General features: G+C 64.2%; 45 protein-coding genes and 1 riboswitch (2 of these 46 cut by a window edge). Of the genes, 24 read left to right on the plus strand and 21 right to left on the minus strand.

Annotation, left to right across the window (positions count from 1 at the left end):
* The 3 genes in view from ABXS05_RS27975 to ABXS05_RS27985 are tightly spaced (at most 14 nt apart) and all read left to right on the plus strand, a layout consistent with a single transcriptional unit that may run on beyond the window.
* A protein-coding gene (locus ABXS05_RS27975) for a DUF3772 domain-containing protein (RefSeq protein ID WP_367626135.1) crosses the window boundary here: on the plus strand, positions 1-263 show its end. 2,611 nt of this gene lie to the left of the window's left edge; the window shows 263 of its 2,874 coding nt (coding positions 2,612-2,874); its start codon lies off the left edge, out of view; the stop codon is at positions 261-263.
* A 14-nt stretch (positions 264-277) separates the two neighbouring features.
* Positions 278-883, plus strand: a complete 606-nt coding sequence (locus ABXS05_RS27980) for a CAP domain-containing protein (RefSeq protein WP_311937682.1) — start codon at positions 278-280, stop codon at positions 881-883.
* A 7-nt stretch (positions 884-890) separates the two neighbouring features.
* Complete coding sequence (locus ABXS05_RS27985) at positions 891-2,510, plus strand: AMP-binding protein (protein WP_311937680.1); 1,620 nt, start codon at positions 891-893, stop codon at positions 2,508-2,510.
* A gap of 69 nt (positions 2,511-2,579) precedes the next feature.
* On the opposite strand, the gene ABXS05_RS27990 is transcribed toward ABXS05_RS27985, so the two are convergent.
* On the minus strand, positions 2,580-3,356 hold the full coding sequence (locus ABXS05_RS27990) for a Bax inhibitor-1/YccA family protein (protein WP_311937678.1): 777 nt from the start codon (positions 3,354-3,356) through the stop codon (positions 2,580-2,582).
* A gap of 176 nt (positions 3,357-3,532) precedes the next feature.
* The gene (locus tag ABXS05_RS27995) at positions 3,533-6,070 is read right to left on the minus strand and encodes an ABC transporter permease (protein WP_367626136.1); all 2,538 of its coding nucleotides are present in this window, start codon (positions 6,068-6,070) and stop codon (positions 3,533-3,535) included.
* Positions 6,071-6,191: 121 nt separating this feature from the next.
* Between ABXS05_RS27995 and ABXS05_RS28000 the strand changes: the two genes are divergently transcribed.
* Together ABXS05_RS28000 and ABXS05_RS28005 are read left to right on the plus strand one after the other, a co-directional pair.
* A complete protein-coding gene (locus ABXS05_RS28000) occupies positions 6,192-6,485 on the plus strand; it encodes an ArsR/SmtB family transcription factor (protein WP_367626137.1) in 294 nt (97 codons plus the stop codon).
* 364 nt (positions 6,486-6,849) lie between these two features.
* Positions 6,850-7,599, plus strand: a complete 750-nt coding sequence (locus ABXS05_RS28005) for an SDR family NAD(P)-dependent oxidoreductase (protein WP_311937672.1) — start codon at positions 6,850-6,852, stop codon at positions 7,597-7,599.
* 81 nt (positions 7,600-7,680) lie between these two features.
* On the opposite strand, the gene ABXS05_RS28010 is transcribed toward ABXS05_RS28005, so the two are convergent.
* The 7 genes from ABXS05_RS28010 to ABXS05_RS28040 all read right to left on the minus strand — a co-directional run bounded on the left by ABXS05_RS28010 (position 7,681) and on the right by ABXS05_RS28040 (position 15,363).
* On the minus strand, positions 7,681-8,718 hold the full coding sequence (locus tag ABXS05_RS28010; protein WP_367626138.1) for an alpha/beta hydrolase family protein: 1,038 nt from the start codon (positions 8,716-8,718) through the stop codon (positions 7,681-7,683).
* A 183-nt stretch (positions 8,719-8,901) separates the two neighbouring features.
* Positions 8,902-10,041 (minus strand): rhomboid family intramembrane serine protease, encoded by a 1,140-nt coding sequence (locus ABXS05_RS28015; RefSeq protein WP_367626139.1) that lies wholly within the window; start codon positions 10,039-10,041, stop codon positions 8,902-8,904.
* Positions 10,038-11,927 (minus strand): cobaltochelatase subunit CobT, encoded by a 1,890-nt coding sequence (cobT, locus tag ABXS05_RS28020; protein ID WP_311937668.1) that lies wholly within the window; start codon positions 11,925-11,927, stop codon positions 10,038-10,040. The genes ABXS05_RS28015 and cobT overlap by 4 nt, the downstream gene beginning before the upstream one ends.
* 98 nt (positions 11,928-12,025) lie before the next feature.
* Entirely contained in the window at positions 12,026-13,012 is a 987-nt protein-coding gene (gene cobS, locus ABXS05_RS28025; RefSeq protein WP_068284099.1) for a cobaltochelatase subunit CobS, read from the minus strand.
* Positions 13,013-13,294: 282 nt separating this feature from the next.
* Complete coding sequence (locus tag ABXS05_RS28030) at positions 13,295-13,891, minus strand: J domain-containing protein (protein WP_311937665.1); 597 nt, start codon at positions 13,889-13,891, stop codon at positions 13,295-13,297.
* A gap of 470 nt (positions 13,892-14,361) precedes the next feature.
* Positions 14,362-15,132 (minus strand): CbtA family protein, encoded by a 771-nt coding sequence (locus ABXS05_RS28035; RefSeq protein WP_367626140.1) that lies wholly within the window; start codon positions 15,130-15,132, stop codon positions 14,362-14,364.
* 18 nt (positions 15,133-15,150) lie between these two features.
* Entirely contained in the window at positions 15,151-15,363 is a 213-nt protein-coding gene (locus ABXS05_RS28040; RefSeq protein ID WP_068284091.1) for a CbtB domain-containing protein, read from the minus strand.
* Between the two features lie 30 nt (positions 15,364-15,393).
* Positions 15,394-15,540, minus strand: a riboswitch (cobalamin riboswitch).
* Positions 15,541-15,577: 37 nt separating this feature from the next.
* Between ABXS05_RS28040 and ABXS05_RS28045 the strand changes: the two genes are divergently transcribed.
* The 9 genes from ABXS05_RS28045 to ABXS05_RS28085 all read left to right on the plus strand — a co-directional run bounded on the left by ABXS05_RS28045 (position 15,578) and on the right by ABXS05_RS28085 (position 29,776).
* Positions 15,578-16,132 (plus strand): histidine phosphatase family protein, encoded by a 555-nt coding sequence (locus ABXS05_RS28045; protein WP_367626141.1) that lies wholly within the window; start codon positions 15,578-15,580, stop codon positions 16,130-16,132.
* Positions 16,133-16,249: 117 nt separating this feature from the next.
* Positions 16,250-17,566: a UDP-glucose dehydrogenase family protein gene (locus ABXS05_RS28050; protein WP_367626142.1), complete on the plus strand. Its 1,317-nt coding sequence runs from the start codon at positions 16,250-16,252 to the stop codon at positions 17,564-17,566.
* Positions 17,567-18,009: 443 nt separating this feature from the next.
* Positions 18,010-19,176 carry an efflux RND transporter periplasmic adaptor subunit gene (locus tag ABXS05_RS28055; protein ID WP_367626143.1) on the plus strand — a complete coding sequence of 389 codons (1,167 nt, stop codon included), beginning with the start codon at positions 18,010-18,012 and terminating at the stop codon, positions 19,174-19,176.
* A gap of 15 nt (positions 19,177-19,191) precedes the next feature.
* Positions 19,192-22,416 carry an efflux RND transporter permease subunit gene (locus tag ABXS05_RS28060; RefSeq protein WP_367626144.1) on the plus strand — a complete coding sequence of 1,075 codons (3,225 nt, stop codon included), beginning with the start codon at positions 19,192-19,194 and terminating at the stop codon, positions 22,414-22,416.
* Between the two features lie 402 nt (positions 22,417-22,818).
* Positions 22,819-24,786 (plus strand): AfsR/SARP family transcriptional regulator, encoded by a 1,968-nt coding sequence (locus ABXS05_RS28065; protein ID WP_367626145.1) that lies wholly within the window; start codon positions 22,819-22,821, stop codon positions 24,784-24,786.
* A gap of 636 nt (positions 24,787-25,422) precedes the next feature.
* Positions 25,423-27,261, plus strand: coding sequence for an AfsR/SARP family transcriptional regulator (locus tag ABXS05_RS28070; RefSeq protein WP_311937648.1), 1,839 nt, complete (start codon positions 25,423-25,425; stop codon positions 27,259-27,261).
* A gap of 75 nt (positions 27,262-27,336) precedes the next feature.
* On the plus strand, positions 27,337-27,789 hold the full coding sequence (locus ABXS05_RS28075; RefSeq protein WP_367626146.1) for a hypothetical protein: 453 nt from the start codon (positions 27,337-27,339) through the stop codon (positions 27,787-27,789).
* Between the two features lie 152 nt (positions 27,790-27,941).
* On the plus strand, positions 27,942-28,568 hold the full coding sequence (locus tag ABXS05_RS28080; RefSeq protein WP_367626147.1) for an FMN-binding negative transcriptional regulator: 627 nt from the start codon (positions 27,942-27,944) through the stop codon (positions 28,566-28,568).
* A gap of 29 nt (positions 28,569-28,597) precedes the next feature.
* Entirely contained in the window at positions 28,598-29,776 is a 1,179-nt protein-coding gene (locus tag ABXS05_RS28085; RefSeq protein ID WP_367626148.1) for a YcaO-like family protein, read from the plus strand.
* Between the two features lie 269 nt (positions 29,777-30,045).
* Here ABXS05_RS28085 and ABXS05_RS28090 read toward each other — a convergent pair whose 3' ends face one another.
* Positions 30,046-30,369 carry a hypothetical protein gene (locus ABXS05_RS28090; RefSeq protein ID WP_367626149.1) on the minus strand — a complete coding sequence of 108 codons (324 nt, stop codon included), beginning with the start codon at positions 30,367-30,369 and terminating at the stop codon, positions 30,046-30,048.
* Between ABXS05_RS28090 and ABXS05_RS28095 the strand changes: the two genes are divergently transcribed.
* The 4 genes from ABXS05_RS28095 to ABXS05_RS28110 all read left to right on the plus strand — a co-directional run bounded on the left by ABXS05_RS28095 (position 30,358) and on the right by ABXS05_RS28110 (position 35,110).
* Positions 30,358-32,307, plus strand: a complete 1,950-nt coding sequence (locus ABXS05_RS28095; protein ID WP_367626150.1) for a BTAD domain-containing putative transcriptional regulator — start codon at positions 30,358-30,360, stop codon at positions 32,305-32,307. The genes ABXS05_RS28090 and ABXS05_RS28095 overlap by 12 nt on opposite strands.
* A 171-nt stretch (positions 32,308-32,478) precedes the next feature.
* Complete coding sequence (locus ABXS05_RS28100) at positions 32,479-33,096, plus strand: hypothetical protein (RefSeq protein WP_367626151.1); 618 nt, start codon at positions 32,479-32,481, stop codon at positions 33,094-33,096.
* Positions 33,097-33,134: 38 nt separating this feature from the next.
* Positions 33,135-34,367, plus strand: a complete 1,233-nt coding sequence (locus tag ABXS05_RS28105; protein WP_367626152.1) for a YcaO-like family protein — start codon at positions 33,135-33,137, stop codon at positions 34,365-34,367.
* Positions 34,364-35,110, plus strand: a complete 747-nt coding sequence (locus tag ABXS05_RS28110; RefSeq protein ID WP_367626153.1) for a TfuA-like protein — start codon at positions 34,364-34,366, stop codon at positions 35,108-35,110. The genes ABXS05_RS28105 and ABXS05_RS28110 overlap by 4 nt, the downstream gene beginning before the upstream one ends.
* Positions 35,111-35,167: 57 nt before the next feature.
* Here ABXS05_RS28110 and ABXS05_RS28115 read toward each other — a convergent pair whose 3' ends face one another.
* Positions 35,168-35,737: a hypothetical protein gene (locus ABXS05_RS28115; RefSeq protein WP_367626154.1), complete on the minus strand. Its 570-nt coding sequence runs from the start codon at positions 35,735-35,737 to the stop codon at positions 35,168-35,170.
* Positions 35,734-38,553: a preprotein translocase subunit SecA gene (secA, locus tag ABXS05_RS28120; RefSeq protein WP_367626155.1), complete on the minus strand. Its 2,820-nt coding sequence runs from the start codon at positions 38,551-38,553 to the stop codon at positions 35,734-35,736. The genes ABXS05_RS28115 and secA overlap by 4 nt, the downstream gene beginning before the upstream one ends.
* Before the next feature lie 648 nt (positions 38,554-39,201).
* Between secA and ABXS05_RS28125 the strand changes: the two genes are divergently transcribed.
* The 3 genes from ABXS05_RS28125 (at position 39,202) to mutT (ending at position 41,955) form a co-directional block, all read left to right on the plus strand.
* Positions 39,202-40,194, plus strand: coding sequence for a peptidylprolyl isomerase (locus tag ABXS05_RS28125; RefSeq protein WP_311937629.1), 993 nt, complete (start codon positions 39,202-39,204; stop codon positions 40,192-40,194).
* 112 nt (positions 40,195-40,306) lie between these two features.
* Entirely contained in the window at positions 40,307-41,545 is a 1,239-nt protein-coding gene (gene argJ, locus ABXS05_RS28130) for a bifunctional glutamate N-acetyltransferase/amino-acid acetyltransferase ArgJ (RefSeq protein ID WP_367626156.1), read from the plus strand.
* The gene (gene mutT, locus ABXS05_RS28135; protein WP_367626157.1) at positions 41,542-41,955 is read left to right on the plus strand and encodes an 8-oxo-dGTP diphosphatase MutT; all 414 of its coding nucleotides are present in this window, start codon (positions 41,542-41,544) and stop codon (positions 41,953-41,955) included. Before argJ ends, mutT begins: the two co-directional genes overlap by 4 nt.
* 15 nt (positions 41,956-41,970) lie before the next feature.
* Here mutT and ABXS05_RS28140 read toward each other — a convergent pair whose 3' ends face one another.
* From ABXS05_RS28140 to ABXS05_RS28150, 3 genes are all read right to left on the minus strand, one after another.
* Positions 41,971-42,540: a hypothetical protein gene (locus tag ABXS05_RS28140; RefSeq protein ID WP_367626158.1), complete on the minus strand. Its 570-nt coding sequence runs from the start codon at positions 42,538-42,540 to the stop codon at positions 41,971-41,973.
* An 82-nt stretch (positions 42,541-42,622) separates the two neighbouring features.
* The gene (locus ABXS05_RS28145; protein ID WP_367626159.1) at positions 42,623-43,480 is read right to left on the minus strand and encodes a methyltransferase domain-containing protein; all 858 of its coding nucleotides are present in this window, start codon (positions 43,478-43,480) and stop codon (positions 42,623-42,625) included.
* Positions 43,481-43,506: 26 nt separating this feature from the next.
* Positions 43,507-44,862: a hypothetical protein gene (locus tag ABXS05_RS28150; protein WP_367626160.1), complete on the minus strand. Its 1,356-nt coding sequence runs from the start codon at positions 44,860-44,862 to the stop codon at positions 43,507-43,509.
* Between the two features lie 422 nt (positions 44,863-45,284).
* On the opposite strand from ABXS05_RS28150, the gene ABXS05_RS28155 reads away from it, so the two are divergent.
* Positions 45,285-46,091, plus strand: a complete 807-nt coding sequence (locus ABXS05_RS28155) for a TrmH family RNA methyltransferase (RefSeq protein ID WP_367626161.1) — start codon at positions 45,285-45,287, stop codon at positions 46,089-46,091.
* A 14-nt stretch (positions 46,092-46,105) separates the two neighbouring features.
* Here ABXS05_RS28155 and ABXS05_RS28160 read toward each other — a convergent pair whose 3' ends face one another.
* Complete coding sequence (locus ABXS05_RS28160) at positions 46,106-47,380, minus strand: arsenic transporter (RefSeq protein WP_311937615.1); 1,275 nt, start codon at positions 47,378-47,380, stop codon at positions 46,106-46,108.
* A 153-nt stretch (positions 47,381-47,533) separates the two neighbouring features.
* Between ABXS05_RS28160 and ABXS05_RS28165 the strand changes: the two genes are divergently transcribed.
* Positions 47,534-48,781, plus strand: a complete 1,248-nt coding sequence (locus tag ABXS05_RS28165; RefSeq protein WP_367626177.1) for an MFS transporter — start codon at positions 47,534-47,536, stop codon at positions 48,779-48,781.
* Here the strand turns inward: ABXS05_RS28165 and ABXS05_RS28170 are convergent.
* Both ABXS05_RS28170 and ABXS05_RS28175 read right to left on the minus strand, forming a co-directional pair.
* Positions 48,778-48,996 (minus strand): hypothetical protein, encoded by a 219-nt coding sequence (locus ABXS05_RS28170; protein ID WP_367626162.1) that lies wholly within the window; start codon positions 48,994-48,996, stop codon positions 48,778-48,780. The two genes, ABXS05_RS28165 and ABXS05_RS28170, sit on opposite strands and share 4 nt — an antisense overlap.
* An 11-nt stretch (positions 48,997-49,007) precedes the next feature.
* Positions 49,008-53,828: an NAD-glutamate dehydrogenase gene (locus tag ABXS05_RS28175; RefSeq protein ID WP_437178705.1), complete on the minus strand. Its 4,821-nt coding sequence runs from the start codon at positions 53,826-53,828 to the stop codon at positions 49,008-49,010.
* A gap of 480 nt (positions 53,829-54,308) precedes the next feature.
* Here ABXS05_RS28175 and ubiG point away from each other — a divergent pair, with 480 nt between their 5' ends.
* A complete protein-coding gene (gene ubiG, locus ABXS05_RS28180) occupies positions 54,309-55,058 on the plus strand; it encodes a bifunctional 2-polyprenyl-6-hydroxyphenol methylase/3-demethylubiquinol 3-O-methyltransferase UbiG (RefSeq protein WP_367626164.1) in 750 nt (249 codons plus the stop codon).
* A gap of 6 nt (positions 55,059-55,064) precedes the next feature.
* On the opposite strand, the gene ABXS05_RS28185 is transcribed toward ubiG, so the two are convergent.
* From ABXS05_RS28185 to ABXS05_RS28195, 3 genes are all read right to left on the minus strand, one after another.
* The gene (locus ABXS05_RS28185) at positions 55,065-56,093 is read right to left on the minus strand and encodes a LacI family DNA-binding transcriptional regulator (protein ID WP_311937607.1); all 1,029 of its coding nucleotides are present in this window, start codon (positions 56,091-56,093) and stop codon (positions 55,065-55,067) included.
* A gap of 274 nt (positions 56,094-56,367) precedes the next feature.
* On the minus strand, positions 56,368-57,036 hold the full coding sequence (locus ABXS05_RS28190) for a TerC family protein (RefSeq protein ID WP_376717683.1): 669 nt from the start codon (positions 57,034-57,036) through the stop codon (positions 56,368-56,370).
* Between the two features lie 240 nt (positions 57,037-57,276).
* On the minus strand, positions 57,277-57,671 hold the 3' end of the coding sequence (locus ABXS05_RS28195; protein ID WP_311937605.1) for a tripartite tricarboxylate transporter permease. Its footprint extends 1,120 nt past the window's final position; the window shows 395 of its 1,515 coding nt (coding positions 1,121-1,515); the start codon falls outside the window, past its right edge — the gene reads right to left on this strand; it ends in the stop codon at positions 57,277-57,279.

The following is a 57,671-nucleotide window of genomic DNA, read 5'->3' on the forward strand; positions in this document are numbered from 1 at the left end:
TCGTGATGGTCGCCAGCATGGAGACGCAGGTTGCCGTGAAGAGCGACCTGCTGGCCCGTATCTTCAAGAATTTCAAGGCCAAGGGCATCCGCCTGCAAGGCCAGGGCGCTGCGGCGCCGCCGCAGCGGGTCATCCTGTTCGAGCCCGAACTGCAGGCGGCGATGACCGCCAAACTCAAGGGCGACAAGCCCGAGGCGGAGGCTCCTGCCGCGGAGCCGGCCGCCGCCAAGCCTTCAACCCCGCCGGCCCCGGCGGGATCCTGACCGTGGAGAACTCGATGTCGCGCATGAGGGTGGCTGCGGCCGCTTTTCTTGTCTTGGGTGTTACCTTGGGATTGGGCGGCTGCGCCCTCACGCAAAAGCCCGAAACCGTTTCCTATCAACGCCGCCCCGTATCCTTCAATCCCGCCGAGGCCCGGGATTGGCTGACCCGATATCGCCAGAGCAAGGGCCTCACCGCGGTGGCGCTCGATTCGCGCCTGACGGCCTTCGCTCAGAACCAGGCCAATGCCATGGCCTCGGCCAATCAGCTCTCCCATTCGATCGGCGGCAGCTTCTTCACCCGCGTCAAATCGGCTGGCCTCGACGATTCCAAGATCGGCGAGAACGTCTCCTACGGCACCTATACCGATCTCGACGCCATGAAGCAGTGGAAGAACTCGCCCGAGCATGACGAGAATCTGCTGATGCCGGGTGCCACCCGCTTCGGCATTGCCATTGCCAGGGCCGGCGAGCGGGTCTATTGGGCCATGGCGGTCGCCGGTGAACCCAGTCGGCCGGAGGAGGCGCAGGCCTTCGGGGCCGGCCCGGTGGTGCGCGTGGTACGCCGGCCTACGCGCGTGAAAAGCTCCGGAGGCCTCTTCGGCGGCCTGTTCGGGGGATGAGTGCGGCATGAACGAGCTGGACAAGCAAGACTACGACATCGCCGCGCGCGATTTTCGCTGGGAGCTGCCGGCTCGCTACAATATCGGCGTCGATGTCTGCGACGTCTGGGCCCGGCGCGAACCGGACCGGCTCGCCATCCTGCGCCGGCTTCCTGGCGGCGGCAGCGAGCGTGTGAGCTACGGCGCCCTGCGCGAGGCCTCCGACCGCTTCGCCTTGGCGCTGAAACGCCTGGGTATCCGCAAGGGCGACCGCGTCGCGATCCTGCTGCCGCAATCGCCGGCGGTGGTGATCGCCCATCTCGCCGTGGCCAAGCTCGGTGCCATCTCCCTGCCGCTCGCCGTGTTGTTCGGCCCGGATGCGCTGAGCTTCCGCCTGCGCGATTCCGGGGCCAAGGCGGTGCTGCTCGACGAAAGCGGGCTCGCCAAGCTCGGCGAGATCGAGGCGAGGCTGCCCGACCTGGAGACGGTGATCAGCGTCGATGGCGCCAGCGGCGGGGCGCTCGACTTCCATCGTCTGATCGCCGGAGCGAAGGGGGAGCTGGCGCCGGTCGCCTCGACGCCCGACGATCCGGCCATGATGATCTACACCTCCGGCACCACCGGCCAGCCCAAGGGTGCCGTGCACGGCCATCGCGTGGTGCTCGGCCATATTCCCGGCCTGCGCTTTGCCCATCCGGGCCTGGGCCGGCCCGACGACGTGATGTGGACGCCGGCCGACTGGGCCTGGGCGGGCGGCCTGCTCAACGTGCTGCTGCCCAGCCTGGCCCTGGGCGTGCCGGTGGTGGCCGGCCTTCATGCCAAGTTCTCGGTGGACGAGGTGCTGGGATTGCTCTGGGACTTCAAGGTCCGCAATGCCTTCCTGCCGCCCACGGCGCTGCGCATGCTGCAGGCGGCGCATCAGCCCGGTCAGGTCTATCGCACCCATCTGCGCTCGATCATGTCGGCCGGCGAGACGCTGGGGCCGGGCACCTATGCCTGGGCCGAAGCCGCCTTCGGCTTTCCGGTCAACGAGCTCTACGGCCAGACCGAATGCAATCTCGTGCTCGGCTCCTGCCATGAGCTCGGCGTCTCCAGGCCCGGCGCCATCGGCAAGGCCGTGCCCGGCCATCGCGTGGCGGTGGTCGACGAAGAGGGGCAGGAAAGCCCGACGGACGAGATCGGCGAGATTGCCGTGCGCGCGCCCGATCCGGTGATGTTCCTGGGCTATTGGGGCAATGCCACCGCCACGGCGGCGAAATATCGCGATGGCTGGCTGATGACCGGCGACAAGGCACGCCGCGACATCGACGGTTATGTGCATTTCGTCGGCCGCGGCGACGACATCATCACCTCGGCCGGCTACCGCATCGGACCCGGCGAGATCGAGGACTGCCTGATGCGCCATGCCGCCGTCGCCATGGCGGCCGTGGTCGGCATGCCCGACACCCTGCGGACCGAGATCGTCAAGGCCTTCGTGGTGCTCAAGCCGGGCTTCACCGCGTCGGACGCTATGACCGCCGACCTGCAGCTCTTCGTGCGCGAGCGCCTGTCCGCCCACGAATATCCGCGCGTGATCGCCTATGTGGATGCGCTGCCGCTGACCTCGTCGGGCAAGATCATCCGCCGGGCCCTGCGCGAGCTCGACTGAGGGCGCTCCCAAAAACAAAACCGGCCGGGAAATCCCGGCCGGTGCAATCCGTGCAACACTCTTCTGCGATCAGCGGCGGTCGCCGAGCAGGCGCAGCAGCATGATGAAGAGGTTGATGAAGTCGAGATAGAGCGTCAGCGCGCCATGAACGGCGAGCTTCTCGCCCTCGTCACGGCTGAAGCTGTGCGCATTCTCCACATAGAGCGACTTCAGCATCTGGGTGTCGTAGGCGGTCAGGCCTGCGAAGATACCCACGCCGGCGACGCTGATGATGAAGGTCAGCATGCCCGAGGGGAAGAACAGATTGACCAGGCTGGCGAGCAGCAGGCCGATCAGACCCATCATCAGGAAGGCGCCGAAAGCCGAGAGGTTACGCTTGGTGGTGTAGCCATAGAGGCTCAGGGCACCGAAGCTGGCGGCCGAGATGAAGAAGACGCGAGCGATCGAGCCATGCGTGTAGACGAGGAAGATCGTCGACAGCGACAGGCCCATGAGAGCCGAGAACACGTAGAACAGAACGCGCGTGGTTTGAACCGAGCGACCTTCCGTCCCCATGTTCATCCAGAACACCATGCCAAGGGGGGCGAACGCGACGACCCACTTGAAGGGTGAGTTGAACAGGAACATGCCGAACGAGTTCAGCTCGACGATCTTGCCCGCCTCGTTGACCACGATCCCCGAAGCCATATAGGCGCCGAGCGCCACCAGGCCGGTGATGGCCACGCCCAAGGTCATGTGGTTGTAGACCGCGAGCATGAATGCGCGCAGGCCCTGATCGATCGCCGGTGCTCCGGCGCGGACGTCGGAGACGGTGCCGGCCGAGAAACGAGGATCATTGAAAGCCATGTGTCTCTCCAGATGCGGCACATGCCGCAGAAAGCTTGCTCTTATGTAGTGCTTTCCATTGAAACAGTTAAGTGAATTGCTTGCAATGTTGCCGGCATGCCACCTTGGGGTGGTCGATCTTCATCGCCTGAATTTCGGCTGAAACGCTTGTCATTCCAGGCATCGGCCATCCAGCTCTACAGGCTTCGCAGATGCGAGGCGGGTTTCTGGCGCAGGATGCGCCAGGTGCCCGCAAGGCCGAACAGGATGGTCAGCGCCAGGGCGCCGAAAGCGGCTCCGAAAGCCGGTCCCGGCAGGAATGTGAAGCCGAAATTCATCAGATAGGTGACGATCAGCCAGGCGCAAGCGGTGCCGGCGACCACACCGAACAGGGCAGTGGCAAGGCCCAGCAGCCCGTATTCGAGGATGAAGGCGAGCAGGATGCGCCGGCGCGTGGCGCCCAGCACCTTGAGGATGACGGCGTCGTAGAGCCGGCTGCTCTGCCCGGCAGCGAGAGCGCCGGCCAGCACCAGGATCGAGGCGACGAGGGCGATGGCGGCGGCGGCCCGTATCGCCATGGCGAGCTGGCCGGCGAGATCGGCGAAGCTCTGCAGGGCATCCTTGATGCGCACGGCGGTCACCATCGGGAAGGCGTCGGCGACCTGCTTGAGCAGGCCGAGTTCGACGGCATCGTCGGCCCCATGCGGGAAGGTGAGGGTGGCAATATCCGTTACTGGCGCGCCCTTGAAGGTGTTCGGCGAGAAGACCAGCACGAAATTGATGCCGAAATTCTGCCATTCCAGCTTGCGCAGCGCCCCGACCTTGGCGGTGATGTTGCGGCCGAGCACGTTGACTGTGATGTCGTCGCCGACCTTGAGGCCGAGGCTATGCGCGACCTCCTGCTCCAGCGAGACCAGTGGCGGGCCACTATAGTCGGGGGCCCACCATTGGCCCTCGACCACACGCGAGCCGGCCGGCACCGCATCGGTGAAGGTGACGCCGCGATCGCCGCTCAGCACCCAGGCGATGTTCGGAGGAGGCTTGATCTTCTCGGCCGGCACGTCCTTCACGCTGACGATGCGGCCGCGCAGCATGGGCACGCGTTCGCTGGTCGCCTGCGGCGCGGCCTGCTTGAGGAAGGCGTCGAAGCGGGGGGCATCCGCCCGCCGGATGTCGACGAAGAAGAAGCTCGGCGCCTTGTCGGGGATGGCGGCGGAAAGCTGGTGGCGGATATTGCCGTCGACCAGCGTCAGCGCCACCAGCAGGCAGAGCCCCAGGCCGAGCGACAGCACCACGGAGGGGGTGGCGGCGCCTGGCCGGTGGATGTTGGTAACCGCCAGGCGCAGCGGCGTGTTGTGTGGACGGGGCAGCCGGCGGGCCAGCGCCATCAACAGGCTCGCCACCACGCGCAGGAGGATGAAGGCGCCGAGCGCGGAGCCGACATAGACCAGGGCCACCTTGCGGTCGGCGGCGAAGAACACCGCCAGGGCGATCAGGGCAGCGACGGCCAGGCCTGCAAAGGCGAGCACGATGGGCGCAGGCCAGCGCCGTGTCGGGGCGATGGCGTCGCGGAAAAGGGCCGATACCCCAATGTCACGGGCCCGGCCGAGCGGCAGCAGCGAGAAGGCCAGGGCGGTGAGCAGGCCGTAGAGGGCGGCGAGCGCCAGCCCTGCCGGATTGAGCACTGGTGTGATCGGCAGCGGCAGGTAGTCGGCGAAGCCATAGGCCAGGATGAAGGGCAGGGCGGCGCCGACGACAAGGCCGATGGCGATGCCGAGGGCAGCCAGCAGCAGGGTCTGGGTGAGATAGATGCCGGTGACGAGGTTCGCGCCGGCTCCCAGCGTCTTCAGCGTGGCGATGTTGTCGCGCTGGCGCTCGACGAAGGCGCGGACCGCATTGGCGACTCCGACGCCGCCCACCAGCAAGGCCGTCAGCCCGACCAGGGTGATGAACATGGTGAAGCGCTCGATGCCGCGGCGGAGTTCCGGCGAGGCGTCGTCGCGGGTGCGCACCTCCCAGCCCGCCTGGGGAAAGGTCTCGTTCGCCTTTTGCCTGATGGCATCCGGCGGGACATTCGGCGGCAACGCCAGGCGATAGCGCCAGCGGATCAGCGATCCCGGCTGGATCAGCCCGCTCTCGCGCAGCGCATCCAGGGTGATCATCAGGCGCGGACCGAAGGAAATGCCGCCGGCGATTTTGTCTGGCTCGCCGATGAGGCGATCGGCCAGGGTAACCGTCAGGTTGCCTATGGTGACGCTGGCGCCGGGTTGCAGGCCGAGGCGGGCGAACAGAGCTGCGTCGGCCGCCGCATCGGCCCGGTTGCCCTGGCCGCCAATGGTCGATGACAGCGGCTTGCCCTGCCCGAACTCCACCGTGCCGAGCAGGGGATAGGCCTGGTCGACCGCCTTGATCTCGACCAGGGCGGTCTGCCCGTCCGGCGTGCGCGCCATCGCCCTCGTGCTCGCGGCGACCGAGAGCCGGCCCTGCTGCCCGATAAAGGCGAACTCCTCGGGATTGGCTTCGCGCCCCACCAGTGTGAACTCGATGTCGCCGCCATTGATCACCCGGCCCTGGCTGCGCAGCCCATCCGACAGGGCGCTGGAGATGGCGTCGACCCCGGAGATCGCCATGACGCCGAGGGCGAGGCAGGCCAGGAAAATACCGAAACCGCGGATGCCGGCGCGCAATTCGCGCAGGGCAAAGCGCAAGGGAAGAGGAAGCGAAGCGAGGGACATCAGTGATGTTGAGCGGATGGACAAGGCCGAATCAAGGCAAAGTGGGGGTGCGCTCCGCTTAGCGCAAGCCGCGCACCGCGATATTGCGCCGGCCCATCGCAGACATGATATAGGCTTCATCATGACGATGACCGCGCCAGTCGCGCTGACGGAGCGCCAATGCACCCTGATCGCCAGGGCGCTGGCCGAGCCGCGGCGCTTTCAGATCCTCAAGGAAATCGCCGCTCAAGGCGGCTCGATGGCCTGCGCCTGCATGCAGCAGAAGCATCGGATCACACCGGCGACCTTGTCCCATCACATGAAGGAGCTCGAGAATGCCGGGCTCATCGAGATCGTCCGCGAGGGCAAGTTCGCTACGCTCGTGCTCAAGCGCGAGACGCTGGATGCCTATCTGCGCGAATTGGCCAGCCTTTAGCTCGACAGTTGCATCGAGCGGGATCGGGAGTGTCAGCCTCACAGCTCCATCAAGTGATGGAGCGGGGCCGACATCTTGAAAGCCAGGCATCTACCCCCGCTAGGATGTCAGTCTCCGGCTGACACTCCTGCTGCGGTCCACACGGATCCCTAAGCGTTTTGCGATTTTACGGAGTCACCAAGAATCGCAAAGACGCGTCCAAACAAAGAGTTAGAGCAAATAGGGTTCACATTCGAACGCGTTTTGCTCTAGCGTCAACGAATTGACGGCTGGCGCACACCAGAATTTTCCATCGCCTGCTCTTGTTTCATTTCGATGGTTATCTAAGTATCGAATCATTGTCACTCGAACCAAGAGATATTCAATGAGCAGATTGGCAGGCAAGGTCGCCGTGGTTACCGGTGCCTCGAAGGGCATCGGCGCGGGTATTGCGAAAAGCCTGGCGGCCGAAGGCGCCGCCGTCGTGGTGAATTATGCCTCGAGCCGGGATGGCGCCGAGAAGGTCGTCGCGGAGATCACCGCCAAGGGCGGCAAGGCGATCGCCGTCAAGGGCGACGTCTCCAAGGCGGAAGAGGTGAAGGCCATCTTCGCTGAGGCCGAGAAGGCCTATGGCCGCCTCGACGTCCTGGTGAACAATGCCGGCGTCTATGCCTTCGCGCCGCTCGAAGAGGTGACGGAAGCCGAGTTCCATCGCCAGTTCAACACCAATGTGCTCGGGCTGCTGCTGGCCAGCCAGGAGGCCGAGAAGCATTTCGGCCCCGAGGGCGGCAGCATCATCAATATCGGCTCGGTTGCGACCGACGTGAATTTCCCGGCCACGTCGGTCTACACCGCCACCAAGGGGGCGGTGACCTCGATCACGCGGGTGCTGGCCAAGGAACTCGGCCCCAGGAAGATCCGGGTGAATTCGATCAACCCCGGCATGGTGGAGACGGAAGGCGTGCATGCCGCCGGCTTCATCGGCGGCGACCTGGAAAGCCAGACCGTGGCCCAGACGCCGCTCGGACGCATCGGCCAGCCCGGCGACATCGCGCCCGTCGCGGTCTTCCTGGCCTCGGGCGAATCCGGTTGGCTGACCGGTGAGGTGCTGGCCGTCTCCGGTGGTGTCCGATAAGCATCAGGATACGGAAGGGCGGAACGCCGGCTAGAGCGCTCCGCCTTCGATGCATCCGATTCGGTGGTAGGGACCGACGCTCTACGGGGTGGTTCGCAATGCCCCGCTGAATGCGGCCACTGCCCTTTCGATCAGGTCGGCATGAACCGCCTGTCGGGACCGGCCCCCGCCGTCCGAGCAGATCGGATCCCCCACTTTCTCCGCCTTGGCGATCTCCGCGGCGCCCGGCTTGCACAGCGCGAACATGCTGTAATGGCTGGCATCCGCGATCGTCGCATAGGTCGAGACCGGGATGGCTTTGGCGGCCCGCGCCGCCTGCGCCGTCAGCGGGATGCTTTCGGCCCGGCCGAGATTGACGAGGGCAACCGGGATGTCGATGCTCGAAAAACTCTCGAAGTCGAAGACATCGATGGGAGCCGGATCGATCGCCATGGCAAAGCGGATGCGCCTGTCCCGACCGCTCCGGTCGGCCGATTGCAGATCCAGGGCGTGAAGGTCGACGCGGCTTTGCTGGACCCAATCGCAGAGGGACGGATTCAGCCGATCGGTGTCGCAATAAGCGGCCAGAAGCTTGGGATCGATACGGGCCCCGGCCAGGGCCAGCGCCGTGTTGCCGCCCATGGAGAGGCCGAGAACGCCGATGTCGCCGGCACTCAAATGATCCTTGAAGAAAGGCTCCCTCTCCATCGCATCCAGGCTGTCGCTGATGTCGGAGGGTCTCAGCCAGAGCTTCATCGTCTCCGCGGCGGACCGGTTTGCCCCGGTGTTGCCGGGATGGGTGGGGGCCGCCACCACGAAACCTTGCTCCGCCAGGGGGGCCGCAATCCAGCTCAGGGCCTGGGCGTTGCCGGCCAGGCCAGCTCCGTGGGAGAGCAGGATGAGCGGAAATTTCCCCGGCCGGATGGGGGCATTGCGCCGTGCGGGCGTTCCCGTGAAGAACACGCCGTCACCGAGCATGACGGGCTCGCCGCCGGGCCGGGCGGGATACCATACCGTCACCTCGAGATCGGTAGCGCGCTCCCTGGAAGGAACGATAATCCGGCGGACACCGGCACCGTCATCGGCGGCCAGCGCCTGCTGCGCCATCATCGCGGCGCCAAGGGCGACAGCCCAAAACATGATCCATGCCTTCATCGAAATTCTGGCCCCGTGGTCGCATGCCTGCAAATGCATCGAGATACGGGTGGGAGCATGTTTCGCCGCGAAGCGAGACCTCGATCGCGTTCGGCTACGCCCGGAATGCGTTTCAGGAAACGCGGGCGAGCCTGGGTAGGGGAGGGATTGCCTCGGCTCGATGTGTCGTCAATTCTCGCCGGTCAGCCGCTTCAGGCCCGCCTGGGTTTCGGGCTCGTTCGGGATGAGGCGCAGCGCTGCCTTGTAGTCCGCGATCGCCTCCTCGCGCCGGCCCAGGGCTTCGTAGATATGGGCGCGGGTGTCGAGGATGGCGCCTTCGTCAGGCGCCGCCTTGACCGCGGCCTCGGCATCGGCCAGGCCTTCTTCGGCGCGGCCGAGCTTGAACAGGGACCAGGCTCGCAGGTTGAGCGCCACGGCATCGTCGCGTCCGCCCTTGATCGCAAGATCCACTTCCCGGAGCGCGCCCTCATAATCGTCGCGCTGGGCCAGGACGAGGGCACGCAGCATGTGGACTTCCGCAGCCGCCGATTCGTTGCCGCTGTTCGTCGCGGCGCTCTGGTCATTCGTGCTGAACTGCCAGACCCGGGAGGTCGTGTTGCCAAGCCCGAAGGCCAGGGCGAGCAGCGCCAGGCTGGCAAGCGTGAAGGCAAGGCGACGGGGGTCCTGGAAAGGACCGATGCGCCGGGTGATGAGCACGGCGGCGGCCAGGCCGCCGAGAAAGCCGCCGAAATGGCCGGCATTGCTGATGCCGGGATTGAGCAGACCATAGAGGAAGTTGAGGCCGGCCCAGAAGGCGGCATTGGTCATCAGCGCCCGGCCGAAGGCGTCGCCGCGCCGGGCACCGTACAACACGATGGCACCGAGCAGGCCGAAGATCGCCCCGGAGGCGCCGAGGGAAAACACCTCGCCCCACAGCACCGAGGCGACGGCACCCGCAATGCCGCCGATGGCGTAGATCACGAAGGCTCGCAGCCGCCCATAGGTCCGCTCCACCATCGGCATGACCTGGAGCAGCGAGAACAGGTTCAGTGCCAGATGGGGCAGGCTGCCATGCAGATAGGGTGCGGTGAACACGGTCCATACCCGCCCCTGGATGAAGGGCACCTGGCCGCCGGTGCCGAGCGCGTAGAGAATCCCCTGCGAAGGCTGCCAGAGTATCCGCCCCAAATTCTCGGGCGAGCCGGCCAGCCAGGCCGTGAACAGCACGGCCAGCAAATAGAGGCCGGCGCAGACCGCGGCCAGGGGATAGGCCAGGGGCATCGGCCCGAACAGGGCCCGATGCCAGAGAGGCGGCTGCCGGGAGCTCACGCCGCGGCTCGGCGCGAGCCGGACGCCCCGGTTTCCTCGAAGAGTTCGGCGAGCTTGTCGGTCATGACGCCGCCGAGCTCCTCGGCATCGACGATGGTGACGGCCCGCTTGTAATAGCGCGTGACGTCATGGCCGATGCCGATGGCGATCAGTTCCACCGGCGAGCGCGTCTCGATGTCCTCGATCACCCAGCGCAGGTGGCGCTCCAGATAATTGCCGGTGTTGACCGACAGGGTCGAATCGTCGACCGGAGCGCCATCCGAGATCACCATCAGGATGCGCCGGCTTTCGAAGCGCCCGAGCAGGCGCTGATGCGCCCAGGCGAGCGCCTCGCCGTCGATGTTCTCCTTGAGCAGGCCCTCGCGCATCATCAGGCCAAGGCTCTTGCGAGCCCGGCGCCAGGGCGCGTCGGCCGATTTGTAGATGATATGCCTGAGATCGTTGAGGCGGCCGGGCGACGTCGGCTTGCCCGCCTGCAGCCAGCTCTCGCGCGACTGCCCGCCCTTCCAGGCCCTCGTGGTGAAGCCCAGGATCTCCACGCGCACGCCGCAGCGTTCCAGCGTGCGGGCGAGAATGTCGGCGCAGGTGGCCGCCACCGTGATCGGGCGCCCGCGCATCGAGCCGGAATTGTCGATCAGCAGCGTCACCACCGTATCGCGGAAATCGGTGTCGCGCTCACGCATGAAGGAGAGCGCGGAGGTCGGGTCGATGATCACCCGCGACAACCGGGCCGGATCGAGCATGCCTTCTTCGAGGTCGAAATCCCAGGAGCGGTTCTGCTGGGCCATCAGGCGGCGCTGCAGCCGGTTGGCCAGGCGTGCCACCACGCCCGACAGGCTGGAAAGCTGCTTGTCGAGATAGGCCCGCAGGCGATCGAGTTCCTCGGGGTCGCACAGATCCGCCGCCTCGACGATCTCGTCGAAGCGGGTGGTGAAAGCTTTGTAGTCGCTGGCGCGACGCTCATTGTCGCGATGCTCTGGCGGCCGCCAGGGTTGGGCCGCTTCCTCGGCATCGCCCGTCTCGGTATCGTCCGGCAGGTCGGAGGAGGGCGATTCGGCGTCCTGCGTCTCGCCGTCCTGGGATTCCTCATCCTCGCTCTCGGTTTCCTCGAGCTTCATGGATTCGGAATCGTCCTGGACCTCGCCCTGGTTTTCCTGGTTCTCGCCTTCCTGCTCGCTCTCGGCGTCGTTGTCGCGGTCGTCGGAATCGTCGCTGTCGGCCTGGGCTTCCTCGGACAGGCCCATATGGGTCAGGAGGTCGTTCATGGCCCGGGCGAAGGCGCGCTGATTCTCGATCACGCTGTCGAGGCGGGCGAGGTCCTTGCCGGCCTTCTCTTCGATGAGAGGGCGCCACAGATCCACCAGCTTGCGCGCCGGCTCGGGCGGGGCAAGGCCGGTCAGCTTCTCGCGCACCATCAAGGCGAGGGCATCCTCGACGGGCGCTTCCTCGCGGACACGGATGTCCTCATATTTGCCGCCGCGGAAATAGCGGTCCTCGAGCATGGCGGTGAGGTTGTTGGCCACCCCGGCCATGCGGCGTGAACCGATCGACTCGCAGCGGGCCTGCTCGACGGCATCGAACACGCTGCGCGCCTGCTCGTTCTGCGGGGCGTGGCGACGATGCACTGCCGGGTCATGGCAGGCGAGACGGAGCGCCATCGCATCGGCCTGGCCGCGCACGATCGCCGCGACATGGGCGTCGAGCTTGCGCGGCGGCTCGGCCAGGCGCGCCTTGTCGGCCATCAGCAAGGGCTTTTCCGAAGCGAAGGTCACTTCGAGATCCGGTTTGCGGGCGATGGCGCGCAAGGCCCCGGCGACGGAGCGCTTGAAGGCGTCGTTTGGAACGTCCTTGGGCTTTTCGCCGGGCTTGCGGTTCGTCGTGGTCATGATGCCGTCAATCCTGGGAGCGCGGACGTCCTCGTCCGCTCTTCCTCTCTTGCGAGCGTGGTATTTCCAGGGGCGGACGAGGACGTCCGCGCTCCGGGTTACGTCAGCGCGACGTTGACCGAGCTTTCGGCCAGCTCCGCCCCGAAGGCGCGCTGGTAGAACTCGGCCACGAGGCTGCGTTCGAGCTCGTCGCACTTGTTGAGGAAGGTGACGCGGAAGGCAAAGCCGATATCGTGGAAGATATTGGCGTTCTCGGCCCAGGTCAGCACCGTACGCGGCGACATCACGGTGGAGAGATCCCCATTCATGAAGGCGTTGCGGGTGAGATCGGCCACGCGCACCATCTTGTTGACGATGTCGCGGCCGTTCGGGCTCTTCTGATAGTGCTTGGCCTTGGCCAGCACGATGTCGACTTCCTTGTCATGCGGCAAATAGTTCAGCGTGGTCACGATCGACCAGCGGTCCATCTGGCCCTGGTTGATCTGCTGGGTGCCGTGATAGAGGCCGGAAGTGTCGCCCAGGCCCACCGTGTTGGTGGTGGCGAACAGGCGGAAGGCCGGGTGGGGGCGGATCACGCGCTTCTGGTCGAGCAGGGTCAGCTTGCCTGAGATTTCCAGCACGCGCTGGATCACGAACATCACGTCGGGCCGGCCGGCGTCATATTCGTCGAACACCAAAGCGATGTTGTTCTGCAGGGCCCAGGGCAGCATGCCGTCGCGGAACTCGGTGACCTGCTTGCCGTCCTTGAGGACGATGGCGTCCTTGCCGACAAGGTCGATACGCGAGACGTGGCTGTCGAGATTGATGCGCACGCAGGGCCAGTTGAGGCGGGCAGCGACCTGCTCGATATGCGTCGATTTGCCCGTGCCGTGATAGCCCGTGACCATTACGCGGCGATTGTGGGCGAAGCCCGCCAGGATCGCCAGGGTCGTCGGCTTGTCGAAAAGGTAATCGGGATCGAGGTCCGGGACGTGGTCGGAGGACTGGGAATAGGCCGGTACTTCGAGATCCGTATCGAAACCAAACAGCTTTTTGGCCGAAACCATGATGTCCGGCAGATTGGCCGGTGTCGTTGCGTCAGTCATTATGCCTTCCTTGGCTGGCGCCAGGGCGGCGCAGCCGACAATCAGTTCCAGCGGGCCGGACGATGCCGGCCCTGGAGTAAAAGCGCACTTTTACTCCAACTCCCTGGTTCGACGCGTCTTTGCGATTTGAAGCTGGTCATTCAAATCACAAAACGCCTTGGCCGAATTTCCCTGTCTCGCCAGGCGGGGCATGGGACGCTCGACGTCGTCTCGACGATCTGGCGGAGATTTCCCGGATTGGACACGCTCCAAGCCCGGAAGCCTCGCCGGTGTTGCGGGCGCTCAGCAGAGCCCGGCGCTACGCAGCGTATTATAGGCCTGGATGATCCCGCGCAATTTATCTTCGCTGGATCGGTCCCCGCCATTGGCATCGGGATGGAGACGTTTGACCAGCGTCTTGTAGCGCGCCTTGATTTCCGGGCCGCTGGCCGTTTCCGGCAGATCGAGCGCGTCGAGGGCCTTGCGCTCCAGCAATTTCAGCCGCCGTCTCTCGGGTTCGGGCGTCCCTTGCGGGCGGCGGAAGCCGTGATCCTCGTCGAAGAAACCGAAGCCGTCATGGATCTCGGGGCCGGGTTGCGGCCCTTCGCCGCGCTTCTTGGCCCAGGGATTGACCCCCATCGTCCAGGTCGGGCGATGGCCGGTGGCGGCATCGCGCTGATAGGCGCTCACCGAGTCGTCCGGCAGGCCGGCGAAATAATTGTAGGTCTTGTTGTAGTCGCGCACATGTTCCAGGCAGAAATGCCAGAACTGGCCTTCGCGGTTGCGCCCCTTGGGCGCGCGAAATTCGCCGGCGTTCCTACAACCGGCATGTTCGCATAGCCGTACGCTCGCCGGCTGGACCTCTTCGGCCCTTGGGCGCACCCGGATGCGATCAAACAAGGGCGAGTCCAGATCCATAATGACACACTATGCGAGGGTGAACACAAATGGGCAAGCGCGAGCTTGGACGCAAGAGCGTTTTGTAACTTGAACGAAGCACATCAAATCGCAAAAACGCTTCAGCCAATCCATGGGAATGGCTTGGAGCCAGAAAGCGAAAGCAACCAAGCATTCATAGCTGAGCACGCTTTGCCCTGGGGTTAATCGAGGCGAAATGCCGCTGCAGAATTTGAAATATGGGGTCCGCTGACCCGAAAAAGAAAGAGGCCGCCCAAATGGCGGCCCAAGTCTTAGGGAGGAAACGCCCAAGGAGGGCAGTGGGGGAGCGCAAAGGCGCATCCGCCACGTCCCTAAAGTGATCCTCATCGGTTCATTTCGCAAGTGCGAAATGAAATAAATTTTGAAAACCGGCCTGAAATCGGGCCAGTGTTGTAAAAATGCGACGTTTGACGCGGTTGACCGGCCTCTTTTCAGTGGCGAGCGGGGGCCTGCAGCAGTTTCTGTGCTGCAATGCCGAAGGCGATCCCCAGCGTTGCCCAAAGCACGGCATGGATGCCGAGTGAGGCGATACGGAACTTCCACAACACCGTGGCCGAAAAATCAGCCGGGATGTCGTTGACCGTCGGCAAGATCTCCATGGCCACCACCATCACCACCAGATAGGCTGCCACCCCCACGAGGTTGGCGTTCCAGCGGCCGAGGCTGGCGGCGAGCCGGTTCGCGGTGCCCAGCGCCGCCGCCATCGTCACGAGGGACAGCAGGATCAAGCCGAAATAGAAGGCGGTGCGCAGGCCGATCGTGTCGGGATTGCCGACGGCCGGTGGATTGGCGGGATATTTGATCTGCGGCACCACCATGATGGCGGCGAAGCCGATGACGGCGATCAATCCGGCGGTTGCGCGCGGGCTGAGGCTGCCGATCCGGCCCTGCGCGAAGGCAAAGATCAGGGCGAAGATGCCGCCGAGCGCTGCGCCATAGGCGACCATGCCTGTGACGAGCCCGTAGCTGGCCTGGACCGGCCGGCTGACCGGCTCTTCCTCGTGTTCATGGGCTGCGGTCGTCTGCGCAGCGCCGGGAGCCGGCGCAGCTGTCGGAGCGGGCGCCGGCTCGGATGCGTGGCTTTCCTCGAAAGCGATGGCTGCGTCGACCTGGGGTTCACCGAACACCCAGGCGAAGCCAGACGCAAACAGTCCGGCCAGGATGCCGATCAGCATCCCCCGGATCAAAAGCGATCTAACCATGTCGTGTGTCCAAGCGCCCTAGTGGCAGGGGAAGCCGAGCAGATGGCGAGCGTCATGCACGAATTCGTGGATGTAGACGCCGGGAATCAGCGAGGTTGCGCCCTGTTCGGCGCCGACGAAATAGATGGCGAGCACGGCCAGGAGCACGGTAAAGAGCGCCCAGGGCAGGATCTCGCGGACCGGGATGGCGATCGGCTGCTGGGCGACGGGTGCCAGAGTTGCGGTGGTCATGAAAAGCTCCTTGGGATTACGCGTCCCGTTACGAGTCATGCTGCCTTGGAAGAGGTCTGACTTCCGGATTGACGCCGCAGCGCCGCCGTTCACAGTGGCGCGACCGTGCCGGAATTCCACCGGCTTCCCACCCTTGGCAAAGCTCTTCCATAAGAGCCCAAGTCACGGATATGTCAATATTCCGGAAGCGACTTTATCTTGGGGAAATGCCTTCATGACGCCACGCCTGACCCTGCTGTGCCATGGCGCGACGCCCACACTGCGTGCGGCGGGGTTTCCGCTCGACGAGGCGCTCGACGCAAGGGGGGCACAGGCGGCCCGGGACCTGCAGTGGCGTTTTGCCAAGGCGACCCGCATCCTGAGCAGTCCGGCGCTCAGGGCCCGCCAGACGGCGCAGGCCCTCGGCTTCGAACCCGAGATCAACGAGGCACTGCGCGAATGCGACCATGGCCGCTGGTCGGGGCTTGGCCTGGAGGCGGTGGCCGCCGCCGAGCCCGAAGCGCTTGGGGCGTGGCTGACCGATCCGCAGGCCTGCCCGCATGGCGGAGAGAGCATTGCGGCCCTGATCGCGCGGGTCGGCGCCTGGCTCGATGGCGGGCGGTTCGAGGGCTTCACCCTGGCCGTTACTCATGCCTCGGTGTTGCGCGCGGCGATCATTCATGTCCTCGGCAGCGAGCCTCGTTCCTTCTGGCGCATCGAGGCCGCTCCGCTGGCGCGCGCCGATCTCAGGCCTTCTGCCCGCGGCTGGTCGCTGCGGCTGGAGACATAGAGGCGCTCCGGCTGGGCCTTCCCGCAGTGCTGCTTTTCCTTTTTCGTCATTGGCATGTCGCCGGGCCTTTTGTAGACACGCCTCTGACGGGTTAGTCGCCCAAACAGGATTGATGTCATGCGCGTTGCAATGATCGGTACGGGTTATGTCGGCCTGGTGACGGGGGCGTGCCTCGCCGATTTCGGCCATGTCGTCACCTGCGTCGACAAGGATCCGGCCAAGATCGAGGGCCTGCTGGCCGGCCGCATGCCGATCTACGAGCCGGGCCTGGAGGATCTGGTGGCGCGCAATGTGCGCGAGAAGCGCCTGTCCTTCACCACCGAGCTCGCCCCCGCCGTGCGCGATGCAGCCGTGGTGTTCCTGGCCGTCGGCACGCCCTCGCGCCGCGGCGACGGCCATGCGGACCTGTCCTATGTCTATGGGGCGGTACGCGAGATCGCCGCGGCGGTCGAGGGCTTCACGGTGGTGGTGACCAAGTCGACCGTGCCGGTCGGCACTGGGGACGAGGTCGAGCGGCTGATCCGCGAGGTCCGGCCCGACGCCGATGTCCGCGTGGTCTCAAACCCCGAATTCCTACGCGAAGGGGCGGCGATCGAGGATTTCAAGCGCCCCGACCGCATCGTGGTCGGCACCGAGGACGAACGGGCCAAGGAGGTGATGGCCGAGGTCTATCGCCCGCTCCATCTCAACCAGGGGCCGCTGCTGTTCACGGCCCGGCGCACCTCCGAACTGATCAAATACGCTGCCAACGCCTTCCTGGCGACCAAGGTCACCTTCATCAACGAGATCGCGGATCTGTGCGAGAAGGCCGGCGCCAATGTGCAGGAGGTGGCGCGCGGCATCGGCCTCGATAACCGCATCGGCTCCAAATTCCTGCATGCCGGGCCGGGCTTCGGCGGCTCGTGTTTTCCCAAGGATACGCTGGCACTCCTGCGCACCGGCCAGGAGCATGGCGTGCCCCTGCGCATCGTGGAAGCGGTGGTCGGCGTCAACGATGCCCGCAAGGCGGCGATGGCCCGCCGCGTCATCGCGGCCCTCGACGGCAATATCGCCGGCAAGACGGTGGCCCTGCTCGGCCTTGCCTTCAAGCCGAACACCGACGACATGCGCGACAGCCCCTCGATCCCGATCGTGCTCGCCTTGCAGGACAAGGGAGCCAAGGTTCGTGCCTATGATCCCCAGGCGATGGAGGAGGCCCACAAGGTTCTGAGCGATGTCGACTATCGCTCCAGTGCCTATGACTGTCTCGATGGTGCCGATGTCGCGGTGATCGTCACCGAATGGGACGAGTTCCGGGCGCTCGACCTCGAGCGGGTCAAGAACCTGCTCACGCAGCCGGTGATCGTGGACCTGCGCAACATCTACCGGCTCGAAGACATGAAGCGGCACGGCTTCCGCTATGAGAGCATCGGGCGCGAGGGGACGGCGCCCTGAGCTGACGACATTCCCGCATATTTGCGCAAACCGGCGCAGGCGCGGCGCTGCTGGCTTCAGAAGCCAGCGAGAGGGCCTCGCCTCGTTTCTGAGGTGAAGCCGGCACCGCCGGTTCGCACCGATCGGAATGTAGCCAAGCGGGTGTCAAGCACGGGCGCGAGAAATGACGGTGCTGTTGCGGATTTGCACCAAGTCCCAACTCATGGTTGCAGGGCGCCGATCTTGATTGGATCAAAGCGCTAAGAATTATCATACTATAAGGCTCACACGGCGATTCGACCGCGATTCCGGCCGGTGGAGCGCTGAACAGGATCTCCGACCCTGCCCTGGCGGCGCAGGCTGGGAAATCCTGCAAAATTTCCAGACGCCAGCTCCAGTGCCCGCGACAAGGCCATTAGCCATGCGGGCGGCTTGGCTGAGGCGCGTTGCTTGCGAGGATGTTCATGTCGAGGTTGCGTCGCAGAATGGGTCGGCTGGCCGCCGGCGTGCTGGCATTGGCGGCCTTCGAGGGGACGGGTGCTGCGCTCGCCCAGCAAATGCCGGCCATGCCGGTCACGGTGGCCAACCCGGTCGCCCGCAAGATCACCGAATCGGTCGAATTCACCGGTCGCTTCCAGGCCTGGCCGCAGGTGAACATCACCTCACGCGTCACCGGCTATCTCGACAAGTCGAGCTTCGTGGAAGGTTCCCTCGTCAAGGAGGGCGACGTGCTGTTTGCGATCGATCCGCGCCCGTTCCAGGCCGCAGTCGACCAGGCGGCCGCCCAGGTGAAGATCACACAGACCCGGATCGACCTGACCAAGGCCAATCTGGCGCGTGCTGAAGCCCTGAAGAAGACCGGCAACGTTACCGATGCCACCTACCAGGCCAACCTCCAGGCCTATCAGGAAGCGGCCGCCTCGATCGATTCGGCCAGCGCGGCGCTGGCGACGGCCAAACTCGACCTCAACTACGCCACCATCACCGCCCCAATCTCGGGCAGGATCACCCGCCAGCTCGTCTCGCGCGGCAATCTGGTGGTGGCCAACTCGACCTCGCCGCTGGTTTCGATCGTCGCCGTCGATCCGATCTATTTCTACTTCGACCTCGACGAGGCGAGCTATCTTGCCTATCAGCGGGCCTCCAGGGGCAAGCTGGACACCGGCGGTAAGGATCCCACGCTGAAGGTCGAGATCGGCCTGTCGGACGAGAAGGGGTTCTCCCATAAGGGAACGCTCGATTATCTCGCGCCGCAGGTCGACGCCCAGACCGGGACCGTGACGGCTCGCGCCAAGGTCGCCAATGCCGACGGCTTCCTGGCCCCTGGCCTGTTCGGGCGCATCCGCATCACCATCGGCGAGCCCTATGAGGCGCTGGTCGTGCCGGATGTTGCGGTAAGTCAGTCGGCACAGGGGCGCACCGTCATCGTGGTCGGCGCCGACAAGATCGCCAACCCGCGCGTGGTGGAACTAGGGCCGAAATTCGGCTCGTTCCGCGTGATCAAGTCGGGTCTCAAGCCCGAGGACCAGGTTCTGATCAACGGCCAGATGCGCGCCCGCCCGGGTGGCGAGGTCGTGCCGCAACCCACCAAGCTGGACGTGCCGGAAACGCTCGTTCCCGACCCGAACTGATCGGGAGCGCAGCCCATGAAATTCGGCCATTTCTTCGTCGACCGCCCGATCTTTGCCGCCGTCGTCTCGATCGTCACGGTGGTGATCGGGCTCGTTTCCTATGTCGGCCTGCCGATCGCCCAGTTCCCGCAGATCGCCCCGCCGACGGTGGTGATCAACGCCACCTATCCCGGCGCCAACGCCCAGACCATCGCCGAGACGGTGGCGGCGCCGTTGGAGCAGTCGATCAACGGCGTGGAAGGGATGATCTATCAGACCTCCCAGGCCACCAACGACGGCTCGCTGCAGATCACCGTCACCTTCGCCACCGGCACCGATCTCGACATCGCCCAGGTGCAGGTGCAGAACCGCGTCTCCTCGGCGGAGCCGCGCCTGCCGGCCGAAGTGCGGGCTCTCGGCATCACGGTCAACAAGTCGTCTTCCGACTTCCTCCTGATCGTCACGCTCTATTCGCCGGATAATTCGCTGAACGACTATGGCATCTCCGACTATGCCATTCTCAACGTCAACGACATCCTGGCCCGTGTCGACGGTGTCGGCTCGACCTTCGCCTTCGGCCTGCGCGAGCCCTCGCTGCGCGTCTGGCTCGATCCGAACCGCCTGGCCAGTTTCGATCTGACGGCCGGTGAGGTCGTCCAGGCCCTGCGCGAGCAGAACGTGCAGGTCTCCGGCGGCACGCTCGGCGCCCAGCCCTCGCCCAACAACACCACCAGCGAGATCACGGTCACCACCCAGGGCCGTTTCCAGGATGCCGAGCAATTCCGGAACGTCATCATCAAGTCGACGCCGGATGGCCGCCTGCTCAAGCTGAGGGACGTCGCCCGCGTCGAGGTCGGCGCCAAGCAGTACAGCTCCAACCTCTATCTCGACAGCCAGCCCACCGTTGGCATCGCGGTGCTGCAGAGGCCCGGCTCCAACGCGCTGGCTACCGCCGATCGCGTCAAGGCCAAGATGGACGATCTGGCCAAGGCCTTTCCGCCGGGGCTGAAATATTCCATCGTCTACAATCCCACCGAATTCGTCTCGGCCTCGATCGAGGCCGTCTACGAGACCTTCTTCGAAGCGATCGTGCTGGTGGTGATCGTTGTCTTCGTCTTTCTGCAATCCTGGCGCGCAGCGATCATTCCGATCATCGCCATTCCCGTCTCGATCATCGGCACCTTCGCGGTGATGGCGGGGCTCGGCTTCTCGCTCAACATGCTCACTCTGTTCGGGTTGATCCTGGCGGTGGGCATCGTGGTCGACGACGCCATCGTGGTGGTGGAGAATGTCGAGCGCAACATCCATGACGGCATGACGCCCAACCGGGCCGCCCATGTCACCATGGACGAGGTCGGCCGCGCCGTGATCGCCATCGCCCTGGTGCTGTGCGCGGTGTTCGTGCCGACCGCCTTCATTCCGGGCATATCGGGGCTGTTCTACCAGCAGTTCGCGGTGACAATCGCGGCCGCCACGGTGATCTCGGCCTTCAACTCGCTGACCCTGTCGCCGGCGCTCGCGGCCCTGTTGCTCAAGCCGCATGATCCGGAGCATCGCAGCCGCTTCTTCCTGTTCCGCTGGCTTCGGGCCGCGGGCGACGGTTTCAATCACGGCTTCGACAGGCTGTCGCGCGGCTATGGCGGCACGGTGGGCTTTGCGGCCCGCCACAAGCTCCTGTTCCTCCTGATCTATGCCGGCCTGCTCTTTGCCACCTGGCACGTCTATACCAAGGTGCCAACCGGCTTCGTGCCGGAATCGGACCAGGGCTACGCCATCGTGGTGGTGCAGTTGCCCGACGGCGCCTCGCTAGAACGCACCGACGCCGTGGTGCGCAAGGCGCAGCAGATCGCGGCGGGCAGCCCGGGCGTCGCCCATGTCATCGGCGTTGCCGGCTTCTCCGGCGCGACCTTCACCGCCGCCTCGAATGCAGCCACCATCTTCGTGCCGTTCAAGCCGTTCGACGAGCGCCTGAAGGAAGGATTGTCGGCGCAGGCCATCGTGGGCGAATTGCAAAAGCGCGTCTTCGCCATCGAGGAAGGCTTCGTCTTCGTAATTCCGCCTCCCACCATCCAGGGTCTCGGCACCGGTGCCGGCTTCAAGATGCAGGTGCAGGATCGCGGCGGCGTCGGGGCGGAAGCGTTGATGCAGGCCGCCAATGCCCTGATCGGCAAGGCCAACCAGACACCGGGCCTCACCCAGGTCTACACCACGCTGTCCAACAATGGCCCGCAGCTCTTCGTCAATGTCGATCGCGTCAAGGCGCGCATGCTCAACGTGCCGATCGGCAATATCTTCGAGGCGATGCAGGTCTATGTCGGCTCGGCCTATGTCAACGACTTCACGCGCCTGGGCCGCGCCTTCCAGGTGAATGCCCAGGCCGAAGGGCGCGACCGCCTCAACAAGGAGGACCTCGTCCGCCTCAAGGTCCGCAGCGCCAATGGCGCTCTGGTGCCGCTCGGCTCGCTGATCTCCTTCGAGGAACGCACCGGCCCCGACACGGTGATGCGCCACAATCTCTATCCGGCCGTCTATGTCAGCGGCTCGGGCCTGCCAGGCGTGTCTTCCACCACGGCGCTCGACCTGATGGAGAAGGCGGCGGCCGAGGTACTGCCGCCGGGCGTCGGCTTCGAGTGGACCGAGATCGCCTTCCAGGAACGCTCGGTGGGCAACACGATCTATTTCGTGTTCGGCATCGCCGTGCTGTTCGTCTTCCTGTTCCTGGCCGCCCAGTATGAAAGCTGGTCGCTGCCGCTCGCCATCATCCTGATCGTGCCGCTCTCCATTCTGGCGGCGCTGCTCGGCGGCATGGCGCGCGGCCTGCCGATCTTCGGCGGCTGGTGGTTCAAGGTGATGGACAACAACATCATGACGCAGATCTCCTTCGTCATGCTGATCGGCCTCGCCGCCAAGAACGCCATCCTGATCGTGGAGTTCGCGCGCCAGCGCGAGGACCACGGCGACACGCCCTGGCAGGCTGTGGTCGAGGCTTGCCGGCTGCGCCTGCGCCCCATCCTGATGACCTCCTTCGCCTTCATCCTCGGCGCTGTGCCGCTGATGATCGCCACCGGCCCCGGCTCGGAACTGCGCCAGGCCATCGGCACGGCCGTGGTCTTCGGCATGAGCGGCGTGACCTTCCTCGGTCTCTTCCTCACGCCGGTGTTCTACGTCACCATCCGTCTGATCGTGCGCAAGCTCTTCCGCGAGAAGCCCAAACCTTCGACGGTGACGGCGGCGACGATGGGCGAGCCGGAAGGAAGCTGAAGCCTGCTGCTCCAGGGGGCAGTGATTGGCGGGCCGGCATGCCGGCTCGCCAAGGATGGCACGGCAAAATCGCCCCTTGTGGTAATATGATGGTGACTGAGATGAGCAAAGAGGCTTTGCAGTCCCTTTGATTGACTCATCGCACAATGTTGATCATTCTCAACCGTGCAGCACGGCTCGACGACATCGTCGCGGGTCGTTCTGACGATACTCAGATGTACGTGGGCCCCGGCAGCTTTGTCGCGCGGGGGCAGTTCATCCGGCCTGGGTCTCGATGAGGAGAAGATCGGCACCGACGTCATGCTGGCGTCGGGCCGGGCGTGTTTTGATGCGCGCGATCTTCACCATCGAGACTCTCTAGCGTTGCGCCTCGCAGGAGGTGCCGGGGTCGTGGTGGACAGGATGGATGACAAGCCCTTCATAGCACTTCGCCTGGTCGGTATCCCCCATCTCACGGTGGCGGGAGAGGGGGTGTTTCCTGCCAAGGGCTATGTCCTGGTTGCCATGCTGTTGCTGGCCGGCGGCCGGCGCATGAGCCGCCAGACCATCGCCGCCCTGCTCTGGGACGATGCGCCCGAGGAGAAGGCCCTTACCAATCTGCGCCAGCTTCTCGTCCGCATCCATCGGACATGGCCCTATGCAGATGCGTTGGTAGAGACCAGCGGGCCCCATCTGGCGGCTGGACCCGGTGCGGACCGTAGCGACCTTGCCGCGCTCCTGTGTCTGGCGAAATCGGGTGTGCTGGCCGAGAGGGTCCAGGCCGTCCTGCTCGCCAAGGGGGATCTCCTCGACAGTATCGATTCGGGTGGCCCCGAATTGTCGCAATGGTTCCGCAGCGAACGCGAACGCTTCCGCCGCATCGTGCTGGCGCTGGCCGCCGAAGTCCTGGTCGAGATGACCCGCTACGGTCGCGCGCCCGAGCGAGAGATCGATCTCATCGGCGAGGTCATGCTCACGCTCGAGCCGGAACGGGAGGAGAGCTACCGCGTCCTGATCGAAGCCCATGGACGCAACGGCAACATTCCGGCGGTGAATCGGGTTCATGCCGGCCTGACCGACATGCTCCGGCGTGAATTCGGAACGGAGCCCCGGCCCCAGACCGTCGCCACCTTGCGTCGTATCCTCGCCAGCGCGCCGCAGCCGCGGGTGCAGGTGAGCGGCGGAACGCGCAACATGCCCGATGAACGCCTGCTCGTGGCGAACCCGGCTGCGCCTCGCCTGCCAGGCTTGCCGCGTGTGGCGTTGTTTCCGCCGCGCCCGATACCCGGCCGTGTGCTGGATCCCCTGCATCGGGCCCTGATCGAGGACGTCGCCAACGACCTGTCGCGCCACCGTACTTTCGCGGTGCTCGCACCGCACAGCAGTTTCCATGTCGCCGATGCGGGCGATGCCCGGCGCTTTGCCAGCCTGTGCAGCGCCTATCTGATCACCGGCTTAATGGTGCCGGGCAGCGAGCGTATGGCCCTCCGGCTGACACGGCAGCCGGATGAGGAGATCGTCTGGGCTGCCGAATATCTGGTTTCGCCCGAGCGGTTGGCGCTTTCCTTCCGGCTGATCACCCGGCAGATCGCTGCCACCCTTGCCAATGAGATCGAACGCGACCAGCTCGATCGCGCCCGGGCCGATCCCAAGCCGGCCGCCTATTGCCATTATCTCGAAGGGCAGGCGCGGCTGCACAGCTTCGACCTCGCCCGTCTGCGCCGGGCGCGCGCCGAGTTCAAGCTGGCTACCGAGGAGGACGGGGATTTCGCGCCTTCGCGCGCCCGCATTGCCCAGACCTTGCAGCTCGAATGGCTGATGCTGGGGGGCACGGATCCATCCCTGCTCAACCAGGCCCGGGCGGAAGCGGATCTGGCGATGAAGATCGATCCCGGCCACGGCACGGGCCACTGGATGTCGGCCGTGGTGGCGCTCTATCAGCATGACTTCGACTATACCGCCGAAAAGTTCATGGAAGCGGAGGTCCTCAATCCGCATTCGGCCGATCTGCTGGTCCACCATGCCGATGCGCTGTCGCATCTTGGCGAGCCGGAACTGGGCTGGGAGCGCTTCCAGCGGGCCCTGGAGCTCAATCCCTTCCCGCCGGATTATTACTGGTGGTTCGGCGCTACCATCGCCATCCGTCGCCGGCGCTTCGAGGAGGCAATCGAGATGTGCGCCCGGATGGAGAATGACGAATCGGCCATGCGGGTGCTGGCCATGTGCCATGGCTTCGTGGGCGATACCGCGATGGCCCGTCATTATGGGCGGCGCGTCATGGACACTTATCCAGGTATGTCCGCCCTGGACCTCGCGCGCCTGGCACCGGATCGCCGCCAGGAGGACATCGAGTTCTGCGCCCAGGGCCTGCGCCTCGCCGGCCTTTCCTGAAGAAGAGCCGGCTGCCGCCGAGAAATCCAAGAAGAGTCTAATTGGCCGGGTGGGTGCCCGAAGTTTCGAGCGATTACCTTCCTTAAATGTATTGTCCGTGTGCGGTGCTCGATATTTTCCCGCACCCGACTTTGTTTGGCTGCTTTATTTCAAGAATTGAATTATGTTTTATTTTATAATTGCAAGATTAGTTGCACGATTTGGAGCGTCGATATGGATGCGATTCCTTGTCATCATTTTATAAATGAACTTCTTGATCGGGGGCGATGTGATATTCATGATTCCGTTTCTGTGTGACTCGGGCGTGAAGTCTGGTGGGGAATCAGATTGGACTTGTTGACTTCAATGTGTTTGACGAACAAGTAGTAGATGCGGCGCATATGTCGGGCGTGGCCCGAAGGTTCTCATTCCGAACCACGAGATTTGTGATGGGAACGGCGGGGATCTGGCAAGTGGCGGCGGCATGCATGGGATGCCGGGCCAGACTCCCCAGGCGAGGATAGTCGAATGGACGCTGAGGACGACATTGTTCTTCATTTGGTAGGCGTACCGCATGTTGCCAAACCAATGGAGGGCGTGTTTCCGGGCAAGGGATATGTTCTCATTGCGATGCTGTTGCTTTGCGGCAGTCGGCGGATGAGCCGGCAGACTATTGCCGCGTTGCTGTGGGACGATGCTCCCGAAGAGAAGGCCCTCACCAATCTCCGGCAATTGCTGGCCCGCATTAACAGGTTCTGGCCGCTGGAGGAGCCGCTGGTCGAGGTGGAAGGCTCCAACCTGATGGCCGGGCCTGGAGCCACCCGCAGCGACCTTGCCCAGATCATGGCGCGCCGCAAATCCCAGGTGCTGGCCGAACGTGTGGCCGTCGTCAGGCTGGTGAAGGGGGACCTGCTCGACACGATCGACAGCGGCGGGCCCGAATTGTCACAATGGTTCCGCAGCGAGCGCGAGCGCTTTCGTCGCCAGGTTCTGGGGCTGGCGGGCGAGGTGCTCATGGAGATGACACAGTTCGCCCGAGCCAAGAAAAGCGACATCGACGAGATCGGTGAGCGCATGCTGGCGCTGGAACCGGAGCGGGAGGAGAGTTTCCGCGCACTGATGGAGGCCTATGGCCGGATCGGCGATATCGAGGAAGCCAACCGTGTCTTCGACGATCTGAAAAAGATCTTGCGCGATGAATTCGGCACCGAGCCGAGGCCGGAAACGGTGGCCACGATGCGGCGTATCCTGGCGAATGCTCCGCGCCCTCGGTTGCAGGTCGTCGCCGAAGCCGAGGTATCGGCGGCGATCGAGCAGACTGTCCAGCCTCCGGCCTTGCGCAATCTGGCGGGCCTGCCGCGCGTCTCCCTGTTCCCGCCGCAGCCGCGACCGGGAGAGACCCTGCATCCCCTCTATCGCATGCTGATCGAGGACGTCGCCAACAGTCTGTCGCGTCACGCCACCTTTGCGGTGACCGCGCCTCACAGCAGTTTCGACGTGGCCGATACCGGGGATCGGGAAAGACTGGCCGCCCTGCGCTCGGGCTACCTCGTCACCGGCTTTCTGGTGCCCGGGAGCCAGAAGATGGCGCTACGCCTGACCCGCAATCCCGGCGACGAGATCATCTGGGCAGCCGAATATCGCGTGGAACTGGAGGACCTGGTCGTTGCCTTCCGCATGATCTCGCATCGGATCGCGGTGACGCTGGCGAGCGAAATCGAGCGGGATCAGCTCGATCGCCTGCGGGCCGATCCCAAGCCGCTTGCCTATCGGCACTATCTGGAAGGACATCTTCTGTTCAAGAATTGCGACCTGCCGCGTCTGCGGCGCGCAAGAGTGGAGTTTCAGAAAGCGGCGGCGATCGACATGGACTTCGCCGGCGCGAGGGGAGCCGTCTCGAATGCGCTCCAGCTGGAATGGCTCATGCTGGGAGCGAACGACCCATCACTCCTGATGCAGGCCCGCCACGAAGCCGAGGCGGCAATCGGCATCGATGCAGGCAACAGCGTCGGTCATTGGATGTCGGCGGTGATTGCACTGCATCAGCGCGATTATGACAAGGCGGCGGAGCAATTCCTGGAAGCCGAGACGCTCAATCCCAATTCGGCCGACCTGCTGGAATCGCATGGCGATACCCTGGCTCATCTGGGGGATCCCGATGCTGGCTGGCAGAGGTTTCAGCGCGCCATCGAACTCAATCCCTTCCCGCCCGACCGCTATTGGTGGGGCGGGGCCACGATCGCCTATTTTCGCGAGGACTTCGACGGGGCGATCGACATGTGCGGCAAAATGGAGAACGATCAGTCCGTCCTGAGGATCCTGGCAATATGCCATGGCAATCTCGGTAACAAGGAGGTCGCCAGGAACTATGGGGCACGTTTGAAGGATATGTATCCCGGCATCACTGCGGCAGATGTTGTAAATCTCACGCCGGATAAGAAAGGAAACATGAAAGAGGTTATTGTGCGTGGGCTTAAAGTGGCTGGGATAAGTTAATTCGCAAAATGCTTCTTCTTCTTAACTTCATAATAAGAAAACTTATAATCATAAACTTACTCAAGAGAGGGTAGCATGGCTGGAATAAGACGAGATCGAGATCATATCTACATCATTGGCGACAGGGGCGTCGGAGTCTTCCTGATCAAGATGAGTCCCATCCGCATCGTTCGGATTCCCGACAAGGAGGTCCGTCGTTTTGGCAAAGAACATAATTGCGACGGCTATGCGGCGGTCGCTGCCCTCTGTTGGCGGGTGATTGCCGACCACCGTGCTGCCAATGGCCAAGGCAAGCCGCTCGAGCCCGAGAATATCGTCGGCATCGCTTCGCTCGCCGAGGCTGGTGCGGAGCTGAGCAATCTGGAGTTTTCGTTTGGGACGAACATGTCGGCTGCGGCGATCGAAGCTGTTCGGGGCCGCAACCGTTCCCTGAAAATGGCGCTTTGCTACCTGACGCAGAGAACCGGCAACAATCTCCAGGATGCGGTGCTGCTCGATGATGGCAATGCCGACGATTTTGCCTGCTGAGGCATTTTCCAAGGACGTCGACAGGTTTCTTGATCGAAGCAATGCGTCAAACGAAGAAGCGGAGCAAAGTGCGGTTTGGGGGAATCGTGCTTTGCCCTGAACGGTTCGGTTCCGTTTCGTGATGCCGGCCTCGTGGAAGTATGAGGTGAGCCTTGTATAACCCTCGATATTTCCGGGAAGAGCGCGTGGAGGTGCTCCACGCCCTGATGCGCGATCATCCGCTGGCAACGGTCGTCACCCATGAACGGGGACGCCTGCAGGCCAATCACATTCCCTTGTTCCTGGTGGCAGACAAGGGGCGCAAGGGCGTGTTGCGGGGGCATCTCAACCGCAACAATCATATGGCCGTCGATCACGACCCGGCCCTGGAGGTGCTGGCGATCTTCCAGGGGCCGATGCACTACATCACGCCGCGCTGGTATGTCGACAAGGTGGAAGGCGGCAAGGCCGTGCCGACCTGGAACTATGTCACCGTTCATGTCCATGGCCGTTTGAGGTCGACGGAGAATCCGCGCTGGCTGCGCGAGCACGTCACCGCCCTGACCAATCTGGTCGAGGCCGGGCGTCCGCAACCCTGGCAGGCCGAGAGTGCGCCATCATCCTTCATGAAGGGGCAGATCAAGGGCATTATCGGGCTGGAGATCGCGATTACCAGCATCGAGGGCAAATGGAAGCTCAGTCAGAACCGGCCGGAGCCCTATCGCAGCAGCGTTATCGAAGGCCTGACGGCGGAGGGCGAGGCTGTTATGGCCGACCTCATGGCCCAAGCCGTCAAATAGCCGGCTCATTGATTGATGACCGCCCCGCCATGAAGCCGGTACCTGCCTACGATCATCCGCCCCTTGCACTCTTCGGCATCACGCGCGTGGGTGACCTGACCGATCTCGACGTCGTCGGCATTCCCGTCTGGTTTGCGACCCGGCCCAATGCGCGCTCGATCGCCGTCAGCCAGGGCAAGGGGCTGACACCTGAGCAGGCGCGCATATCCGCCATCATGGAGGCGGTGGAAGGGGCCGTCGCCGAACAGACCAAGGCCCTGATCGCCGAGTTCGGCACGCCGGAGGAGATGCTGTCTCGCGGCCGGCATTTGGTCCCGCTGGAAGAGCTCGTGCGCTTCCGGGCCGAAGCCTATGACGAAGAGGCTCCGCGCGCCTGGGTGCGTGGCGTTGCCCATGGCAGCGGGAGGCCGGTCTTCGCACCCTATGAGCTCATCGGGCTCGACATGCGCGAAGAGTTTCCCTGGGATCGGGATGCCTTCCATATCAGTTCGGCCGGACTTGCCGCCGGGCCGAGCTTCGAGTTCGCCGCCCTGGCTGCCCTGCTCGAACTGGCGGAGCATGATGCCACCACCTTCTCCGACGCGTTCGGTCACCTCGAGGCCACGTCGCGCCAAATGCGCTGGCAAGCCGGCGTGCATGCCGGACTGGACGAGGCTGTCGCCAAGGTACGCGCCGCCGGGCTGGAGCCGCGCTTCTTCGACAAGACCAACCGTCTCGGTCTGCCGGTGGTCAGCGCCGCGATCGTTCGTCCGGTGATCGGCGAGGAGGGCGGTGGCGAGCGCTTTTCCGGAGGCGAGGCTTGCCGGCTCGATGCCGGAGCCGCTGCCCTGGCGGCCTTGCTGGAGGCCGTGCAGTCGCGGCTCACCCATATTGGCGGGGCCCGCGACGATCTGGAGCCGGATTTCTACGAAACGCGGGGTGACGTTCTGCCCGCACCGGTTCTGGGGGCGCCCGGCCTGGCCGAATTCGCCGAGCGTCATCGCCAAGCGCCTCTACTCCGGGCGGAAGAGCTGACGCATGCCGCACAACTCGACATCGTCGCAGGCAAGCTTGCGGCGGCCGGGCACGCCGACATCTTTCTTTTCGATCTTCCCGGACCGGTCGAGGGCGTGCATGTGGTGCGCGCCTTGGTGCCGGGCCTCAAGACTTTCGTGGAGGATGGCGTGTCCGATATCGGCCTTGAGGATCTGTTCGGAGCGATGACGTGATGGTGCCGGCCGAAGCATAGTGCCGGAAGCGGCAGCGCGGAAGCAGGGAAAACGCGTCTTTCCCGCAGCCTTGCTCATGGGAGCGAGGAAGGTCCTAAAATTACGAACTCCTGCAATTTGTCGGGGCATCGGCAGTATATTTTTTGGAGAGCTTCCGACAGAGGTTGGAGCTTCCTTGTAGTCTTTTTGTATTAAATTACATTTTTTGCGTTTTAGTTTTGCAGTATTTACATAATAATGGTAGTTGTATCAATTTTTTAGGGCATTTTTCAAATATAATTATATATCACGTAAAGATTTTTGAAAATAATTCTCATTATTTTCTTTTGCATTTTAGCGGCTGGTGTGACGCCGGTGTGACTTGAGGCGAGGATTTCTGGCCAATTCATTGACTTGAATGGATTTTGTAACACAGTGTCGCCACGGTTCACGAACTTGGCGGTGCTCGCGCGAGTTTCCCACGGGCGCGAGCCGGCGTTGTTCGGATCGATAGTGCCAGGCCTTATGGGGGAGCGGGCGCGGTTTTCGTCCGTCAACCATGCGAAGGGAGCTGGGATCGACGAATGAATGCTGAGCGGGACATGATCGTTCATCTGGTCGGCGTGCCTCACATGGCCCAGCCGACCGAGGGGGTATTTCCGGCCAAAGGCTACATTCTCATCGCCATGCTGCTGCTTGCCGGCAGCGGCCGGATGAGCCGCCAGGCGGTGGCCGCCTTGCTCTGGGATGATGCGCCCGAGGAGAAGGCACTGACCAATCTGCGTCAGTTGCTGGTGCGCATTCACAGGTGCTGGCCTTATGAGGAGCCCCTGATCGAGACCAGCGGCTCCCATCTGATGGCCGGCTCCAGTGCGCAGCGTTCCGATCTGGCGAGCATCCTTGCCCTGCAGAAATCGGCTGTGCTCGCCGAGCGGGTGGAGGCGGTGCTGCTGGCGCGAGGCGATCTGCTCGACACCATCGACACCGGCGGCGGCGAACTGGCGCAGTGGTTCCGCGGCGAGCGCGAACGCTTCCGCCGCCTGGTGCTCGGCTTGGCCGCCGACGTGCTGCTGGAAATGACCCGCTTCGGGCGCGCGCCCGAGCGTGAGATCGATATCATTGGCGAACGCATGCTGGCCTTGGAGCCGGAGCGCGAGGAAAGCTATCGAGCTTTGCTCGAGGCCTATGGGCGAAACGGCAATTTCGATGCGGTGAACCGCACCTATGCCACCCTCGTTGCCGTTCTGAAGCAGGAATTGGACAGCGAGCCGCGTCCCGAGACGATGGCGGCGATGCGGCGCATCCTGGCGAACGCGCCGAGAGCGCGCCTGCATGTGGTATCGGACCGGTCCAGCGAGATGCAGGGCGACGCTGACCGGGAGGTCTCGGCAACGCGTAGCCTGGTCGGCCTGCCAAGGGTTGCCTTGTTTCCTCCCAAGGCGTTGGCGGGAGACCAGCTCCACTACCTGCATCGCGCGCTCATCGAAGATGTGGCCAATGACCTGTCGCGTCATCGAACCTTCGCGGTGATTGCGCCCCATAGCAGTTTCGAGGTCGCGGATTCGCCGGACGCGGAGCGGCTGGCGGCGCTGAGAAGCGGCTATCTCATTTCAGGCTTCATGCTCCCCGATGGCGAGCATATGGCTCTGAGATTGACGCGTCAGCCCGGCGCCGAGATCATCTGGGCGGCGGAATATCCGATCGGCCTGGATAAATTGCCTTCCACCTTCAGGCGTATTACCCGGCAGATCTCGTCGACGCTCGCGAGCGAGATCGAGCGCGATCAGCTCGACCGGATGAGGGCCGATCCGAAGCCGAACGCCTACCGGCATTATCTGGAAGGCCAGACCCGCCTGAAGAATTGCGACCTGCCGAAACTGCGCCGAGCCCGGGCGGAGTTCAAGCAGGCCATCAGCGAAGACCGCTCCTTTGCGCCGGCCCATGCCCGCATCGCCCAGACCCTGCAGCTCGAATGGCTGATGCTCGGGGGGAATGACCCCTATCTCCTGCATCAGGCCCGTCACGAGGCCGAAACGGCGCTCGCCATCGACGGTGGCATCGGCGAGGGCCATTGGATGGCGGCGGTCGTCGCGCTCTATCAGCGCGATTTCGACTATGCGGCCGAGAAATTCCTGGTCGCCGAGGCGCTGAATCCGCATTCGGCGGACCTGTTGTCCCACCATGCCGATGCTTTGTCGCATCTCGGCTTTGCCGATACCGGGTGGGAGCGCTTCCAGCGGGCGTTGGAGCTCAATCCGTTCCCGCCTGACTATTACTGGTGGTTCGGCTGCACCATCGCGATCCGGCGCAGGGATTTCGCCACGGGAATCGAGCTGTGCAAGAACATGAGCAGCGAAGATGCGGTTCTGCGTGTCCTGGCCATGTGCCACGGCCTCATGGGCAATGTGGACGTGGCGCGCCAATATGGCAGGAAGCTCGCCGAAATGTATCCCGGCGCAACGGCGCTCGAAATGGCTCGCCTCGCGCCAGACCGGCGTAGCGAAGATATCAATCTATGTGCGGAAGGATTGAGAATAGCTGGCTTGGATTGATTTTGTCATCTCCAAAAATTCTCGAATTTGACTTTAAATATAGAGATTAAAGTCTGCTACTCGTGTATTGGGGTGACGTTGGATAGCAACGATCGATTTGTACGAAATAAAATTCCATAAGCTGGCGTGCATTCGAGGGTTGCTGTCTTTTTGAAAGGAGCAGGAGGGGATATGTCCACCGAGCGGATGTTCGTCATCGGGAACCGAGGCGCCGGGGTTGTACTCATCAAGATGAGCCCGTTGCGCGTTGTCGAAATCAGCCACGATGAGATCGTTAAATATAGCCAGGCAACCTCGAGCGACGGCTACGCGAAAGTCGTTGCGGCGCTGTGGCGGTTGATGGCGGACTGCCGAGCCCCGACCGCTTCGGGAAGTGGCATAGACCCCAGCAGTGCCCAGGGTATCGAAGCTCTCGTGGCTGCCGGCGTGCGGCTGTCCGAGGTCGATTTTGCGTTCGGAACCGATATTTTCACGGATGCCAACGGCCAGCTGCATGCGGGGATCCAGAGCCAGGCCGGTGTTCAAACCCAAGCTGGCGTGCAGTCCCAGGCAGGGGTGCAGTCCCAGGCAGGGGTGCAGTCCCAAGCCGGCGTACAGTCCCAGGCTGGTGTCCAATCCCAGGCGGGGATTACCAACCAGGCCGGCATCCAACCCCACGCCGGCATCCAGACGACCATCCAATCGAATGCGGGCATTTATTCCCCGGTCGAGGCGGCGCTGCGGCAACTGATCGGTTCGGACGGCGATACGCTGCAGAACGCAGTCCTATCGGATGATGCCGGCAAATAATGCCTGACCAACTGCACCATCTCCTCGAAGGAGGGGAGTTGCTCCCGACGGATCCAGGGAAGACGGCGGATTGCGGTTCGCCGTTTTCCCTGCAGTCGTTGGCGCCGTTCCGCATCACCCGCTGCGGTGACATCACCGGGCTCGATATCATCGGCATTCCCGTCTGGTTTGCGACGCGGCCCAATTCCCGCGCCTTGTCGGTCAGCCAGGGCAAGGGCCTGACGCATGAACAGGCGCGGATCGGCGCCATCATGGAATCGATCGAAGGGGCCGTCGCCGAACAGACGAAAGAACTGGTCTGCGAATTCGCGACGGCGACGGAGATGGTGGCTCGCAGGCGAAGGCTCGTGCCCCTCGAGAGATTGTCGCGCTGCAAATATGCTCTCTTCGATCCCATGCGCCAGCGCGCCTGGGTGCGCGGGGTCCATCAGCGATCCGGTGCGGAGGTCTACGCGCCCTATGAGCTGATCGGGCTCGATACGCGCGTGGGATTCCCTTGGGACTACAGGGCCTTTACCGTGGCGTCCACCGGCCTTGCCGCCGGGCGGACATTCGAGTTCGCTGCTACCCGGGCCTTGTTCGAAGCCATTGAGAGGGATGCCACCCTGCCGGTGGAGCTCTTCGGGCTTTCCAGCACTTTCGCACGGCAGTTGCTGTGGCAGCCAGGCTTGCATGCCGGGCTCGACGAAGCCATCGGCAAGGTTTCCGCCGCAGGCCTGGTGCCCCATTTCTACCATGTCAGGGGCAAGACGGACCTTCCCGTCGTCGGCGCCGTGATAAGCCGGCCCGTCCTGGATGAGCAGGGAGCCGGGGAGCGACTATCCGGTGGCTATGCCTGCCGCCTCGATGCAGGGGAGGCCATGCTGGCGGCGCTGCTGGAAGCCGTGCAGTCGCGCCTGACCAACATAGCCGGCGCACGGGACGACATGGATCCTTCGCAATATTACGTCGCGACCAGCGCCGTGCCCTTACCAAGGGAAGAGGCGGTGACGCTGTCGGTCCTGGCCGAGCGCTATCCGAGCCGAAGCAGTCTTTCGGACGCTGAGCGCCTGAGTGTGACGCTGCAGGCGTTGGCCCATGCCGGCTGCGAGGATGTCTTCCTGTTCGACCTCGCCTCTCCCTCACCCCTCGCCCATGTGGTGAGGATCCTGACACCGGGGCTGGGCGCCTATATGGAGGGCGACGTCGCCTCCGTCAGCGTCAACGACCTCATTCCCAGACAGGTGACGGTTGGCGGGCCGGCCGGAGCCGCCAGAGAAACCCGCCCATGACCACGATCCTCTTCACGGGTCCCAGCCTTCACGGCGTCGACCCTGCCTTGCTCGAGGGCTTTGCGGTGCGCCCGCCCGCAGGCTGCGGCGATGTGCTGGCGGCGGCGATGACCGGCGCCGATGCCATAGGCCTGATCGACGGCGTCTTCGACCACGCGCCCTCGGTTTGGCACAAGGAGATCCTCTACGCCCTCAGCGAAGGCATCCCGGTCTATGGCGCCGCCTCGATGGGAGCGCTGCGCGGTGCCGAATGCGCCGCCTTCGGCATGATCGGCATCGGCCGAATCTTCGAGGACTATGCCAGCGGGCGCCGGGTGGCGGATGCCGATGTCGGCGTGGCGCATGCGCCGGCCGAGTTCGGCTATGCACCGCTCAGCCTGGCCCTGGTCGACGTCGAGGCGACGCTGGAGGCCATTGCCGAGGCCGGAGCGCTGCCGTCCACGAGCTGCGAGGCCCTGCTGGCCGCGGCACGGCGCATCCATTTCAAGGAGCGCAGCTGGCCGGATGTCGTGGCGCAGTCGGGGCTTGCCGATGCCGCCTCTGTGGAAGCGGTGCTGGAGCGCCACGCCGTCAGCCAGAAACAGGCCGACGCCCTGGCCTTGCTCGCCCGTATGCGGGCCGATGCCGGCAAGCCTTTCGCCAAGCCGAACTTCACGTTGTCGCAATCGGGCTTCTTCGCCGTGCTGCGCCAGCGGGTGGAGGACAGGCTGGAGGAGGAGGAGGCAGAGGCGGACGAGGCCTGAGGGCTGCGACGCCGGTTCCTCGATTTCTGTATCGAAGCCGGTGAAGCCGCTCCTGCCTCAGGCGGCCTTGGACGCGATGCCGCCGATGAACCGTCGTCGCGCCGTCTCATCTTCGAAGGCGCGGTGGGGAATGGCGAGCGAGGAATCGAGTTCGTCCATCCACAACACGACCAGGCCCTTCAAGTCGGAGACATGGCCGATGGTCTTGCGCGCGAATGTCAGGCTGAGATCGGGAATGTCGGCGCGGATCGAGTGCATATCCCAGGTGACATGATAATCACCTTCGAAAAAGCCGCGTCGTGTGTCGTGGCGAACGGCCTTGCGCGCATACCATCTCGACAGGGCGAAGTCGCAGAGGCGGGTGATGAGATAGCCTGCGAGCCCGAAGGCGAGTGCCAATTGCAGGTGCTCGATTCCGATGGCACCGATCAAAGCAAGAAGGATGACGAAGCCGGCGAGGAGCAGGACGGGCAGGTAGTAGTAGCTGCCCTGGTCCATGGGCTCCCGCCGCAGGGCGTTGCGACGCCCGGCGGCCAGTTCCCTCCACAGCAGCACTTCCTCCGGCGTGAGGCGATAGGTCAGCACCGTCGACAGGCCTTCGGCCGGATGCGACGGCGCGTCGCTCAAGCCAGTTGCCCGTGGCAGTGCTTGTACTTCTTGCCCGAGCCGCAGGGGCAGGCCTCGTTGCGGCCGACGCGGCCCCAGGTGGAGGGATCGTCGGGGTTGCGATCTTCCGGCGCCACGATGCGCTGGGCCGGGCTGTCGGCGGCCGGGAAGGGTGAGCTCAGCTGGGCTGGCGGAAAACCGGAGCCGGGCATGGCGAACTCGTCCTCGCCGGTGAGCGGGTCGATATGCTGGCCGAACATCTGCGGCAGAGCGGGCTCTTCCGGCTGCTGCATGACCTGCAGGCGGAACATGGTGCGGGTGACATCCTCGCGCCAGCGGTTCATCAGGTCGGAGAAGAGCTGATAGCCTTCCGACTTGTACTCGATCAGCGGATCGCGCTGGGCCATGGCGCGGAAGCCGATGACCTGGCGCAGATGGTCGAGCGTGACGATGTGGTCGCGCCACAGATTGTCGAGCGTCTGCAGGAGCACGGCCTTCTCGACCTGACGCGTTACCTCCTCGCCGAAGCCGGCGGCCCGCTCGGCGGCGTGCTTGTCGGCCGCTTCGGTGATGCGGTGGGTCAGCTCCTCGTCGGCGATGCCCTCTTCCTTGGCCCAGTCGGTGATCGGCAGGTCGAGGCTGAGCACGTCGTTCACCGACTTGTGCAGGCCTTCGGTGTCCCACTGCTCGGGATAGGCGTTCTCGGGCACATGGGCGCGCACCGTGTCGTCGATGACGAGATGGCGGAAATCGGCGATGGTCTCGCCCACCGACTCCTGCGCCATCAGCTCGCGGCGATGCTCGAAGATCTCCTTGCGCTGATCGTTCAGCACATTGTCGTATTTCAGGATGTTCTTGCGGATGTCGAAATTGCGCGCCTCGACCTTCTGCTGCGCCTTTTCGAGCGCGCGGTTGATCCAGGGATGCACGATGGCCTCGTCCTCCTTGAGGCCGAGCTTCTGGAGCATGCCGTCCATGCGCTCCGAACCGAAGATGCGCATCAGATCGTCCTGCAGCGACAGGAAGAAGCGCGAATGGCCGGGGTCGCCCTGGCGGCCGGAGCGGCCGCGCAGCTGGTTGTCGATGCGCCGGCTCTCATGGCGCTCGGTGCCGATGATGTAGAGGCCGCCGGCGGCGAGCGCCTTCTCCTTCAGCCTGGCGACCTGATCCTTGATCCGAACCTCCGCCGCTTCGCGCTCAGCTCCCTCGGCCAGGTCGGCGAGCTCGACCTTGATGCGCATGTCGGCATTGCCGCCGAGCTGGATGTCGGTGCCGCGGCCGGCCATGTTGGTGGCGATGGTGATGGCGCCGGGCACGCCGGCCTGGCTGACGATGAAGGCTTCCTGTTCGTGGTAGCGGGCATTCAGCACGGCGAAGACCTTCTCCTCGGCCGTGCCCTGGTCGCCGTCATAGAGCGAGGCGAAGGCGTTCGGGTCGGAGAAGTCGCGCTGCTTGTAGCCCTGGCCGGAGAGATAGGCGGCCAGCGTCTCGGACTTTTCGATCGAGGTGGTGCCGACCAGGAGAGGCTGGCCGCGCTGGCGGCATTCCTCGATCAGGCGCACGATCGCCTTGTATTTCTCGTCGACCGTCCGATAGACCTCGTCGTCGTCGTCGATGCGCTGCACCGGCCGGTTGGTCGGGATCTCGATCACTTCGAGATTGTAGATGTCCATGAACTCGTCCGCCTCGGTGGCGGCGGTGCCGGTCATGCCGGCCAGCTTGGCGTAGAGGCGGAAATAGTTCTGGAAGGTGATCGAGGCCAGGGTCTGGTTCTCGGGCTGGATCTGCACCCGCTCCTTGGCTTCGAGCGCCTGGTGCAGGCCTTCCGAATAGCGTCGTCCCGGCATCATGCGGCCGGTGAATTCGTCGATGATCACCACTTCGTCGTTGCGGACGATGTAGTCCTTGTCGCGGGTGAACAGCTTGTGGGCGCGCAGGGCCTGGTTGACGTGGTGGACGATGGTGACGTTGGCCGCATCATACATCGAGCCGTCGCGCAGCATGCCGGAACCCGCCAGCATCTGCTCGACGCGTTCATTGCCCTTCTCGGTGAGGCTGACGGTACGCTGTTTCTCGTCGAGCTCGTAGTCGTCCTTGTCGAGCTGCGGCATCAGCGCGTCGATGGTCTGGTAGAGCTCGGGGCGATCCTCCAGCGGGCCGGAGATGATCAGCGGTGTGCGGGCCTCGTCAACCAGGATGGAGTCGACTTCGTCGACGATGGCGAAGGCATGGCCGCGCTGCACCATCTGCGCCATGTCGTATTTCATGTTGTCGCGCAGATAGTCGAAGCCGAATTCGTTGTTGGTGCCGTAGGTGATGTCGCAGGCATAGGCCGCGTGGCGTTCCTCGTCGGTGAGGCCGTGCACGATCACGCCGGTGGTCAGGCCGAGGAAGGTATAGACACGGCCCATCCATTCGGAGTCGCGGCTGGCCAGGTAGTCGTTGACGGTGACGACATGCACGCCCTTGCCGGCGAGGGCATTGAGGTAGACCGGAGCGGTTGCCACCAGGGTCTTGCCTTCGCCCGTCTTCATTTCGGCGATGGCGCCCTCATGCAGCACCATGCCGCCAAGGAGCTGGGTATCGAAATGGCGCTGGCCGAGCACGCGCTTGGCCGCCTCGCGCACGGTGGCGAAAGCCGGCACCAGGATGTCGTCGAGGGTCTTGCCGGCGGCGAGCTGGGCCTTGAACTCGTCGGTGCGGGCTCGCAGAGCCTCGTCGGACAGCGCTGCCACTTCCGGTTCGAGCGCCGCGATGGCGGCGATTTTGGGTTTGTAGGCTTTCAGCCGGCGATCATTGGAGGAGCCGAACAGTTTCTTGGCGAGCGAGCCGAACATAGAAGGCCTTCAAATCTTCGCGCCTCGCGGCGGCGTGATACCTGACCGGAGAGGGGCTCCGGTCATCGTGTCAACCCCGGCCGTGAAAGCCGGGGAACGGAAACCGGACATCGCCCGGGCGCTGTCCGATGTGAGGCAACCCGCTTCCAATCACCGTGCGCTATGGCACCAGCATGGCGGCATGCTCCCGATACGGCAAGATGGGCGCAGTCCGATGCAGCGGGAATCAGGCTGCCTTATGAAATTGTGTGAACCGACGGCCGTAATGCCGGCGCCCCGGTTCGAAGGGCTTGCCGGCGGGACTCACTTAAGTATTGGGGTTTGGGGTGTCAATCGACCTTAGGGTCTACCACGCCGGTTGACCGGGGCATTTGGCTGAAAAATCCGTAATTTTTTGCCGTCACGCCGCTATGGCTCGGTCATTCGTCGCAAAGCGCCGGCCTCGTCACAGTTTTGACGACAGGCCTTCCTAAAAGGCGGGCGAAGCGCTGGCCGTTCGGCGACATTGACCTTGCTTTTCTCCTGTCCTATCAGCGCTGCGTAGGCGTTCGTCCCGGGATCAGGAGCAATGCGGGCCTGTTGCCGAAACAGCGTCCGTCCGGAGCCTGACTGCTTCCGGGTCCGCCCCCGCTCTCGAGGAACCTGCCCATGATGTCACTTCGCCGCGCGCGTCCAGCCGCGACCCTGCTCGCCAGCGTTGCCTTCCTGGCCTTCGCTGCCGCGCCTTCCAACGCTGAAGACGCGGCGAAGCCCGCCGCCCCGGCTCCGGCAGCCCAGCCCGCTCCCGCAGCGCCCGCGTCGCAGGCGACCCCGACCATCAGCGTGGATGGACAGCCCATTACCCAGGACGATCTCAATGCCGTGGAGCAGGAGATCGGGCCGAGCCTGTCACCCCAGCTCTCGCCGGCCAAGCGGCAGGACATCATCATCAACGCCGCCATCAATCTGCGCGTGGCCGCCAATGCGGCCGAGCAGCAGAAGGTGCTTGATGAAGCCGAGGTGCAGAAGAAGCTCGCCTTCTACCGCCAGCGCATCCTGATCGATGCTCTCGTCGCCAAGGCCGTCAAGGAAGCGGTGACCGAGGACGCGATCAAGAAGGCCTATGACGACCAGGTCAAGCTGATCCCGGCCCAGGACGAAGTGCATGCCCGCCACATCCTGGTGGCGAGCGAGGACGACGCCAAGAAGGTCGAGGCCCGGCTGAAGGCGGGCGAAGATTTCGCCAAGGTCGCCAAGGAAGTCTCGAAGGATCCCGGCTCCGCCGAGCAGGGCGGGGACCTCGGCTGGTTCACCAAGGATCGCATGGTCAAGGAATTCGCGGAGGCCGCCTTCGGCATGAAGCCCGGCGAGGTCTCCCAGCCGGTCAAGAGCCAGTTCGGCTATCACATCATCAAGCTCGAAGAGCGCCGTCCGCAGGCTCCGCCGGCCCTCGACCGCGTCAAGCAGCAGATCTCGGACTATCTGACCCAGAAGACGCAGCAGGAAGTCTTCGCCAAGCTGCGCGCCGCCGCCAAGATCGTGCAGCCGCCGGCGGCACCGGCCGATCCTGCGGATGGAAGCATGCAGCTTCCCGGCGGCGATGATCAGGCCCCGGCCACCCCGGCCCCTGTCACGCCGGCTCCGGCCGCTCCCGCCCAGTAAGATCGGGTGTGCCGGTCTTCGGACCGGCACTTTCTTCACCGACCGTGCCGATCCCATTCCATCGATAGGTCAATGGAACTGAGGAGATCGGCACACCCTATCGAGGAATACCATGGCCAAGGCCGCGCCGCTGTCCCCGCTCGCTCCCGCCCGCTTTCCCGATCTGCCGCCGGTGGCGGGTGTCCGGATGGCGACGGCCGAAGCCGGTATCCGCTACAAGGGCCGCACCGACGTGCTGTTCGTCCTGATGGACGAGGGCACGCAGGCGGCCGGCGTGTTCACCCGCTCCAAATGCCCGTCGGCGCCGGTTGACTGGTGCCGTGCGGCGCTCGGGGATGGCAGCGCGCGAGCCCTGGTGGTCAATTCCGGCAATGCCAATGCCTTCACCGGCAAGAAGGGCGCTGAAGCGGTGGCCCTTACGGCGGAACTCGCCGCCGAGGCCGCCGGCTGCCGTCCGAGCGAAGTCTATCTCGCCTCCACCGGCGTGATCGGCGAACCGCTCGATGCCGGCAAGTTCAGGGGCGTGCTGGTCGAGACCGCCGGCCGCGTCTCGCCGGGTGCCTTCGAGGATGCCGGCCGCGCCATCATGACCACCGACACCTTCCCCAAGGGGGCGACCGCCCGCGTCGATTTCGGTGGCGTGCCGGTGACCATCAACGGCATCGCCAAGGGGGCCGGCATGATCGCGCCCGACATGGCGACCATGCTCTCCTTCGTCTTCACCGATGCGCCGATCGCCGGAAACGTGCTGCAAGGCCTGCTTTCCATGGGCGTCATCGACAGCTTCAACGCGGTCACCGTCGACTCGGACACCTCCACCTCCGACACGCTGCTGCTGTTCGCCACCGGCAAGGCTGGCGGCACGCCGGCGACCGAAGCGGCCGATCCGCGCCTGGCCGATTTTGCCAGGGCGCTCGACGGCGTGCTGCTCGATCTCGCCCAGCAGGTGGCGCGGGATGGCGAGGGCGCGCGCAAATTCGTTACCGTCGAGGTGCGTGGCGCCACCTCCAAGCAGGCGGCCCGGCGTATCGGCCTGTCGATCGCCAATTCGCCCCTAGTCAAGACGGCGGTGGCCGGCGAGGACGCCAATTGGGGCCGCGTTGTGATGGCCGTCGGCAAGGCCGGCGAGGAGGCCGACCGCGACCGGCTCGCCATCTGGTTCGGCGACATCCGCGTCGCCGTCGATGGCGAGCGTGACCCGTCCTATGACGAGGAAGCGGTTTCCGCCTATATGAAGGGGCAGGCGATCACCATTGCCGTCGACATCGGGCTCGGCGAGGCGGGTGACCGGGTCTATACCTGCGACCTCACCAAGGAATATGTCGCCATCAACGGCGACTACCGGTCGTGACCAAACGCCTGCTTCTCGTCGCCGCCTGCGCCCTGGTCGATGCCGACGGGCGCGTGCTGATCTCCCAGCGCCCCGAAGGCAAGGCGCTGGCAGGCCTGTGGGAGTTTCCCGGCGGCAAGCTCGAGCCCGGCGAGCGCCCCGAGGAAACCCTCATCCGCGAGCTGCACGAGGAGCTCGGCATCGAGGTGAAGGAGGAGTGCCTGGCTCCGCTCACCTTCGCCAGCCACAACTACGAGGATTTCACCCTGCTGATGCCGCTATGGATCTGCCGGCGCTGGGAGGGCACGCCCCATGGGCGGGAGGGTCAGGCGGTGAAATGGGTGCTGCCCAGGAAGCTGCGCGACTATCCGATGCCGCCTGCGGACGAGCCGCTGATCCCGATGCTGATCGACATGATCCCGGCGCGGTAAGTCGGGAACGCAGGCTCAATTCCTGGAAGCGGCCAGGGGCGTGAGGTCGGGCAGGCCGGGAAAGCCGGGATAGTCCCCATTGAAGGTGAAACAGCTCAGCAGGGTTGCCTTGCCGTCTTCGAGGGGAGCGACGCGTACCTGTCGCCATCGTCCCCCCTTGTAGGCGCCGATGCCGCTCGACCAGCCATTGGCCTCGGCACGCAGGCCGGGCCCTTCGCTGGTGGCGCGAATCTTCCTCAGATAGGGATCGATGGCATAGGCGACGGCGCGAGGTTTCGCCTCGATCACCAGCCCCCACTGCCAGGCCCTGGAGGTGGGCTTGGAGCCCAGCGTCGACTGCAATTGCCGATAGGCCCTGATATCGAATCCATGTGCCCGAACCGGCTTGGCGAAAACGAGTTCGTCCCATGTGCCGGCTTTGGTGACGACGGAGCCGCGGGTTGCCGGTCCATTGTGCGCGATATAATCGCGCAGAGCCTCGAAGAATTCAGGCTCGCACCGGGCAAAGTGCTGCGCCATCGAGGGGGCAGCCTGCGCCTGTGCCGCGGCAGCCAGGAAGGCCATGAGGGCCACGATCGATCGCATGGTATGTCCCTCCTTCATGGGCGCTGCCGAACATGGCGGCCGGGCGCCTGGGATTGCGCGACCGCCCCGAAACGAGGTCTCGTCACTCCTGCCTGTATTCCTTCACGCCCAGGGCGTCGGCGAGACGGGTCTTGGCCGACCCCGGCTTCAGCGGTTTCTGCTGGTCGGCGTGGGGCGCCCAGCCGGAGATCCAGACGATTTCGAAGGTGGCGCGGATGCGTCCGTCCGGATCGGAGAAGCGCTCGGCATAGATCTCGGCCATGCGCAGCATGGTGGCGCGGCGGGTGAAGCCCTTGCGGCGCTGGACCAGCATGTTGGAGGCCCCCATCGCCCTGAGGTCGGCCATCAGGGCGATGGCGTTGTCGTAGCGCACGGTGAGGACGTCGCTGTCGGCGACGGGCAAGGCAAAGCCGGCCCGCTGCAGGAGGCCACCCATGTCGCGCACATCGGCAAAGGGGGCGACGCGGGGCGAGACGCCGCCTTCCATTTCCAATTCGGCCTCGGAAAAGGCGGCTCGCAATTCGGTGAGCGTGGAGCCACCGATCAGGGCGGCCAGCAGCAGCCCGTCCGGCCTGAGGGCACGGCGGACCTGGCTCAACAGGCCCGGCAGGTCGTTGACGAACTGCAAGGCGAGGGCAGACAGCGCAAGATCGATGCTTTCGGGCTGAAGAGGGAGTACCTCGTTGCCGATGGCGACGTCCTGCCACTCGGCGGCAAGGCCTGGGCGCACCGCCTGCGCCAGCACGGGCGAAAGCGGCCCGATCTCCGCCGCCCGTTCGAAGGGACGCAGGATCACGGCGAGGCGGTCGGCCATGTCTTCGGCGACGTGACGCAGCAGGAAGTCCGCGGGAGCGACCGCGGCGCGCCGGCGATGCAGGGCCAGCGCATGGGGATCGAACAGGAGGGGCGTGGTCATGCCCGCTATGTAGGGCATTCCCATGCGCTTTTCACCTGCCGGTTGGTTTTTCAGATCGATGGGCTGATCTGAAGGGTCTCCACCAGCTTCATCAGCCGACGATGCAGACCATCGCCGATCTGGTTTCTGAAGTAGTCGGCTTTTTCCAGCAATATCTGCTTGTCGAGGAGGGCAAAGTAATGCGGATTGTCCCTCAATGTTTGATAGGCACGCGCTCCTTGCCCCGAGACAAAACACAGCAGGATGAATTCCTGCACATAATCCGGATCCGGGCCCCGAATTGAAATCGCCGAGTCGAGCGCTTCGACGAGCGAGAATATCTGCTGTTTGATAGCCTCTTCGGACGCGCCCGCATCCTGATCGTTCGAGATGGCCGCGTAGTGCGAGTCGATTTCCTTCCTGATTGCCTCAACGTCAGCGCTGACGGTCTGGAGCGACAGGCCCGCATGCGCGTCGTAACCGTGGCGAAATCTCTCTTGAAGGGCACCAAGCGGCTTTAGCAGCTTCGCGATCTCCAAAGGCAATGCGGGAGGCCGTTTTGCCGACAGGGTGCCGGGCTCCATCAAGTCATTTGCTGCCAGGCCAAGCATCTCGCGGGCATGAGCATAGTCATCAAGGGCAAGAGACAAGGCGTCTCCCAGCAGGCGGGATTCGAACGAGCGCGTCCAAGTTGCGCTGTTACGCATCAGGCGCTCGCCAAGTTCAGCCGGGAAGTTGAATTTCAACACGCTCTCGATGCCTGCTGAAATGAGCAGGGTGCGTCTGGGCAATTCGTACAACGACCCCGCACTTTCGACGACGAGCGCATCCTTGGCATCGTAGTAGATTTCAGGCGCCCACCCTCCATCGTATCGGTCGCCGCCCGGGTCGACGGCCCAATTGTCATCAAGGCCCAGAAAGGTCTTGAAGGATTGTGGCACATCGACGGGACCGCCCTCGAATGAGAAGCCGGCGACGTTCTCGCTGCCGAAAATGTGCTGCGTCTGCGCGATGAGAGGGCGCATTGGGTAGAGAAAGTGCGTCAGTATGCGGGGATCGTGGAATGGGTACGCCGATACGCCGATGCGCCAAGCGGTACGCAGGCGATAGAGGTAATGTGAATAAGCCCTTCTGATTGGACATCTGATTCCGATCAGCAATCGAATGTCATCATTCGGCAGGGCATGCTTTATATTACTTACGTAGGTAGAATTTCGTACAAGATAATGAGCCGTTCCATCGATGAACGTCTTGTTTTCGTCTTGCTCGAGAAAATTTTCGAGATATTTTTCCCGCCCTATTTTTCGGTAAAATGCTCCCGTTTCTTTTGTGTGGGGGAGGTTGAATAGCTCGCTATGCTTCGCAAGCTGGCCGTAAAGATAGGTCGTTCCTGCCTTTCCGAAGCCTGGGATGAAGAGGAATTTCATATGACGGCACTCAGCATGAATAGGACCATGTGCCAATATCCAGGTGTACTGGGAACGATATTGAAATTTTGACAGCCATTGGTGATTTAGAGCTTTTCATTTATAAGGCTTACGTTAGTGAACGTGATCTTTGCCTCAACGTCAAGGGCTCAGTCGCCTGCACCGATGGTGTGCGTCGACGGCGCCTCGTGATGCGGCCTATCCGTCGATTGGGCTATGCAGTTTACGGAGGACGCTCTATGCACGAGGTCCCGCGTTTTGATGAAGTTCATGTCGCCTCCAGAGCAAACGCGCGTTCATGACTGGATGCTTGTTGGTTCCAGCTCCTTGTGTCCAAGCCAATCCAGCGGATTGGCCAAAGTGTCTTTGCGATTCTTGGTAACCCCGTCAGGCCGCTAGACGCTATAGGGTCTCGTTGTTTCGTGCATGTTTCTGCAGCTCCAATTTTCATTGATAACTCTTCCGATCCGCGTATCGAGGCGTATCGCGATATCCGCGAGCGCGATCTCAAGGGACGGGGTGGGCGCTTCGTCATCGAGGGGGAGGTGGTGCTGCGCACCGCTCTCCAACTCGGGCGTTTTGCCATAGAATCCATTCTGATCGCCGAAAACAGGACCGAGCCGCTTGCCGATCTCGTCGCCAAGGTGCCCGCCGGGATCTCGGTCTACAGCGCCTCGCGCAGCGTTCTCGACGATATTGCCGGCTTCCCCATGCATCGCGGCATCCTGGCCATGGGTTTGCGGGGGGAGGGGGGGACGGCCGAAAGGCTGCTTGCCACCGCGCCGGAAAACGCCCTGTTCGTCGGCCTTTCGGCCATTGCCAATCACGACAATATGGGCGGGATCTTCCGCAATGCCGCAGCTTTTGGCCTCGACGGCGTATTGATCGACGGAACCTCCTGCGATCCGCTCTACCGCAAGGCGATCCGCGTTTCCGCTGGCGCAGTCCTCATGACACCCTTCGCGCAGGGAGGCGACATCGGGACCCTCTGCGACGCCCTGCTGGCGGCCGGTTTCGAGGTCCTGGCCACCAGCCCGGCCGGCAAGGAGCGTCTCGCCGATATCGAGCCTGTGGGCCGGCAGGCCGTCTTGTTCGGTGCCGAGGGGCCTGGCCTGCCCGAGCATGTCCTGAGGCGGCTGCGGACCATCCGTATCGACATGAGAGGCAGTTTCGATTCCCTCAACGTCGCCACGACGAGCGGCATTGTGCTGCATCACCTGGCAAGGTAGCGCTTCCGGCCGGCTCAAGAATTCTGGATTGCGAGGCTGGCGATCGCAGCCAGGAGCGCGGGGAACATGACGACGGTCCCGATCTTGAGGAACTGCCAGAAACCAACCTTTATGCCCTCGCGTCGCAACGCGTTCAGCCAGAGGATCGTAGCCAGTGATCCGGTGATCGACAGGTTGGGGCCGAGATCGATTCCAATCAGGATCGAGCCTGACAGAGCGGGCGATGCGTGGATCGACTGAACGATGTTTCCTGCGACGAGGCCGGCTGGAAGGTTGTTGACGAGATTGGCGACGATGGCGGTCAGGACACCGGCGGCAGGTGCACCGAGCTGAGGATGCATTTCCGTCAGGCGGCTGACGGACTCGGCCAGCATGTCGAGGACGCCGCTTGTCCCGAGCGCTTCCACCACCACGAACAAGCCCGCCACCAGTGGAATGACGCTCCACGAAATATCTTCGAGCGCTTGCGAGGGGAATTGGCGCTTGATGATCGATACGATCGACAGGGTGAGAATCCCGCCGGCGAAAGTGGGCCAACCCAGATCGACGTGGAGCGCCGAGGCGGTTATCAGGCCGATGGCCGTTACTGTCAGCCCCAGTCCCGCCACCTTTCCGGTGAGGGAAAGGCTTGTGCCCGGCACGCGAGCGGCCAGCGTTTCGGCCGCCAATGCCGCGCGCTGGTTCCACAAAAGCGCGGCAAAGGTGATTGCGATGGCAAGCGCCGAGGGGAGTGCGAAGGTCGATAGCCAATCGGCGAGGGCAGGCATGTGACCCCCATTGAAGATCACCAGATTGGCAGGATTGGAGATCGGCAACACGAAACTGGCCGCGTTCGCGGTAAACGCGCAGATCAGGAGATAGGGCAGAGGGTCCTTGACCCTGGCCGCCTGGCAGGCTGCATAAACGGCTGGGGTCAGGACGACGGCGGTTGCATCGTTCGACATGAAGACCGTCACCAGAATGCCGACGAGATAGGTCAGGGTGAACAGCTTGAACGGGGAGCCTTTCGCATGGTTGGTGGCTATCAGAGCCAGCCAATCGAACAGGCCTTCCTGTCGTGCCAACTCGGCGATCAGCATCATGCCGATCAAGAACAGATAAACGTCCAGGCCCTTGGCGATGCCCGCCCACGCGTCGAGCAAGGGTATGGCGCCTGCGCCCGTCAGCAGCGCTGCCGCGAGGACGGCCCACACCGCCTCCGGCCACTTGAAGGGCCGGATCAGCAAAGTCAGCGCTGTCAGGGCTGCAACGGAAAGGCTGAGAATCGGGGCAGAAACTTGAAAGACCATGGGGGACTGTATGGGTGCTCTGGCGAGCCCGTTCGAAAGCGAACACATTCTGTTGTGCTTGTCCGATCCTTTATTTGATACGCAGTAAGCGCGCTAGCGAAAATCCCCTATCCACCCCGCCGGGTTCACCGTATAGCGCATTGTTGAAAAGGCCTGACCTCCGGAGCCGTCGTGACGCCCCGCGCCCCTTCCGTCTTTCATCGCTCCCTCTTTGCCCTTTCTGTCCTGAACTTCTTCCTTGCCGATGCTCGCGATGGCTTGGGACCCTTCCTCGATGGTTTTCTCGCAACGCACGGGTGGGAGCCATTCACGCTCGGTGTCATCGCGACGGTTGGGGGCGTGTTAGGAATGGCGTCCACCCCCTTGTTCGGCGCGCTTGTCGATGCATCGGCTTACAAACGAACACTGATTATCCTGCCCGTTACCTTCGTGACGACGATGGCCCTGTGGACGTTGGCGACCCCCAACGGCTTTTCGGTCTTCGGAGGCCAATCAGCGACGGCCATCGTCGGCGCCGTCATTGGGCCCGCACTCATGGGCTTGACGCTTGGCCTTGTCGGAGAAGAGCGGTTCTCCCGCCAGGTGTCTCGAAACGAGTTCTGGAACCACACCGGAAACGTTGTCTCCTTGGCGGCGATTTATGCAGGAACACTTCTGTTCGGCATCCATGGCGTCGTTGGGCTCATGCTGTTTGCTGCTTTCGCCACGATCGCGGCGACGCTCGCCATCGATCCCAAGCAGATCGACCATCAGGTAGCGCGCGGGCTGGCGCACCATGATGGATCGGAAGCCCCCTCCGGGTTTTCGGTCCTGGCAGGCAGCAAGGGACTAATTCTGCTCAGTCTGGTTTTGATGATCTTTCATTTTGGGAATGCCCCCATCAGCCGCCTGATCGCTCAGGCCTTTTCGATTCAGCTCGGCACCCCTTTCCGGACCACCGCGATCACGACGGGCGTTTCACAACTTTCGATGATCGGCATGGCATTGCTGGCGCCCTGGCTGATCAGGCGGTTCGGCTTGGCCACAATATTCATTGTTGCCTTGGCGGCCTTGCCGATCCGCGGTGTGATTGCGGGGACCTTTCCCTCCTTTGCTTTCGTCTTTCCCGTGCAGTTTCTCGACGGTGTGGGCGCCGGCCTGATCGGCATAGCCACGCCCATCGCCGCTGAACGCATTCTGTCCGGTACCGGCCGCTTCAATGTCGGCCTTGCTGCCGTCATGACCGTGCAGGGTATTGGGGCCTCACTCAGCAACGTCGTCGCCGGCTGGCTTACCGATTTGGGCGGCTATGGTTTAGCCTATTGGGTTCATGGTGGCGTGGCATTGGTGGCACTGGCGCTGTTCGTGTGGGGACGCCACGACATCGCGCCAGGCACGCCTTCCTCGACCGCCGACCGTTAGAGCATCGTGCCGAAAAGTGGATGCCGGTTTTTAGCAAAAGCGATGCGACAACAATAACTTACAGCATCGGACTCGATTCCGAAATCGAGTCCGATGCTGTAGCGCTCGAAGCGCCGAGAGAGCGCCTGCCTGATCCCGATCACCGCAAGAAGGAACGGAACTGGATTCTGCGAGCAGGCCCGTTGGCAACATCCACGTGCCAGCAGGCCCGCCATCCGCGACCTCGTCACTCCCTGACGAGATCGCCCAGCATGTTGGCCGCCACGGCGAGCTTGGCCAGGGTCAGGCCGCTGGCCGCGATTTCCTCCACCGAGCGGCGGATGCGCGCGGCTTCCGGATGGGCTTCGAGCCAGGCCTCCGTCGCCGCCTGGCCGGACAGGCCGGTCGCCAGCATGTCGGCGACCAGGCGTCGCTCGGCTGCCGCGATCTGTTCGATGGCCCGGTCGATGGCGAGGCGCTCGAAATAATCGCTGGCGGGCACGGCGCGGGCGGCCGTGACGATGCGGTCGAGCTGGAAATTGGCTTCCGCCGCATAGAAGGTGGCCGCGGTGTCGCCGATGGCCCGGCCGGTTCGGCCCGCCACCAGCACGATGTCGGGCGCCGACACCAGCGGATCCAGATTGCCCATCCTGCCGGCGAGGTCTTCGGGCACGCCGCCCTCGACCAGTTCGCGGATGCGCTTGAGGCGAGCGCCCTGCATCGCTTCCGGCAAGGTGGTGTCGAGGCCGATGGCGATCTCGTGGACACCGGCGCCGAAACGGGCGATCACCGCTTCCAGCCCGGGCGAGAAGTCGACATTGCGCACGAACCACACCACGCGCGAGAGCAGGAGATCCTGCAGGAAGCCGTAGAGGCTGAGCTGGAGCTGCCCGTCGATGCGGTTATCCAGGGCATCGATGGCATCGTAGAGATAGCGCAGGCCATAGGATTCATCCACGGCGGCGAAAGCCATGGCGATGGTGGTGACGTCGGCGTCGGTCTCGTCGCTGAGGCGCACCACGCAGGCCGGTCCGCCGCGGTTGATGATGCCGTTGGCGAGATTGGTGGCGATGATCTCGCGCCGCAGTCGATGGTTCTCGACGGCGTCGGGGAAGCGGTTCTGGATCTCGGGCGGGAAATACACCGACAACTCGCGGGCGAGATAGGGATCGTCCGGCACGCTGGTGACCAGCAGGTCGTCATAGAGCGTCAGCTTGGCATAGGCGAGCAGCACGGCCAGTTCCGGCCGTGTCAGGGCCTGGCCGCGGCGGGTGCGCTCGGCGATGGCGACGTCGTCGGGCAGGAACTCCACCGCGCGATCGAGCAGGCCACGCTGTTCGAGCGACTGCATCAGCCGCGTGAGGAAGCCGGTCTCGGCCACGCCCTTGCGTTCGGAGAGCGAGAGCGCCAGCGTCTGCAGATAGTTGTTGCGCAGCACCAGCGAGCCGACCTCGTCGGTCATCGCAGCCAGCAGGATGTTGCGATCGGCCTGCGTGAGGCGCTGGTCGCGCTCGGGCCGGGCCAGCGCGATCTTGATGTTCACCTCGACGTCGGAGGTGTTGACGCCGGCGGAATTGTCGATCGCGTCGGTGTTGAGCTTGATGCCCTTCTGTGCCGCCTCGATGCGGCCGCGCTGGGTGGCACCGAGATTGGCGCCCTCGCCGATCACCCGGGCCCTGACATCGGCACCGGTGATGCGGATGGGATCGTTGGCGCGGTCGCCGACCTGGTCGTCGGTCTCGCTGGCCGCGCGGATATAGGTGCCGATGCCGCCGAACCACAGGAGATCGGCGCGGGCCTTGAGGATCGCCGTCATCACCTCGGTGGGCGTCGCCTCGGCCTTGTCGAGATCGAGCAGGGCCCGGATCTCGGCTGAAAGCGGAATGGCCTTCAGCGAGCGCGAGAACACGCCGCCGCCCTTGGAGATCAGCGCCTTGTCGTAATCCTGCCAGCTCGAGCGCGGCAGGTTGAACATGCGCAGCCGCTCGGCATGGCTGGTGACAGGATCGGGCGAGGGATCGATGAAGATGTCGCGATGGTCGAAGGCCGCGACCACCTTGGTCGCCGGCGACAGCAGCATGCCGTTGCCGAAGACGTCGCCCGACATGTCGCCGACGCCGACGGCGGTGAAGGGCTCGACCTGGATGTCGGTGCCGAGTTCGCGGAAATGCCGCTTCACCGCCTCCCAGGCACCGCGGGCGGTGATGCCCATCTTCTTGTGGTCGTAGCCCTGGCTGCCGCCCGAGGCGAAGGCGTCGCCCAGCCAGTGATGCTTCTCGATGGAGATGGCATTGGCCGTGTCGGAGAAGGTGGCGGTGCCCTTGTCGGCTGCGACGACCAGATAGGGGTCGTCGCCATCATGGCGCACGGTGTTGTCGGGCGGCACGATATTGTCGCCGTCGAGATTGTCGGTGAGTTCGAGCAGCGAGCGGATGAAGATGCGGTAGGCTTCCGTCCCCTCGGCCAGCCAGGCGTCGCGGTTGGACGGCGGCGGCAGGCGCTTGGGCACGAAGCCGCCCTTGGCGCCGACCGGCACGATTACTGCGTTCTTGACCTGTTGCGCCTTGACGAGACCCAGAATCTCGGTGCGGAAATCCTGGGGGCGGTCCGACCAGCGCAGGCCGCCGCGTGCCACCTTGCCGAAGCGCAGATGGATGCCCTCCACCCGCGGCGAATAGACGAAGATCTCGTAGAGGGGCTTGGGAGCCGGCAGGCCTTCGACCTTGCGGCATTCGAACTTGAAGCTGATCACCGGCCGGGGCTGGCCATCCGGGCCGACCTGCCAGAGATTGGTGCGCATGATCGCCTGCACCAGATTGGTGAAGCGGCGCAGGATGCGGTCCTCGTCGAGCGAGGAGACCGATTGCAGCTGCTCCTCGATCTCGCCCACGATCTCGGCTTCATGCGCGGTGCGTTCGGCATCGGTTGCCGTCAGCCTCGGGTCGTGGCGGGCGCGGAACAAGGCCACGATGCTGGCGGTGATCTGCGGGTTCTTGCGCGCCGTTTCCCACATGTAGTCCTGGCTGAAGGGAGCGCGGATCTGGCGCAGATAGCGCGACAGGGCCCGGATGGCGGAAATCTCGCGCCAGCCCAGCGAGGTGCGCAGGACGAGGGCGTTGTAGCCGTCGGATTCGGCATAGTCGCCCACCACCGCCATGATCGAGGCCTCGAGGCGATGCTGGAAGTCGATGCCGGGAGGGATGGGCTGGCCGTCGCTGGTCTCCACCGTCATGTCGTGCAGCCAGACGGGAGCCGGCGCCGGCTTGGCGGTGGGGGTGATCTCGTAGGTACGCTCGTCGACCACGCGCAGGCCGTGATTCTCGATCACCGGCACGCGATAGGACAGTGACATCGGTGCGCCCTGCGAGAAGACCTTGAGGCCGCAGCGCGAGGGCGTATCGTCCTCCTCCAGGCGATAGACCAGGATAGCCACGGGGCGGGCGGGTGTCAGCTTCTCGATCACGCCGATATCGGCGATGGCCTGGGCGGTGGAGAAGGTCTCGGGATAGCCGCCGGTGAAGGCATTGGCGTAGCGGTTGCCGAGCAGGCGTGCACGCATGCCGTCGGTGGTGCCGGCAAGGGCTGCCCGGAGCTTGTCGCCCCAGTTGGTGGCGATGGCGGTGATGCCGGCCTCCAGCACCGAGCGCTCGATGAAGGGCGTATCCCCCTCATAGCGGCCGATGATGTAATGCACGCGCGCCAGCGGCCCTTCGGGGAAGGCCGCGTAGGAGGCGGAAAGGCGGCCCTTATAGGCATTGGCCAGATAATTGCCGATGCCGATGCGCACGTCGGTGTCGTATTTCTCGCGCGGAATGAAGACGAGGATGGAGACGAAGCGGTCGAACTTGTCGGCCCTCACCAAAGCGCGCAGGCGGGGGCGCTCATAGAGGAGCAGGATCTCCATGGCGAAGTTGTAGAGCGTCTCTGAATCGACCTGCACCAGTTCGTCGCGCGGATATTCCTCGAGGATGTGCAGGATCGCCTTGCCCGAGTGGCTCTGCGGGTCGAGCCCGGCGCGCTGCAGCACCTGGGCGACCTTGTGGCGGACATAGGGGATCTGGCGTACCGAGCGCGTATAGGCCGCCGAGGTGAACAGGCCGACGACGCGCAATTCGCCCTCGACCTGCCCGTCGGGCGTGTAGAGCTTGACGCCGATATAGTCCATGCGCACGCGGCGATGGACGCGGCTGTTCACATTCGCCTTGGTGACGATCAGGATCGTCGGCTCGCGCATGAATTCGCGGATTTCCGGCGTCATCACCACCAGTTCGGTGCCGCGGCGCAGGATCTTGACCTCCGGATCCCTGAGGATGCCGAGACCTTCGCCCTCGCTGACTTCGTCGGAGGCGGCGCTGTCGGTGGAGAAGCGGTATTCGCGCAGGCCCAGGAAGGTGAAATTGTCCGAGCAGATCCATTGCAGGAGCTGGTTGGCCTCGGCGATCTCGTCGACCGGCAGCGGCGGCGGATTGGTGCGGAAGGATTCGATCGCCTGCTCCACCCGGTCACGCATGGCGCGCCAGTCCACCACGCAGGCCCTGACATCGTTGAACACCAGCGTCAGGCCGTCGATCAGGCTCTGTCGGTCGGCGTCCGAATCGATGCGGGCGATATGGATGTGGATGAGACTCTCGCGCACGCCCTTGCTGCCTTCCGGCACGGCGTCGCCGAAGAATTGCACGAGCTTGCCCTGGGCATCCCGCTCCAGCGCGATGATGGGATGAGCCACCAGCTGTGCCTCGATTCCGCGTTCCGACAGCTCGGCCATGGTGGAATCGAACAGGAAGGGCATGTTGTCGTTGAGGATCTCGATGACCGAGATCTCGCGGCCGTCGGGCATGTCGGGATTGACGACGCGGATATCGGCATGGCCGGGCGTGCGGCGCTGCACATGGTCCCAGGCCTGCTCGGCCAGGAAGGCGAGCGAGGCGGCATCATGGGTGGCGAGGTCTTCGAGGGTGGTCCGGCCGAAGAGTACTTCGGCGAAGGTGGGAGGGGTCTTGCCTGGCTGGAGGCTCCTTGCCGCCTTGTGAATCAGGGCCGCCCGGGCTTCGTCGTCGCGCCACGCCATCTCGTTCATCCCTTCTTGCTACGCCGCCTTGTGGCGGCGCTCTGTGGAATTTCCGAACCCGCCCATCGACGGGCTCGGAAATTCCACATCGGCCGAATACCGTGCCGGCCTTCCCAGGACGAGGATTCCTCGCCTTGGGAAGGCCGGCTTTGCCCGGTCGATGCGGCTCGGGTGACCATAGCTGAAATTAAGGCCGCTCAAAGTCCAGGCGCGACGGAAATTGCCAAATTGCGATGACAATATCGAGAAAGAGAGCAGGGCATTGTTAATGGGGTTGCCTTAGGGGCAGATCGGGGCCACACAAGCGGCTGAAAATGGTAGTTTTCTGCTCTGTACCACGCGATTTTTGCGTTTTGCGATTTGACGGAATCGGCAAGAATCGCGAGAGGCACTAGCCAATCCGTCGGATTGGCTTGGAAACAAGGAGCTGGAGCAAATGAGCGTTCCCGTCGCAACGCGCCTTTCTCCAGGACGCAGGCAATGAGCGCAGCAGGCACGGGTTCGTCGGTCGATCCCAAGGAGATCGAACGTTTCGAGGCGATGGCGGCCGATTGGTGGAACCCGCGCGGCACCATGCGGGCGCTGCACCGGCTGAATCCGGTGCGCCTGCGCTATGTGCGGGACCAGATCGCCGGGCATTTCGGCCGCTCCTCCGTCGCCCTCGACGGGCTCAAGGGCCTCAGGCTCGCCGATATCGGCTGCGGTGCCGGCCTGCTCAGCGAACCGCTGGCCAAGCTCGGAGGCGAGGTCGTCGGTATCGACATGGCCGCGACCAATGTCGAAATGGCCAAGGCCCATGCCGCCCGCTCGGGCCTCGCCATCGACTATCGCGTCCTGCCGGCCGAGGAGCTCGAAGCGGCCGGCGAGCGCTTCGACGTGGTGCTGGCGATGGAGATCGTCGAGCATGTCACCGACCCCGCCGCCTTCCTCGAGACATGTGCCGATATGGTGAAGCCCGGCGGCCTCCTCTTCGTCGCCACCCTCAACCGCACCATGAAGGCCTATGCGCTGGCAATCGTGGCGGCCGAGAAGGTGCTGGGCTGGGTGCCGCGTGGCACGCATGACTGGAACAAGTTCGTCAAGCCGGCGGAGATCGAGGAGGCGGTGACGCCGCAAGGCCTGGCCGAGCTCGACCGCTGCGGCGTGATCTACAATCCCCTGCTGGACGAATGGCGGCTCAGCCGCGACACCGACGTCAACTACATGATGGTGTTTTCGCGCGCGGCGTGAGCAGCCTCAGGGCAGATTGTCCCTGAGATAGATGTCGATGCGGATGCGTTCCTGGCCCTGGTCGATCGGCTGGCCGTCGGTGAGGGCGCGCAGTACGCGCATGGCGCTGCGGGCTTCGTGGCCGGGGTCCTGGTTGAGGATGGCATCGAAGGTGCCGTCGACCAGGGCTTCGCGGCAATGGGTGGTCAATTCATGCGCGATCACGCAGATGCGGGCGCCGGCATGGCGCTTGTTCAAGGCGGCGATCACGCCGCGATTGCCGCCACCGAGGCTGTAGAGGCCGATGATGTCAGGATGGTTGTCGAGCAGGGCGCCGAGCACTTCCTCCACGATAGTGCCATTGTCGCGGCCTTCGATCACAGGCAGGGTGACGAGATCGGGATATTCGGTACGCAGCACGCGTTCAAAGCCGAAATGGCGCTCGACATGGTCGCGCAGCAGCATCGAGCCGGCAAGCACGGCAATGCGGCCTGATCGCCCGCGCAGAAAGCGCCCCATCAGCGAGCCGGCAGTGCGCCCGGCGGCGCTGTTGTCGATGCCGACGAAATGGGCGCGGCGCGAGGCCGGCACGTCGGACACCAGCGTCACCACCGGTATGCCGCGCTCGGCCAGCCGGTCGATGGCCTGGCGTATCTGGGCGTTCTCGGTGGCGACCACGGCCACGCCCGAAATATCGGTGCTGTCGAGGCCGTTGAGGATCCCGGCGAGCTTGTCGTCATCGAAGGGCGGGATCTCGACGACGCGGATGCTGATCCGGTCGGCGGCGTTGAGATCGGACAGGCGCGTCGCCTCGTTCGCCAGATTGCGCATGAAGGTGTTCACGCCGACCGGCACGAGAAAGACGAAGCGATATTCCTGCTGCTTGGCCAGCATGGCCGCTGCCATGTCGCGGCGATAATTCAGCCGGGCCATGGCCTGCTCGACCTTCTCGATCGTCGCCGGCCGCACGCCGCCGCGGCGATTGAGCACGCGGTCGATGGTGGCCAGGCTCACGCCTGCCGCACGCGCCAGATCGTGCACCGTTGCCCGCGCCATGGTTCCACCTGTCCCGATCTTTCGGGAACGTACCTCAGAAGATTCGACGAGGCAAACGGCAATGGGCGGTCGGATCCTGCCTCTAAATCGTCGCTATCCCGTTCATATCAGGCCGGTATTGCCGGTGTCCCTGAGCCGGCTTGCAGCGGTGAACGACGCCCTGAAACCGGGAGTGATTCCTGAGGGGCGTTCATCATCCTTGAGCAGGATGGATGCCGATCCAGAAAAAAGGCCGGCATTGCTGCCGGCCTGGATGACGTTCGGGTCAACCGCCTCAGAACATCAGGGGCCAGACTTCCTTGGCGCCGCGATAGATCATGTCGCCGGCGACATAGAGGATGGCGAGCAGGCCGACATAGGCGATCCAGCGATAGCGATTGAGCAGGCGGGCGATCAGGCTCGCCGCGATGCCCATCAGCGCGATCGAGACGACCAGGCCGAAGATCAGCACCCACAGATGGTCGCGCGCCGCACCGGCGACGGCGAGGACGTTGTCGAGCGACATCGAGACGTCGGCGACCACGATCTGCCAGGCGGCCTGGGCAAAAGTCTTGCGCGGAGTGCCGTTGCTCGAGCCATTGCCGTTCTCCCCGTCGCCGTCGAGGGCGTGCTGGGCGGCGGCTTCCTCGCTATGGCTGGTGCTCAGCTCGCGCCACATCTTCCAGCACACCCACAGGAGCAGGATGCCGCCGGCGAGCAGAAGCCCGACAATGGCGAGAAGCTGGGTCGTGATGGCGGCAAAGAAGATGCGCAATACGGTGGCGGCGGCGATGCCGATCAGGATGGCGCGGGTCCGCTGCTCCTTGGGAAGGCCGGCTGCGGCAAGGCCGATGACGATGGCATTGTCGCCGGCCAGGACCAGGTCGATCAGGATGACCTGGCCGAGGGCGACCAGGGAGGAGACGGAAATGGCTTCCGACAGGATGGCAAGGATATCGGGCATGGAAGAAGGCTCTCTCGTTCCGGTGCGGGAGAGCGGTGCCGATTCGAACCAGGAGGAAAGCCTGGGGCGCTGGGGGACGCCGACGCGCCGGGACCGCTCTGTTTGCTCCAGTCCGACATCACAGTTCCCGGAACGCTACGCATTGGGAACTGCCAGAGGGGCCCGGCCTGGTGCGGGTGGTGTACTGCAAGTCGAGATGAAAGAAAAGTAACGTTCCGGCATGGCTGCCGGAACGTGGTTTCAATCCTCCGAAGCGGCGAGCTGGGTGAGAACCTTGCCGCGCCCGCGCCAGCGCATATAGGCCGGGACGACGAGAGCCAGGGCGGCGATGCTGAAGAGGACCACCGCCGGCACCGAGCTGAAGAAGCCCTGATGCAGCTGGAGCGCCTTGCGAAGCTGTTCTTCGGCAAGCGGTCCTAGGATCAGCCCCACCACCACCGGTGCGATCGGATAGTCGTAGAGCCTGAGGCCGTAGCCCATCAGGCCGAAGGCGAGCAGCATGGCGAGCTGGGCGGGCGAGGGATTGGCCGCGAGCGTGCCGAGCGTGGCGAACAGGAGGATGCCGGCATAGAGCCAGGGGCGTGGGATGGTGAGCAGCTTCACCCACAGGCCGACCAGCGGCAGGTTCAGTGCCA

The organism is Labrys neptuniae (assembly GCF_040797145.1).
In the GTDB taxonomy this organism is placed as follows: domain Bacteria; phylum Pseudomonadota; class Alphaproteobacteria; order Rhizobiales; family Labraceae; genus Labrys; species Labrys neptuniae.

Bases quoted from the DNA above. Each gene is read 5' to 3' on its own strand.
- ABXS05_RS28035 (WP_367626140.1), bottom strand. From the start codon at position 15,132: ATGGTTAGATCGCTTTTGATCCGGGGGATGCTGATCGGCATCCTGGCC.
- ABXS05_RS28075 (WP_367626146.1), top strand. From the start codon at position 27,337: ATGGCTGGAATAAGACGAGATCGAGATCATATCTACATCATTGGCGAC.
- ABXS05_RS28160 (WP_311937615.1), bottom strand. From the start codon at position 47,380: ATGGTCTTTCAAGTTTCTGCCCCGATTCTCAGCCTTTCCGTTGCAGCC.
- ABXS05_RS28190 (WP_376717683.1), bottom strand. From the start codon at position 57,036: ATGCCCGATATCCTTGCCATCCTGTCGGAAGCCATTTCCGTCTCCTCC.
- ABXS05_RS28140 (WP_367626158.1), bottom strand. From the start codon at position 42,540: ATGCGATCGATCGTGGCCCTCATGGCCTTCCTGGCTGCCGCGGCACAG.
- ABXS05_RS28150 (WP_367626160.1), bottom strand. From the start codon at position 44,862: ATGAAATTCCTCTTCATCCCAGGCTTCGGAAAGGCAGGAACGACCTAT.
- ABXS05_RS28185 (WP_311937607.1), bottom strand. From the start codon at position 56,093: ATGGCGCGGGCAACGGTGCACGATCTGGCGCGTGCGGCAGGCGTGAGC.
- ABXS05_RS28095 (WP_367626150.1), top strand. From the start codon at position 30,358: ATGATCGTTCATCTGGTCGGCGTGCCTCACATGGCCCAGCCGACCGAG.
- ABXS05_RS28110 (WP_367626153.1), top strand. From the start codon at position 34,364: ATGACCACGATCCTCTTCACGGGTCCCAGCCTTCACGGCGTCGACCCT.
- ABXS05_RS27990 (WP_311937678.1), bottom strand. From the start codon at position 3,356: ATGGCTTTCAATGATCCTCGTTTCTCGGCCGGCACCGTCTCCGACGTC.
- ABXS05_RS28055 (WP_367626143.1), top strand. From the start codon at position 18,010: ATGTCGAGGTTGCGTCGCAGAATGGGTCGGCTGGCCGCCGGCGTGCTG.
- ABXS05_RS27980 (WP_311937682.1), top strand. From the start codon at position 278: ATGTCGCGCATGAGGGTGGCTGCGGCCGCTTTTCTTGTCTTGGGTGTT.
- ABXS05_RS28070 (WP_311937648.1), top strand. From the start codon at position 25,423: ATGAGCCGGCAGACTATTGCCGCGTTGCTGTGGGACGATGCTCCCGAA.
- ABXS05_RS28170 (WP_367626162.1), bottom strand. From the start codon at position 48,996: ATGGCGGGCCTGCTGGCACGTGGATGTTGCCAACGGGCCTGCTCGCAG.
- ABXS05_RS28175 (WP_437178705.1), bottom strand. From the start codon at position 53,828: ATGGCGTGGCGCGACGACGAAGCCCGGGCGGCCCTGATTCACAAGGCG.
- ABXS05_RS28145 (WP_367626159.1), bottom strand. From the start codon at position 43,480: ATGGGAATGCCCTACATAGCGGGCATGACCACGCCCCTCCTGTTCGAT.
- ABXS05_RS28045 (WP_367626141.1), top strand. From the start codon at position 15,578: ATGACGCCACGCCTGACCCTGCTGTGCCATGGCGCGACGCCCACACTG.
- ABXS05_RS28100 (WP_367626151.1), top strand. From the start codon at position 32,479: ATGTCCACCGAGCGGATGTTCGTCATCGGGAACCGAGGCGCCGGGGTT.
- ABXS05_RS27995 (WP_367626136.1), bottom strand. From the start codon at position 6,070: ATGTCCCTCGCTTCGCTTCCTCTTCCCTTGCGCTTTGCCCTGCGCGAA.
- ABXS05_RS28005 (WP_311937672.1), top strand. From the start codon at position 6,850: ATGAGCAGATTGGCAGGCAAGGTCGCCGTGGTTACCGGTGCCTCGAAG.
- argJ (WP_367626156.1), top strand. From the start codon at position 40,307: ATGGCCAAGGCCGCGCCGCTGTCCCCGCTCGCTCCCGCCCGCTTTCCC.
- ubiG (WP_367626164.1), top strand. From the start codon at position 54,309: ATGAGCGCAGCAGGCACGGGTTCGTCGGTCGATCCCAAGGAGATCGAA.
- ABXS05_RS28065 (WP_367626145.1), top strand. From the start codon at position 22,819: ATGGATGACAAGCCCTTCATAGCACTTCGCCTGGTCGGTATCCCCCAT.
- ABXS05_RS28090 (WP_367626149.1), bottom strand. From the start codon at position 30,369: ATGAACGATCATGTCCCGCTCAGCATTCATTCGTCGATCCCAGCTCCC.
- secA (WP_367626155.1), bottom strand. From the start codon at position 38,553: ATGTTCGGCTCGCTCGCCAAGAAACTGTTCGGCTCCTCCAATGATCGC.
- ABXS05_RS28085 (WP_367626148.1), top strand. From the start codon at position 28,598: ATGAAGCCGGTACCTGCCTACGATCATCCGCCCCTTGCACTCTTCGGC.
- ABXS05_RS28000 (WP_367626137.1), top strand. From the start codon at position 6,192: ATGACGATGACCGCGCCAGTCGCGCTGACGGAGCGCCAATGCACCCTG.
- ABXS05_RS28060 (WP_367626144.1), top strand. From the start codon at position 19,192: ATGAAATTCGGCCATTTCTTCGTCGACCGCCCGATCTTTGCCGCCGTC.
- ABXS05_RS28040 (WP_068284091.1), bottom strand. From the start codon at position 15,363: ATGACCACCGCAACTCTGGCACCCGTCGCCCAGCAGCCGATCGCCATC.
- cobT (WP_311937668.1), bottom strand. From the start codon at position 11,927: ATGACCACGACGAACCGCAAGCCCGGCGAAAAGCCCAAGGACGTTCCA.
- ABXS05_RS28050 (WP_367626142.1), top strand. From the start codon at position 16,250: ATGCGCGTTGCAATGATCGGTACGGGTTATGTCGGCCTGGTGACGGGG.
- ABXS05_RS28010 (WP_367626138.1), bottom strand. From the start codon at position 8,718: ATGTTTTGGGCTGTCGCCCTTGGCGCCGCGATGATGGCGCAGCAGGCG.
- ABXS05_RS28125 (WP_311937629.1), top strand. From the start codon at position 39,202: ATGATGTCACTTCGCCGCGCGCGTCCAGCCGCGACCCTGCTCGCCAGC.
- ABXS05_RS27985 (WP_311937680.1), top strand. From the start codon at position 891: ATGAACGAGCTGGACAAGCAAGACTACGACATCGCCGCGCGCGATTTT.
- cobS (WP_068284099.1), bottom strand. From the start codon at position 13,012: ATGACTGACGCAACGACACCGGCCAATCTGCCGGACATCATGGTTTCG.